This is a genomic window from Lysinibacillus sp. FW12 (genome assembly GCF_050817245.1).
Classification (GTDB): domain Bacteria; phylum Bacillota; class Bacilli; order Bacillales_A; family Planococcaceae; genus Lysinibacillus; species Lysinibacillus irui.
Genome location: NZ_CP139094.1, coordinates 4,323,306 through 4,380,976, shown reverse-complemented (window position 1 = coordinate 4,380,976; position 57,671 = coordinate 4,323,306). Strand labels below are relative to the sequence as shown.

The 57,671-nt window shown below is 36.4% G+C and carries 57 protein-coding genes, 1 other RNA gene and 1 riboswitch (2 of these 59 cut by a window edge); of the genes, 33 read left to right on the top strand and 25 right to left on the bottom strand.

The features are described from left to right. From SJW71_RS22370 to SJW71_RS22355, 4 genes are all read right to left on the bottom strand, one after another. On the bottom strand, positions 1-723 hold the 5' portion of the coding sequence (locus tag SJW71_RS22370; protein ID WP_341385464.1) for a Ger(x)C family spore germination protein. 441 nt of this gene lie to the left of the window's left edge; 723 of the gene's 1,164 nt are visible here — the first part of the coding sequence; its start codon is at positions 721-723; the stop codon falls past the left edge of the window. A gap of 150 nt (positions 724-873) precedes the next feature. Then, positions 874-1,479 carry a DUF3862 domain-containing protein gene (locus SJW71_RS22365; RefSeq protein WP_322611193.1) on the bottom strand — a complete coding sequence of 202 codons (606 nt, stop codon included), beginning with the start codon at positions 1,477-1,479 and terminating at the stop codon, positions 874-876. Between the two features lie 78 nt (positions 1,480-1,557). Continuing rightward, a complete protein-coding gene (locus SJW71_RS22360; protein WP_322611194.1) occupies positions 1,558-1,752 on the bottom strand; it encodes a hypothetical protein in 195 nt (64 codons plus the stop codon). Between the two features lie 17 nt (positions 1,753-1,769). Continuing rightward, positions 1,770-1,970 (bottom strand): helix-turn-helix domain-containing protein, encoded by a 201-nt coding sequence (locus SJW71_RS22355; protein WP_322611195.1) that lies wholly within the window; start codon positions 1,968-1,970, stop codon positions 1,770-1,772. Between the two features lie 154 nt (positions 1,971-2,124). On the opposite strand from SJW71_RS22355, the gene SJW71_RS22350 reads away from it, so the two are divergent. Both SJW71_RS22350 and SJW71_RS22345 read left to right on the top strand, forming a co-directional pair. Next, on the top strand, positions 2,125-3,009 hold the full coding sequence (locus SJW71_RS22350) for a helix-turn-helix domain-containing protein (protein WP_341385465.1): 885 nt from the start codon (positions 2,125-2,127) through the stop codon (positions 3,007-3,009). A 13-nt stretch (positions 3,010-3,022) separates the two neighbouring features. Next, positions 3,023-3,205 (top strand): hypothetical protein, encoded by a 183-nt coding sequence (locus SJW71_RS22345; protein ID WP_341385466.1) that lies wholly within the window; start codon positions 3,023-3,025, stop codon positions 3,203-3,205. Positions 3,206-3,363: 158 nt separating this feature from the next. Here SJW71_RS22345 and ssrS read toward each other — a convergent pair. Next, positions 3,364-3,556: non-coding RNA, 6S RNA (ssrS, locus tag SJW71_RS22340), on the bottom strand. A gap of 247 nt (positions 3,557-3,803) precedes the next feature. On the opposite strand from ssrS, the gene SJW71_RS22335 reads away from it, so the two are divergent. Beyond that, positions 3,804-4,139 (top strand): zinc ribbon domain-containing protein YjdM, encoded by a 336-nt coding sequence (locus tag SJW71_RS22335; RefSeq protein WP_274795372.1) that lies wholly within the window; start codon positions 3,804-3,806, stop codon positions 4,137-4,139. 56 nt (positions 4,140-4,195) lie between these two features. Here SJW71_RS22335 and SJW71_RS22330 read toward each other — a convergent pair whose 3' ends face one another. Beyond that, a complete protein-coding gene (locus SJW71_RS22330) occupies positions 4,196-4,708 on the bottom strand; it encodes a zf-HC2 domain-containing protein (RefSeq protein ID WP_431811561.1) in 513 nt (170 codons plus the stop codon). A gap of 103 nt (positions 4,709-4,811) precedes the next feature. Continuing rightward, positions 4,812-5,450 carry a YfbR-like 5'-deoxynucleotidase gene (locus SJW71_RS22325; protein WP_431811560.1) on the bottom strand — a complete coding sequence of 213 codons (639 nt, stop codon included), beginning with the start codon at positions 5,448-5,450 and terminating at the stop codon, positions 4,812-4,814. A 171-nt stretch (positions 5,451-5,621) separates the two neighbouring features. Here SJW71_RS22325 and SJW71_RS22320 point away from each other — a divergent pair, with 171 nt between their 5' ends. Next, the gene (locus SJW71_RS22320) at positions 5,622-6,062 is read left to right on the top strand and encodes a DUF2269 family protein (protein ID WP_274795375.1); all 441 of its coding nucleotides are present in this window, start codon (positions 5,622-5,624) and stop codon (positions 6,060-6,062) included. Positions 6,063-6,196: 134 nt separating this feature from the next. Here SJW71_RS22320 and SJW71_RS22315 read toward each other — a convergent pair whose 3' ends face one another. The 4 genes from SJW71_RS22315 to SJW71_RS22300 all read right to left on the bottom strand — a co-directional run bounded on the left by SJW71_RS22315 (position 6,197) and on the right by SJW71_RS22300 (position 10,559). Beyond that, positions 6,197-8,038: an FtsX-like permease family protein gene (locus SJW71_RS22315; protein WP_429979708.1), complete on the bottom strand. Its 1,842-nt coding sequence runs from the start codon at positions 8,036-8,038 to the stop codon at positions 6,197-6,199. Further along, a complete protein-coding gene (locus SJW71_RS22310) occupies positions 8,028-8,789 on the bottom strand; it encodes an ABC transporter ATP-binding protein (RefSeq protein ID WP_431811559.1) in 762 nt (253 codons plus the stop codon). Before SJW71_RS22310 ends, SJW71_RS22315 begins: the two co-directional genes overlap by 11 nt. Positions 8,790-8,886: 97 nt before the next feature. Continuing rightward, positions 8,887-9,873 (bottom strand): sensor histidine kinase, encoded by a 987-nt coding sequence (locus SJW71_RS22305; protein WP_429979706.1) that lies wholly within the window; start codon positions 9,871-9,873, stop codon positions 8,887-8,889. Further along, positions 9,870-10,559, bottom strand: a complete 690-nt coding sequence (locus SJW71_RS22300; RefSeq protein ID WP_431811558.1) for a response regulator transcription factor — start codon at positions 10,557-10,559, stop codon at positions 9,870-9,872. The genes SJW71_RS22305 and SJW71_RS22300 overlap by 4 nt, the downstream gene beginning before the upstream one ends. A 385-nt stretch (positions 10,560-10,944) precedes the next feature. On the opposite strand from SJW71_RS22300, the gene SJW71_RS22295 reads away from it, so the two are divergent. Beyond that, positions 10,945-11,955 (top strand): GGDEF domain-containing protein, encoded by a 1,011-nt coding sequence (locus SJW71_RS22295; RefSeq protein ID WP_431811557.1) that lies wholly within the window; start codon positions 10,945-10,947, stop codon positions 11,953-11,955. Between the two features lie 63 nt (positions 11,956-12,018). Here SJW71_RS22295 and SJW71_RS22290 read toward each other — a convergent pair whose 3' ends face one another. Continuing rightward, entirely contained in the window at positions 12,019-12,201 is a 183-nt protein-coding gene (locus tag SJW71_RS22290; protein WP_274795381.1) for a putative motility protein, read from the bottom strand. A gap of 299 nt (positions 12,202-12,500) precedes the next feature. On the opposite strand from SJW71_RS22290, the gene SJW71_RS22285 reads away from it, so the two are divergent. From SJW71_RS22285 to nhaC, 8 genes are all read left to right on the top strand, one after another. Beyond that, on the top strand, positions 12,501-13,262 hold the full coding sequence (locus tag SJW71_RS22285) for a LysM peptidoglycan-binding and 3D domain-containing protein (protein WP_274795382.1): 762 nt from the start codon (positions 12,501-12,503) through the stop codon (positions 13,260-13,262). Between the two features lie 171 nt (positions 13,263-13,433). After that, a complete protein-coding gene (locus SJW71_RS22280; RefSeq protein ID WP_431811556.1) occupies positions 13,434-13,988 on the top strand; it encodes a superoxide dismutase family protein in 555 nt (184 codons plus the stop codon). A 292-nt stretch (positions 13,989-14,280) separates the two neighbouring features. Beyond that, positions 14,281-15,285 carry a TAXI family TRAP transporter solute-binding subunit gene (locus tag SJW71_RS22275; protein ID WP_431811555.1) on the top strand — a complete coding sequence of 335 codons (1,005 nt, stop codon included), beginning with the start codon at positions 14,281-14,283 and terminating at the stop codon, positions 15,283-15,285. 125 nt (positions 15,286-15,410) lie between these two features. Continuing rightward, positions 15,411-15,929 carry a DUF1850 domain-containing protein gene (locus SJW71_RS22270; RefSeq protein ID WP_431811554.1) on the top strand — a complete coding sequence of 173 codons (519 nt, stop codon included), beginning with the start codon at positions 15,411-15,413 and terminating at the stop codon, positions 15,927-15,929. Beyond that, entirely contained in the window at positions 15,926-17,953 is a 2,028-nt protein-coding gene (locus SJW71_RS22265) for a TRAP transporter permease (protein WP_431811553.1), read from the top strand. The genes SJW71_RS22270 and SJW71_RS22265 overlap by 4 nt, the downstream gene beginning before the upstream one ends. Before the next feature lie 211 nt (positions 17,954-18,164). After that, positions 18,165-18,308 carry a hypothetical protein gene (locus SJW71_RS22260; protein ID WP_322604859.1) on the top strand — a complete coding sequence of 48 codons (144 nt, stop codon included), beginning with the start codon at positions 18,165-18,167 and terminating at the stop codon, positions 18,306-18,308. Positions 18,309-18,568: 260 nt separating this feature from the next. Continuing rightward, positions 18,569-19,678: an amidohydrolase gene (locus SJW71_RS22255; RefSeq protein WP_274795390.1), complete on the top strand. Its 1,110-nt coding sequence runs from the start codon at positions 18,569-18,571 to the stop codon at positions 19,676-19,678. A 277-nt stretch (positions 19,679-19,955) separates the two neighbouring features. Next, entirely contained in the window at positions 19,956-21,404 is a 1,449-nt protein-coding gene (gene nhaC / locus SJW71_RS22250; RefSeq protein WP_274795391.1) for a Na+/H+ antiporter NhaC, read from the top strand. A 72-nt stretch (positions 21,405-21,476) separates the two neighbouring features. Here the strand turns inward: nhaC and SJW71_RS22245 are convergent, their stop codons facing one another. Further along, positions 21,477-22,718 (bottom strand): hypothetical protein, encoded by a 1,242-nt coding sequence (locus tag SJW71_RS22245; protein WP_274795392.1) that lies wholly within the window; start codon positions 22,716-22,718, stop codon positions 21,477-21,479. 80 nt (positions 22,719-22,798) lie between these two features. Here SJW71_RS22245 and SJW71_RS22240 point away from each other — a divergent pair, with 80 nt between their 5' ends. Both SJW71_RS22240 and SJW71_RS22235 read left to right on the top strand, forming a co-directional pair. Then, complete coding sequence (locus SJW71_RS22240) at positions 22,799-23,911, top strand: mandelate racemase/muconate lactonizing enzyme family protein (RefSeq protein WP_274797253.1); 1,113 nt, start codon at positions 22,799-22,801, stop codon at positions 23,909-23,911. Between the two features lie 11 nt (positions 23,912-23,922). Further along, the gene (locus tag SJW71_RS22235) at positions 23,923-24,606 is read left to right on the top strand and encodes a GNAT family N-acetyltransferase (RefSeq protein ID WP_431811552.1); all 684 of its coding nucleotides are present in this window, start codon (positions 23,923-23,925) and stop codon (positions 24,604-24,606) included. A gap of 63 nt (positions 24,607-24,669) precedes the next feature. On the opposite strand, the gene SJW71_RS22230 is transcribed toward SJW71_RS22235, so the two are convergent. Further along, complete coding sequence (locus SJW71_RS22230; protein ID WP_322604857.1) at positions 24,670-25,380, bottom strand: Fe-S oxidoreductase; 711 nt, start codon at positions 25,378-25,380, stop codon at positions 24,670-24,672. A gap of 118 nt (positions 25,381-25,498) precedes the next feature. On the opposite strand from SJW71_RS22230, the gene SJW71_RS22225 reads away from it, so the two are divergent. Then, a complete protein-coding gene (locus SJW71_RS22225) occupies positions 25,499-25,930 on the top strand; it encodes a DUF4395 domain-containing protein (RefSeq protein WP_274795395.1) in 432 nt (143 codons plus the stop codon). Positions 25,931-26,321: 391 nt separating this feature from the next. Here the strand turns inward: SJW71_RS22225 and SJW71_RS22220 are convergent, their stop codons facing one another. The 3 genes from SJW71_RS22220 to SJW71_RS22210 all read right to left on the bottom strand — a co-directional run bounded on the left by SJW71_RS22220 (position 26,322) and on the right by SJW71_RS22210 (position 29,522). After that, the gene (locus SJW71_RS22220; RefSeq protein WP_274795396.1) at positions 26,322-27,284 is read right to left on the bottom strand and encodes a DMT family transporter; all 963 of its coding nucleotides are present in this window, start codon (positions 27,282-27,284) and stop codon (positions 26,322-26,324) included. A gap of 205 nt (positions 27,285-27,489) precedes the next feature. After that, the gene (pepT, locus tag SJW71_RS22215) at positions 27,490-28,719 is read right to left on the bottom strand and encodes a peptidase T (protein ID WP_274795397.1); all 1,230 of its coding nucleotides are present in this window, start codon (positions 28,717-28,719) and stop codon (positions 27,490-27,492) included. Between the two features lie 152 nt (positions 28,720-28,871). Beyond that, positions 28,872-29,522: a lysoplasmalogenase gene (locus SJW71_RS22210; protein WP_274795398.1), complete on the bottom strand. Its 651-nt coding sequence runs from the start codon at positions 29,520-29,522 to the stop codon at positions 28,872-28,874. A 131-nt stretch (positions 29,523-29,653) separates the two neighbouring features. Here SJW71_RS22210 and SJW71_RS22205 point away from each other — a divergent pair, with 131 nt between their 5' ends. Continuing rightward, positions 29,654-31,333, top strand: a complete 1,680-nt coding sequence (locus SJW71_RS22205) for a hypothetical protein (RefSeq protein ID WP_274795399.1) — start codon at positions 29,654-29,656, stop codon at positions 31,331-31,333. Between the two features lie 42 nt (positions 31,334-31,375). Here the strand turns inward: SJW71_RS22205 and SJW71_RS22200 are convergent, their stop codons facing one another. From SJW71_RS22200 to SJW71_RS22190, 3 genes are all read right to left on the bottom strand, one after another. Continuing rightward, positions 31,376-31,801: a hypothetical protein gene (locus tag SJW71_RS22200; protein ID WP_274795400.1), complete on the bottom strand. Its 426-nt coding sequence runs from the start codon at positions 31,799-31,801 to the stop codon at positions 31,376-31,378. Positions 31,802-32,189: 388 nt separating this feature from the next. Beyond that, a complete protein-coding gene (gene chrR, locus SJW71_RS22195; RefSeq protein ID WP_274795401.1) occupies positions 32,190-32,921 on the bottom strand; it encodes a class II chromate reductase ChrR in 732 nt (243 codons plus the stop codon). A gap of 115 nt (positions 32,922-33,036) precedes the next feature. Next, positions 33,037-33,669, bottom strand: a complete 633-nt coding sequence (locus tag SJW71_RS22190) for a glycerol-3-phosphate acyltransferase (protein WP_341385478.1) — start codon at positions 33,667-33,669, stop codon at positions 33,037-33,039. Between the two features lie 155 nt (positions 33,670-33,824). After that, positions 33,825-33,938: riboswitch (SAM riboswitch) on the top strand. A 116-nt stretch (positions 33,939-34,054) separates the two neighbouring features. Here SJW71_RS22190 and SJW71_RS22185 point away from each other — a divergent pair. From SJW71_RS22185 to SJW71_RS22175, 3 genes are all read left to right on the top strand, one after another. Then, on the top strand, positions 34,055-35,356 hold the full coding sequence (locus SJW71_RS22185) for an O-acetylhomoserine aminocarboxypropyltransferase/cysteine synthase family protein (RefSeq protein ID WP_274795403.1): 1,302 nt from the start codon (positions 34,055-34,057) through the stop codon (positions 35,354-35,356). 330 nt (positions 35,357-35,686) lie between these two features. Further along, positions 35,687-36,073 (top strand): hypothetical protein, encoded by a 387-nt coding sequence (locus SJW71_RS22180; protein ID WP_341385480.1) that lies wholly within the window; start codon positions 35,687-35,689, stop codon positions 36,071-36,073. A gap of 473 nt (positions 36,074-36,546) precedes the next feature. Further along, complete coding sequence (locus SJW71_RS22175) at positions 36,547-37,533, top strand: homoserine dehydrogenase (protein WP_274797254.1); 987 nt, start codon at positions 36,547-36,549, stop codon at positions 37,531-37,533. A 66-nt stretch (positions 37,534-37,599) separates the two neighbouring features. Here SJW71_RS22175 and SJW71_RS22170 read toward each other — a convergent pair whose 3' ends face one another. Beyond that, entirely contained in the window at positions 37,600-37,830 is a 231-nt protein-coding gene (locus SJW71_RS22170; RefSeq protein ID WP_274795405.1) for a DNA-binding protein, read from the bottom strand. A gap of 154 nt (positions 37,831-37,984) precedes the next feature. On the opposite strand from SJW71_RS22170, the gene SJW71_RS22165 reads away from it, so the two are divergent. The 4 genes from SJW71_RS22165 to SJW71_RS22150 all read left to right on the top strand — a co-directional run bounded on the left by SJW71_RS22165 (position 37,985) and on the right by SJW71_RS22150 (position 41,971). Next, complete coding sequence (locus SJW71_RS22165; protein ID WP_341385481.1) at positions 37,985-38,848, top strand: DMT family transporter; 864 nt, start codon at positions 37,985-37,987, stop codon at positions 38,846-38,848. Positions 38,849-38,924: 76 nt separating this feature from the next. Then, positions 38,925-39,617, top strand: a complete 693-nt coding sequence (locus tag SJW71_RS22160) for a response regulator transcription factor (protein WP_274795407.1) — start codon at positions 38,925-38,927, stop codon at positions 39,615-39,617. After that, the gene (locus SJW71_RS22155) at positions 39,595-39,750 is read left to right on the top strand and encodes a hypothetical protein (RefSeq protein WP_274795408.1); all 156 of its coding nucleotides are present in this window, start codon (positions 39,595-39,597) and stop codon (positions 39,748-39,750) included. The genes SJW71_RS22160 and SJW71_RS22155 overlap by 23 nt, the downstream gene beginning before the upstream one ends. A 16-nt stretch (positions 39,751-39,766) precedes the next feature. Continuing rightward, a complete protein-coding gene (locus SJW71_RS22150) occupies positions 39,767-41,971 on the top strand; it encodes a sensor histidine kinase (protein ID WP_341385482.1) in 2,205 nt (734 codons plus the stop codon). 41 nt (positions 41,972-42,012) lie between these two features. Here SJW71_RS22150 and SJW71_RS22145 read toward each other — a convergent pair whose 3' ends face one another. Then, positions 42,013-43,161 (bottom strand): acyl-CoA dehydrogenase family protein, encoded by a 1,149-nt coding sequence (locus SJW71_RS22145; protein WP_274795410.1) that lies wholly within the window; start codon positions 43,159-43,161, stop codon positions 42,013-42,015. A 308-nt stretch (positions 43,162-43,469) separates the two neighbouring features. Here SJW71_RS22145 and SJW71_RS22140 point away from each other — a divergent pair, with 308 nt between their 5' ends. The 3 genes from SJW71_RS22140 (at position 43,470) to SJW71_RS22130 (ending at position 46,848) form a co-directional block, all read left to right on the top strand. Beyond that, positions 43,470-44,549 (top strand): metallophosphoesterase, encoded by a 1,080-nt coding sequence (locus tag SJW71_RS22140; protein WP_274795411.1) that lies wholly within the window; start codon positions 43,470-43,472, stop codon positions 44,547-44,549. A gap of 104 nt (positions 44,550-44,653) precedes the next feature. After that, positions 44,654-45,490 carry an undecaprenyl-diphosphate phosphatase gene (locus SJW71_RS22135; protein ID WP_396631729.1) on the top strand — a complete coding sequence of 279 codons (837 nt, stop codon included), beginning with the start codon at positions 44,654-44,656 and terminating at the stop codon, positions 45,488-45,490. Between the two features lie 395 nt (positions 45,491-45,885). Beyond that, entirely contained in the window at positions 45,886-46,848 is a 963-nt protein-coding gene (locus SJW71_RS22130; RefSeq protein ID WP_274795412.1) for a 2-hydroxyacid dehydrogenase, read from the top strand. A gap of 37 nt (positions 46,849-46,885) precedes the next feature. Here the strand turns inward: SJW71_RS22130 and SJW71_RS22125 are convergent, their stop codons facing one another. Next, complete coding sequence (locus SJW71_RS22125) at positions 46,886-47,686, bottom strand: TIGR00266 family protein (RefSeq protein ID WP_274795413.1); 801 nt, start codon at positions 47,684-47,686, stop codon at positions 46,886-46,888. 598 nt (positions 47,687-48,284) lie between these two features. On the opposite strand from SJW71_RS22125, the gene SJW71_RS22120 reads away from it, so the two are divergent. From SJW71_RS22120 to SJW71_RS22105, 4 genes are all read left to right on the top strand, one after another. Further along, positions 48,285-49,763: an aldehyde dehydrogenase family protein gene (locus tag SJW71_RS22120; protein ID WP_322604848.1), complete on the top strand. Its 1,479-nt coding sequence runs from the start codon at positions 48,285-48,287 to the stop codon at positions 49,761-49,763. Positions 49,764-49,789: 26 nt separating this feature from the next. Further along, positions 49,790-50,962 (top strand): saccharopine dehydrogenase family protein, encoded by a 1,173-nt coding sequence (locus SJW71_RS22115; protein WP_274795415.1) that lies wholly within the window; start codon positions 49,790-49,792, stop codon positions 50,960-50,962. Between the two features lie 9 nt (positions 50,963-50,971). Then, positions 50,972-52,165 carry an acyl-CoA dehydrogenase family protein gene (locus SJW71_RS22110; RefSeq protein ID WP_341385484.1) on the top strand — a complete coding sequence of 398 codons (1,194 nt, stop codon included), beginning with the start codon at positions 50,972-50,974 and terminating at the stop codon, positions 52,163-52,165. Positions 52,166-52,295: 130 nt separating this feature from the next. Continuing rightward, complete coding sequence (locus tag SJW71_RS22105) at positions 52,296-54,404, top strand: beta-propeller domain-containing protein (RefSeq protein ID WP_431811551.1); 2,109 nt, start codon at positions 52,296-52,298, stop codon at positions 54,402-54,404. A 73-nt stretch (positions 54,405-54,477) separates the two neighbouring features. On the opposite strand, the gene SJW71_RS22100 is transcribed toward SJW71_RS22105, so the two are convergent. Beyond that, complete coding sequence (locus SJW71_RS22100; protein WP_274795419.1) at positions 54,478-55,887, bottom strand: polysaccharide deacetylase family protein; 1,410 nt, start codon at positions 55,885-55,887, stop codon at positions 54,478-54,480. Positions 55,888-56,226: 339 nt separating this feature from the next. Between SJW71_RS22100 and SJW71_RS22095 the strand changes: the two genes are divergently transcribed. Both SJW71_RS22095 and SJW71_RS22090 read left to right on the top strand, forming a co-directional pair. Further along, positions 56,227-56,979 (top strand): threonine/serine exporter family protein, encoded by a 753-nt coding sequence (locus tag SJW71_RS22095; protein ID WP_431811550.1) that lies wholly within the window; start codon positions 56,227-56,229, stop codon positions 56,977-56,979. 21 nt (positions 56,980-57,000) lie between these two features. Further along, the gene (locus SJW71_RS22090) at positions 57,001-57,468 is read left to right on the top strand and encodes a threonine/serine exporter family protein (RefSeq protein ID WP_274797256.1); all 468 of its coding nucleotides are present in this window, start codon (positions 57,001-57,003) and stop codon (positions 57,466-57,468) included. A 42-nt stretch (positions 57,469-57,510) separates the two neighbouring features. Here SJW71_RS22090 and SJW71_RS22085 read toward each other — a convergent pair whose 3' ends face one another. Then, positions 57,511-57,671 carry the 3' end of an EAL domain-containing protein gene (locus SJW71_RS22085; RefSeq protein ID WP_312505094.1) on the bottom strand. It continues 1,867 nt past the right edge of the window, so the window shows 161 of its 2,028 coding nt (coding positions 1,868-2,028); the start codon falls outside the window, past its right edge; it ends in the stop codon at positions 57,511-57,513.

Here is a 57,671-nt window from a genome sequence, read left to right as displayed (position 1 = left end):
CATCCATTGATTACCTCTTGCTAAGGAATCTGTAATAAAACCTTTAACCCCATTTTTTGTGAGAATACCTATGCCAGAAAAAGTAGTTTCCTCCATTAATTCTTCATCATTTTCCCAATTTTTCTTCATTGTCACATAAGGTATAGCAATCTCATGGTTTGGTTCATTTAAACCAATAATTAATTCCCTTAAATTTATAGGTTGAACAAATGATAATTGTTTAGTAGTACTAATTGGATTACTTAATTTTGAAGCTGTCAAAGAATTACGCAAAATTGGTGTTACAAGCATTAAGTCATTAATAGGGTCCTTTGTGCAATAAACCCAAATATGATATCTTGTTTCTCGAAAACGAATAAAAGTATCAATAACAGGAATGCTTCGTTCATTTTCCATGGCACGTTCTGATAAGATTAGGTATCTCATATGTCCCCAAAAGATCTCTTGATCAGATGAACGGTACAATTTATAAATCGCTTCTTCGATTGTTTTACCTTCAGCATACCCGACTTCAGCAGGTTCAACATCACCACCAGATTGCTCTGATCTAGCTACATCAGCAAAATTGATAATTTGTAAGTAGACTTTATATTTATCATCTTCAAAATCAACTCCTACAGCATTGATATAGTACATCCTTTGAGGTTCAGTTACATCCCAACAGCCTGAGAGGAATAAAGCGATTAAAATAAGTGGAAAAATGGATTTGTAATTTCTGTTCATTTTTTCGCCTTCTTTTTTTGTTGTTGTTTGTTAAGTATGCACCCGATAGATTTGTTCTAAACAAATAAAGGATCCCTTCTAAATCTAGAAGAGATCCAAGGGTACTTCAGTGGTAGAAAGAAAAAACCACTCAAATGAGTGGCTTTATTTTTATTCTAATCCTAATTGAGTTTTGTTCATCAATTTTCCGCCCTGGAACATTAAAGATGCATTACCACCTAATGATTTACCATTATAGCTATACATTACTACATCTCCAGATTCAGATACAACCGCACCTTCACCACCAAGAATCTCAAATACTTGTTCTTTAGTCATGCCATTTTCTAGCTTGTTAAATTGCTCAAGGGTAATTTCAATATCCGAAGTTTCCACACCAAATTGAGATTTGTTGATTAGTTTGCCACCTTGGAACATCATAGTAGAAGATGCCATGACACCATCAGTTTCAAATTCATACATAACTGTGTGGTGAGGTTCACCAGCTGATCCCGTTTCAGACATTATTTTACCTTCAGCACCCACAATTTTTACTACTTCTTCATAGGTCATGCCATCTTTAATTTGTTTGAACTTTTCCTCAGTTAATTTGCCATCTTCTTTAGTAGCTGGTGCTGATGTCTCTTGCTTAGAATCAGTAGAAGTTTCAGTAACTGGTTTTTCATCTTTTGTTGACTCATCCTTTGTAGTAGTTTCTCCACAACCTGCTAGTCCAAGACTTAATACTAACGCTGCACTAAATACTAATTTTTTCATTTGTAAATTCCTCCCTCTTTATTTCCATTTTAGGGAATCAAGAGACAAATGTACATATAAAAAAACAGACAACCTATGTTAGTTATCTGCTTTCTCTTTTATTTCATATGTCACGACTGCTTTAATGCCATCTTTATTTCTAGTCGTCTTTGTATCAAAGGATACATACAATTCATCAATTGTATAACCTTCATTTAACTTCGCTTTAAGAGCATCTCTCAATGCCTTCTTTTGTATATTCGAGATTTTTGTTACCAACTCGTTTAATTCCATCCCCATCACCCCACAGATTATTTCAGTTCAAGTATTTCGTTCATATCAGTTATTTCAAGGGCTTTACATATTATTGCAAGTTGTTCGCGGTTAATGGTGCTACGTTGATTGTTTACAATTTCGCTAATTGCATTTGGTCTAATAGAAGTCATTTCAGCTAATTGCTTTTGAGAAATCCCACGTTCATCAATGATTTTCTTTAATTTTACCTCAATCATTTTTCCACCACCTATCATTTAATATCATAATCCCATTATAACACCATATCGCTATTTGATAAATATTTTATTCCGTTATATTGACATATCGATATGTCAATATTAATATGTATATAACGATATATCGATATTTTATGATAGTGAGGTGAAAACGATGGCATTTGAATATTTAGCAATTTACAAAACATTTGAATCAGTAAAAGATATGGACACAGCTGTTGAAGAACACATTGCGGCTCATTACTACATTTTAACGGAATCAGAACGTGCCATCGTTTTTAAACTTGCTTCTCATAGCTTAGAACATCCAGGAGCTTGCCACCTGAAAGCTGCCACAATTGCTTCAGCATTGGAGATCAGCACTAAGACAGTATATCGGAGCGTTAAAAAGTTAGAGGAATTAGGCATCATCGAAAAAGTACCAGGAACGAAATTAAATGGCATCAAAGGGGCTAGTATTTATTGCATTTTACCTTATGTCCCATCGAGCGTGTCCCAACGAGAAACAGCTCAGGCCATTAGTAATGACGCGGTTTCCGAGACTTTTACAGAAAACCAATCATCTAAATCTTTTAATCATTTATCTTTTAAAACAAGCACTTTACAAGAAATATATAATAATGTTCACGCTGAAAAAGAAGCTCATAAGGAATGGATGAACGAGTACCAAGTGATGTTATTTGATTTCATGAATAGCTTGCCATTAGCTGACAATTTGAAAGATGAATTGCACAAGGTTGTAATGGCTTCACAAGTAAATTCTGTGGATGAATTTATAAAAGCTAAGAACGTGCTATTTAAAATTGCTATGGATATTAAAGAAGGTATTTTAACTATCACTAGTACATTAAGAGCCGTATTCACAGGAGCATATAACAAGGCTGTAGAGCGTTCTAGTATGAAGCAATATAAATCATCATCTATAGAAGAAACAGCTAATAGAGAGCGTCCAGTACCTTTCTATAACTGGCTAGAGGATAGAGATAGTCGCGTAGAAATATGTAGTAGACCAAACTTAGAAAACTGGCTGGAATGGTGAAAGGGGACAGAATATGACTCATTTTGAATATATGGAGCAACAAGGGCAATTAACGATTTTTGATTTTCTTTCGGTCCAAGAATCGGACCATAAGCTAAATGTGGACCGATTGCCATCCACAGATGTTAATAAAACTGTTGATAAGAAGAACGCCATAATAGAGTCTCGTATAAGAGTTTGTATTGTGCGGAGATAAGAAAAAGACCACCCAGTTGAGTGGTCTGTGCTATTATTTATCATTAATTATCGTGAATTTTAACACCAATTTAACACCAAGTGATGTTTTGGTAATATTTTTAAATGGTTTTTAAACTTTCGTAAATAGCTCTAAACCCTTGGTACATCTAAGTTAGAGTAAAAGCCGCGTATGCCGTAGTTATTATAGAAAGTTTTAAACCACCACTCCTCAAAGTGGGTGTTCGCAGAAGCTTTCCTGCTTATCCTCATGCACCGTAGTGTGAGGCCCGTCATTCCAACTCCAATAATAAAACTCCCTTTTACAGCTTAAAGGTTAAAACTTAATATTATACGAACAATGCAGCCTTTATGGATATAATAAAGCATGAGCGACAAACATGCAAGTAAGATGATTACAGCAAATTAGTCAATGGGCAAGCGTTCCAAAAGATGAAATAGGTATCTAAAATGGCTTGCAAATAGGTGCTATTGCTTCATATTTCTTTCACAAATGAGAACGGAAAATGCGAACAACCTTTGCTTATTATGGTTGACTATGTAAAGATAGGAGCATAAAGAGGATTTTCCTAGTTAAAAAAGTAGAAGGGGGAAGCACATTGGCTTATCCAAATTGTCCAAATTGTCATTCTGAATACACATATGAGGATGGAACAAACTTTGTGTGTCCTGAGTGTGCTCATGAGTGGAGCAAGGACACAGCTGAACAGGAATTAGATGCACTGATTGTTAAAGATGCAAATGGTAATTTATTAGCAGATGGCGATTCAGTTACTATTATAAAGGATTTAAAGGTTAAGGGGAGTTCTTCCACTTTAAAAATAGGGACGAAGGTAAAAAGTATTCGTCTTGTAGAAGGCGATCATAATATTGATTGTAAAATCGATGGCTTTGGCGCTATGAAATTGAAGTCAGAATTCGTGAAAAAAGCATAATAAAAATCAAATGCACCTAAACGTGGTAACAAGTTTAAGGTGCATTATTTGTCTACTTATTTGAAAATCCTGCGTAAAAGAATGGCAAAGGCTGCGCCTAATAAGGCAAAAATTGTATGTAAAAGAGCAATGTAGCCTGCTCCAACTATCAATGCTCCTATTTCTGTTAAGGAATAGCTGGTAGTATAGAGCTCATTATTTAAATTGTTAATAATGGCCCAGACAAATACAGGAACGGAGCTAATAATAAAGATAATCCAGATATTTTTATAGAAGAGGTATGAAAGGCAACCAAAAAGTGCATAGGAGATGACAAAACCCTTTTGATTGCCGAGCAATGATGAATTAATAGCAAACATAAAGGATAATACAATAAAGACAATATGAAAAAAAGATAATGTTCTTTTCATAGGTAAATATTCAATTGGGAGTTGCTTTGAACTAGTGAGCTGCTGACATTTTTGACAACTTTCTAAATGCTGTTCTATAAATGCTATAGTCGGTTTCTGGAGTGCTTGTTTCTTATAAAGAGGTATTAAATCTTCTACAATTGAGCATTCTTGTGACAATACTTTCCCTCCAATCAATCTCCCCTCATTATACGACTTTTTTTAGAAAATAAAAAAAGCCTTCCGTGAATTTTTCAATCGGAAAACTTGTACATGCCACTTATTATTTTGCTGTTAAAACTTCATTTGTTAATGTTTGAATATCGATATGTGTTTTTTCCTTTACGGCATCCTTTAAAATTTCTGTGCGGAAATACTGAACGCTTGCTTCAAGTGGAATCGCTAAAAGCTTGGAAAGGGCTGATTGATACATATAGACAAATTCCTTGTCCGTGTTGCCACGCTTTAATTCGGCAAACGCTTCATAAAATTGATCGAGCTTATCCGCGAATTCGAGTAAACGGCCTTCTAAAGTATTGTCCTTACCTTCCTTCATACGTTCAAAGAATATTTCCTGAAACTCCTGTGGAATTTCATTAATAATAAACTTTTCCATCATCTTTTCTTCCACATGTGCTAGCATTTGCTTCAGCTCTGGACTAGCGTGTTTTACTGGTGTCTTAATATCACCAATAAAAACTTCAGCAAAGTCATGGTTGATGGTTTTTTCATATAAAGACTTCCAATTAACTGTAGCACCGTTCATTTCTTCTAACGTTGCAAAAAACATTGCATATTGTGATACTTTCCAAGAATGGGCAGCCACATTGTGCTCCTCGAACTTAAAGCGTCCGGGGCAACGAATAATACGCTCTAAATCATTAAGGCTTGTAAAAAATTGATGAATTCCTATAAAAATCACTCCTTTTTGTTCTATAAGTGCATGTTACTATAAACAATACCCTCTTTGCGTGGATTTCAAACAATTTTACAATGATTCAAGCTGTGTTTACAAAGGATTCACAATTGTCGACCAAGCTGACTTAAGTTGGATGCTATAATGTAGAGGACTGATGAAAAGGGGAGTACCATCATGTTTTCCATTTATACACTTCTTCTTTATATACATATTTTAAGTGCTGTTCTTTCGATTGGGCCTTTGTTTGTTGTACTAACTGTCGTTAAAAAAATGCGAATAGCTTCCAATGATGAAATGCCACCTTATATAGAAGCTTTTAAAGGGGCAATTACTATTGTCAAACATTCAGGACATGTTCTTGTAGTATCAGGTATATTGCTAATGTGGCATGCTGGCTATCATTGGCGTACTTCATGGATTGTATTAACTTTCCTTGTGATGTTTGCCTCGATTGTATTTTTAGCTAGAGCTTTTAAACCTACATTACGAACATATAATACACCTGCTTATAATCAACAACAATTTGTTTCACTTTTACAGCGTAAAACATGGATGTACATTTTACTACTATTAATCATGCTGTGGTTAATGGTAGCTAAGCCAATTCTTTGGTAAGAAGAGGCTGAGAAGAAGCATCTTAGCTAATAAACAACCCGACCTATTTTTTAGAAACGCTCATTTAGTGTTTCATGATATAGGTCGGGTTTTCTGTTTCGATAGTTATGTTTACTCTAAAAATTATCTGGCTTCTAGTTTACTAGGCGTTTAAAATAGCTTTTTCGAATAAAGAAATAACTGATGAGGAACAGCACAAAGAAACAACAAGAGCTGGCAATCGAAACTTGTAAAAAAGCTGTGGAGACCATAGCTCGCATGGCTACTAATGTAGTAAGCAATAGTGTAATGGCTAAGGTGAACGGTACGAAAATAAGAATCGCTAATTCTTTTGCAATAATGGTAGCTAATTCTTTTTTTGAAAGTCCGAGCTTCCGAATGCCTATATATTTATTCTTTTCCTGCATCAATGTTGTTTGTAAATAGAAATATAAAATACTCATCGCAGCACTTAAGAAAATTAAGCTTAGCATGGAACCAATGAAGAACATCACACTTTTAATAAACATTTCTGTATTATATAAGTCGATTTTCGAAGTAAAGTAACGTTGTCCTGGTAAAGAAGGTATGTCTTCTGTAATTGTATTCGCCAATGCCGTATGCGCTGACCAATTATCTAATTCATAAATATAGGTTTTATAAACAGGATAATCAATGGCTTGGTAAATGTCATCAGGTACAATGAAATAGCTATTCTGAAAACCCGTAGATAACAGGTTTTGCTCATTGATGTTCGCTAATTTGAAAGATTTTATATACTTGTCACTAGCATTTTGGGTGATGGGTAATACACCTCGGCTTCCTGCAACAGCAATAAATTCATCTTTACGTAGGTCATTGTCCTGTTGCAGTAACAAGTTATAATCAGATAATGCCATATAGCCAAGGCGTTGATCCTCATTTGATTTAAATTCAATAAAATATTTGTTTGCTTCCACTGTTGCAAGCTTTGTTTCAAGATAATCAAGATCTTTCTTGACCATATCAGCATTTACTTTTGGATCAGCGATGTATTGGAAGCTGTACGGGTAATTTTCTTCACTATCCTTTTTTACATTGTAATAAGAGCTAAATAAAATACTCGTACATAGAAAGACACCGCTTAATAGAATTGTGATTAGAAATAGCATATTTGCATGGGATTTCATTTTTGCATTTAAATTAGACGCCAACAGCATATTTGTTTTACGTAAATATGCTGGTGACTTTTCAAACATTATTAAAAACAGTCGGAATCCTTGAGTAATGACGAAGTAAATCGTACAAAGAATGCTAGCAAAAAATAAAAAATAATAGATAACACCTAGAGACTCTACAACGGCGTGCTCGATTTTTAGTATATAAGCTAACATGACCGTCATCACACTACTCACTGCTAATAAAATATAGTGTGGTTGAATCGATTTTTCGATAACCGTATCACTTTTTAAGAGCTGAATGGAGGCTTCTTTATTAATAAATTTAGTGACGACTTTAGAAATCACAATAAATAAGATCAAAAACAAACCAATAGTTAAGCCGATCGCTTGTAGAGGTAAATACATACCGAACGTTTCTGCCTTTAAAACAACTTTTGCTCCCATTAAAAAAAGGGGAGTAATGACTAGTCCGAGAACGATTGCTGCCATAATGGCCAAAATGCCAATGAACAGATTTTCTCGGAATATAAGTTTCCGAATTTGCTTCATGGAAGCCCCTGTAATCATAAAGATTCCGAGCGTTTTTGTCTTTTTCCGTAAAAATGCCATAATCGAGTAGGTAATGTAAATAAATGAAAATAAATAAACGAGCATACTAGCTAACATCAATGTAATGCCAAGTGTCGAATCTGGATCTAAACTTTTCAGACTAGGATGAAAGACGATAACTGAAAAAAGAAAGAAGATAATAATGGAAAACATACTACTCAAGAAATAAGAAACATACGTCCATTTATCTCGTAATATATTCTGGAGGACAATATGATTAAAGCTCATGATGCCCACCACCTAAAAAAGCAAGCGTGTCCATAATTTCTTGGTAAAATTGCTTACGATTGTTGCCACGATGTATTTCGTTATATAATTTGCCATCTTTTATAAAAATAATACGATTAGCAAAGCTTGCTACATAAGGGTCATGAGTCGCCATAAGAATAGCTGTTTTTAGCTCTTTATTAATAGAGGTAAATAAGCTCATCACATCATTAACAGCCTTGGAATCTAAATTCCCTGTAGGTTCGTCTGCCAATAATAAATTAGGCTCATGGATAACAGCACGAGCTATTGCTACTCGCTGTTTTTGCCCGCCTGAAATTTCATAAATTCGCTTGGGTAACAGTTCCTCAATATCAAGAAATTGAGCTACATGCTTTAAACGTTGAGACATTTTTGAAGCAGGTAAGCTATCGAGAGTTAATGGCAATAAAATATTTTCTTTCACTGTTAATGTATGCACAAGATTAAAGTCTTGAAAAACGAATCCTAATTCAGAGCGTCTAAATTTGGCGAGCTCCTCATCATTTAATACATACGGATTTTTATTATTTATGACGATATCACCAGCAGTAGGACGATCAATAGTAGATACACTATTTAAAAATGTTGTTTTTCCACTACCTGAAGGTCCCATGACGGCAACAAATTCCTGTTGTTGTAACTGAAAATCGATGCCGTTTAATGCTTTATATGTGATTTCTCCACTATATTCTTTTTGTAAATTGGTCACGTGAAGTATTGTGTTTTCCAAACTGAAACAACTCCTTAATGTTGATTAGATAACTTAAGTAGAAAAAAGGAGCGGTGCTTAACCTATTTCACTTGATGACATGAAGATGACAAAGTTGTCATCTTTTTAGACTGTTAGAAAAATTGATGGAAAAAGTAGTGACTCGGTCAATGGATTGTATGGAGAAAGGGTGCTCTAGCGCTGTTAAAACCTTTTTCACTAAATAGAGTCCTATGCCGGTTGCTTCTCCACCGATTCTTCCCTTACTTCCCGTAAAAAATAAATCAAAGACTCGTGCTAATTCGCTAGTAGGAATAGTTTCTCCTCCATTTTTTATGTGTAGAGTTACCTTGTCGTAATCGATTTGAATAGTACTTGCTATCTCACTATATTTAATAGCGTTATTTAACACTTGGTAAAGTACAATTTTTAACCACTTTCGATCTGAATAAATAATTTGGTCTTCGGCAACTGTCATTTTAGGGAAAACTTCCTTCGTGATAAAGTAATCCTTCAAATCATTGACAACTTCTTGGACAAGTCCTTTTAAATTAATGGATTCGATTTTTAAATCAGCCACTAAATTAGACGTACGCTCATACGTTAATAGCTGATTGAGTGTAAACGTGAGTTTATCGCATTCTTTACTAATTGTTTGCCATTGTATTAATTCGTCTGAAGACTTGTTAGAGGATGATTGTATGATTAACTGAATGACAGATAGCGGTGTCTTCATTTGATGTGCAAAATGTGAAAGAACAAGATGTTTTTCTTGTGCTTGCTCCTCTAAGCTGTGTTGTTGAGTTAAAAATAAATACTGCATTTGTCTCAGTTTTTCGCTGTAGGCTTGCTCAATTGGTGCAAGAGGTTCAAATAAATTCAGGTCTTCATAGGCTTGCACATTTTTTTGTAAATGAGTATATAACTTTCTTCTACGATAATAACGACCTAGTAGCCAACTACTAAACAGAAAGCTGACAAGAAAGATAAAATAGACATAGTGTGAGGTGAAATCATCCAGTTTATGAATAATCCAAGGCAATAGTAAAAAACTTAAGCAATAGAGCATAATAATACTTATATGATCACGAAAGAATAACTTCATCGACCTGCCTCCACTAATTGATAACCAAGTCCACGAATGGTTTTAATCTCAAGCTTTGAGTGAATGGCCTCCATTTTTCTACGGAGTCGACCAATATTCACTGACAATGTATTTTCCTCCACGAAGGTTTCATCATCCCAAATGGCGCTTAATAAATTTTGACGTGGTACAACGTTAGGAAAAGCTTCGAATAATAACTTGCTAAGCTGCATTTCTTTTAATGTTAACAAGCTCTCATTGCCTTCAGCTTGAAGACGAACTGTATCTGGATTTAATGTCGTATTGGCTATTGTGATGGAAGAGGATTCTGTTAAAGCATACTCACCATATGTACGTCGAAGTAGACCATTAATCTTAGCGATAAAAACGTCTAATGAAAAAGGCTTTGTGATAAAATCATCTGCACCATTTTCTATTCCATATACTTGATCAATATCATTAACTCTGGCTGAGACAATGATGATAGGACAAGTTGAGAGCTGCCGGATTTTCCTTGACCAAAAATATCCATCGTAAGTAGGAAGATTAATATCCATAATGACTAAATGTGGCTGAATGGTATTAAATTCTTCTATGATGTGTGTAAATTGCTGGACAGTATGACATTCATACTGATATTTCGTTAAATGCTCAACAATCAGTGAAGCTATATTGGCATCGTCCTCTATTATGTAGATTTTGTACATATTGATCGACCTTTCCTTAGTTCTGTATTTAAAGTGTACCCTTATTTCCATTAATTTTTAAAATGGTAACTCAGTGAAAAAAGAGCTAGCGCAAACTGCATAAAAAGATAGTAGGTTAGAAATAGGTTTCTTTCAACCTAGTCAATATATAAATTTGAAATTTTTTACATAAATGATTACTTTACGCATAAATTAAACGGCGCTTTATAGTGATTATAGTTCTATTTACTTTCCTTTTTATATTTTAAAAGAGTAAAACTGGATTAGTTTTTAAGTTTTCTTTAAGAAGTATGGCGTATGATAAATATATGAAATCTTATAGTTGAAGTCGGAACATAGATAAAATTTAACGAAAAAATCACCTCAATGGGAGAAATGGTCTATTGTGAGTAAATTCAAGTTAAAGTTATCATTTCTTATTGTTAGTATAACGATAATCGTTGTACTTGTTACGTCTAGTGTTAGTATCTGGAGTAGCTATCGAAATTTCAATGAAATTTTGAAGGTAAATAAAACAGACATGCAAGAAACATATGTAATGGAAGTATTGTCCATTACTCAAGACTATTTACAGAGGTCTGAGAAAGATGAAATCGAGCTGTATATGGAGCAAATAGTCGATACTTTACTTGAGGAAAAAGAAGTTTCTTTTAGCTTGTTTTTTAAGAAAACCATTGTCCCTATAATATTAGTAATAGCTATTATGCTTGGGCTAGTTATATGGTTAACGATAAAAATTACGCAGCCTCTGAAAAATCTTACGAAAAAAATGGAACTAGGGGAAGAGATAAACGAGAACGATGACATTACTGCATGGTATTATGAAGCGAAGATGTTGAAAAATTATGTACAAAATATGATGATTTGCTCACAAAGTAAAATTGCTGATCTAACGGAGCAATTGAACTTAGACTCATTAACAGGCATTCCCAATCGTAGAAGAATGGATCAAACTTTACATGAATTAATTGTTAATAAAGTCCCGCATGCCATCATCTTAATAGATTTAGATGATTTTAAAAGTATTAACGATACATATGGTCATACAGTAGGAGATGAAGTGCTAAAAGCATTTGCTAATAATATGCAAAACATTGTGGATGAACAAGGTTTGTGCTTTAGATATGGTGGAGAAGAGTTTATGGTCATCTTGCCTTCGAGGAACATAGACGCTGCTATACAATTAGCTGAAAGACTCCGAATTAAACAGGCTATACAAGAAACAGCATGTGGTAGACCTGTAACCATGTCTGCTGGTATTACTGCTTTTACACTGAATATCCAAAGTCCTAATCAATTGATAGAAATAGCAGATCATGCTTTGTATAAGGCCAAACAATCAGGAAGAAACTGTTTATGTGTAGTAAGGAATATGAGACAAATGATTATTAAATAAAATGTGTAAAAGCATGCTAGTGTTCAATACTAGTATGCTTTTTAGTATTTTATTATCCAAAAATTAAATCGAAACGTCTATTATTGACCCTTTATATGGATGTGTAGGGACTTGCTGCTGAGGTATATCTTGCAGTAATTCAATTGCTGCAGATGTATTTAAATTAAGTGCACTCTGCATGACACTCGACTGGACGGTTTGTTGCAGCTCCATTAGCTGGGATGACATAAGTGAATTAATTTCCATTTCTACCTTCCCTCCTTTTCTTTTTTTATCGGCTTAAAATAGCAAGTATCTAATATGAAAACAGATAAACTGAGCAACTAAATTATAGATTCTCCCCGCTTAAATTATTGAAATTTCCAAAAAAATCATCGAAATTGTATATTTTTCCGTTTTTATAGTAATAATTCCTAATATCAGGCAGACAGTCCTGAGTTATTAAATTGCAAAGTTATGGTTGCTTTCATCAATAGAGTATTTAACTCTAGTGTGCTAGCAGCAGATTTGCAACAAATAATAAAATAATGGAGGTATTACTAAACATGAAGAAAAAAGCATTAGCTTTAGCAGTAGCAATGACCTTTGGTTTGAGTTTGTATGCTAGTCCTTCTTCTGCTGAGGACAAATCGCCAGGCAGTATATTATGGGCACTCCCTCAAATTTATAATTTAACAGTTGGAGAGTTCCAACAACTAAATGAGATGGAATCGTTCTTGTTTTATCCAGAACAAGATCTAGTGAAGGATACGACAAAAGTGGAAAAAACGTCAGAAGATGAATATATCATTAGAGGCGGTGACACATTATTTTCGATAGCCCGTACAAATGATGTAACTGTAGATGAACTAAAAGCGTGGAATAACCTTGCTTCAGACTTAATTTTAGCGGGTGAATCATTGGCAATTAAGGCTTCGGCAGCAAAGCCAAAGCCAAAGACTTCCGAGGGAACTGCACCTACTAAAACAGTTGCAACAACAAAAACGAAAGCAGTAAGTGCTCCGTCAAATAGTTCAGGTAAAACATTAACAATGCGAGCGACTGCTTATACAGCATATTGTGAAGGTTGTTCGGGAATTACAGCCAATGGAACAGATATTAGATCGAATCCGAATTTAAAAGTAATAGCTGTGGATCCGCGGGTTATTCCTCTAGGTACAAGAGTTTGGGTGGAAGGCTATGGGGAAGCAATAGCGGCTGATACAGGGGGAGCTATTAAGGGCAATAAAATTGATGTCTTTATTCCTACTGAGGGACAAGCACTTCAATGGGGTGTTAAAACAGTAACAGTTAAAATTTTAGATTAAGTGTAGAGGGGATTTCTCAAGTCTTGGGAAATCCTTTTTTATATGAGTGTATCAAATATTTTTGTATGGAAAGCAAGCGTCAGGTAAACGATTATGTAAAGACGAAATATAATAATTTGTGCATAAGAAATGGATAAGTTGGAAACCATCAAAAATAGAGGAGGTATTTTTATGAAAAAAATAAGCTTGATTGGCCTTTCTTTATTAGTTTTCGTTGGTGGTTGTAGTTTTTTTGATAAGAAAGAAGAGAAGGTACCAGTAAATGCAGAGTCGTCTCCATTAACAGCGACTGCAAAGGTAATAGGGGCAAATAACGAAAGTTATGGTAATGCCTATTTTCAGGAAGAGGATACTGGAGTAAGGATGACGTTGGCATTAACGGGCTTACCGCCAGGCACGCATGGCATTCATATTCATGAAGTTGGAAAGTGTGAGCCACCAAAATTTGAATCGGCTGGTGGACATTTTAATCCCACAAATAAGGAGCATGGCAAGCTAAACCCTAAAGGCTATCATTTAGGTGACTTACCAAACTTAGAGGTTGGTGAGGATGGGAATGTTGATTTAGATTTCCTGGCAGAAGGCTTGACCTTACAAAAAGATCAACCTAATTCGTTACTTGATAGTGATGGAAGCGCAATTGTCATCCACGAATCAGAGGACGATTATAAAACAGATCCTGCAGGTAACTCAGGTGCAAGAATTGCTTGTGGGGCCATTCAATAAAATACTGTATTCAACTGCATCTAAGCTTAGATGCAGTTTTTTTGAACTGTTTATAGATATTCATTATTTATACATATGGCATCTGTATTTATTTTATTAGAAAAGAAATTTTACGTTTAGGATAGAGAAAAAAGCATTAAATAATAGACTATTTATATTGTAAATTAGTGGATAATAAGTGGTATTTCATAATTATAAAATTCTGAATTTACTATAAATATATTGACATTATTATACAAGGTTTGATAATTTTAAATAGATTCTTAATTATAACCAGAGGGGGAAGGTTACTATGAAGAAAAGGCAATTTAAATTATTAATGCTATTGAGTATCTTCGCGCTATTAATTTTAGCTGCATGTGGATCAGATAGCGGCAGTGGTTCAAAGGACACGAGTGGAGATGACTCTGCATCATCCGATAAGCCAGCTTCGGATATTAAGTTTTTAAGCTTACTAACAGGTGGTACGCAAGGTACTTACTATGCACTTGGCGGAACTTTTGCCGATTTAATTTCGACAGATACAGGTATTAAAACAACTGCAGAAGTATCTCAAGCTTCGGCTGCCAACATGACAGCCTTACAAGAAGGAAAAGGTGAAATTGCATTTGTTCAAACAGATATTGCTTATTATGCTACTGAAGGGAAGCTCATGTTTGAGGGGAATAAAATTGATACCATTTCAGCTTTAGGTGCACTTTATCCTGAAACAGTGCAACTCGTAACAACTGAAGCTTCAGGTATTAAATCATATGCGGATTTAAAAGGGAAAAAGGTGTCTGTAGGTGCTCCAGGCTCAGGTACATATGCTAACGCTGAGCAGTTACTTGAAATTCACGGCTTAACAATGGATGATATCAAGGCTCAAAATCTTGATTTTGGTGAGTCAACAGATGGTCTTCAATCTGGCCAAATCGATGCAGCATTTATTACAGCAGGTACACCAACGGGTGCTGTAGAAGCATTAAATGCTACAACGAAAGTGAATATTATCGGAGTAGATCCAGGTAAAGCCGATGAAATTATTGAGAAGTACCCTTACTATGCAAAAGATACAGTAAAAGCTGGAACATATGGAATTGCAAACGATGTGGAGACTGTTTCAGTCCTTGCAATGCTAGCGGTGAAAAAGGACCTTCCAGAGGATGTTGTCTACTCAATGACTAAAGCTATTTATGATAATACAAATAAAATTTCTCACGATAAAGGGAAATTTATTAAAGCTGAAACAGGATTAGATGGCATTAGTATTGACATTCATCCAGGTGCTCAAAAATACTTTGATGAAAAGAAATAGTGTGAATTGTTGTTAAAACTAGCTTTTTAAAAGAAACGAAGAGGCTCGATTGCATAAAGCTTCGAGCCTCTTTCTTAAGTTGTAGATATAGGCGAGTAGCTTTTAAAGTGGGTGAATAGAAAAATATGCGTTGTAGGAAATTAATTATAGTATTAGCTTTATTAAGCTTTTGCCTATGCATTTTTGTATTTCTTCCTCTTCAAAAGGTGTTCACCTTTACAGAAACACGTGCGGAACATCCGAATGTTCACTACATACCCATTTCAGCTGAGCAGAAATTTCAAATAAGATATACCCACTCCATACATAAATCAGATGTATGGGAATCCTATCAAACTGTTCAGGGAAATCGTATTCAAATGCTAGAGATGGAATATGAAGATTTGGCGATTGGTATGCCTGGCTATGCGGAGGAAAACCAAACTTTAATTCAAAGAGATGGTAAATATGTACTTCAGTTTGATAAGAACAAGATAATTGATGATTTTACAATTTATATTGGTGATTTAGATTTAGATCTTGTATTGATTTACGAAGATGTGGAATATGATTTAAAAAAAGATTTGGGTAGGGGAAAGTCCTATTTATTTAAAATTAGGCGACTATCGCTTTATGAACAGTGGAAAGGAGTAAGGATGAAATGACAACACAGGAAAAATCGCGAAAAGAAGAGCGAGTAGACGAATTTGAGCAAATTTCTGCTGAAGAGCAACAAGCCATACTTGAGAAGTATGATATTGAATCAAATGTAAGAACAGTTACGGGTGTCATGAAGCATATTATTTTCTTTGGTCTTCTAGCATTTTCATTGTTCCAATTATATACTGCAATATTTGGGCAATTTCCTGCACAAATTCAACGTACGATTCATTTAGGCTTTGGTTTGACACTTATTTTTCTATTATTTCCAGCTCGAAAAAAAGCGCCAAAGCACAAAGTTGCATGGTTTGATTATCTATTAGCTCTATTATCTATTGCAGTAGGTTCTTATTGGTCTATGAACTATACGGAGCTTGTGAATCGTAATGGCTCTATTACACAGATAGATTTTATTGTTGGTCTGATCGCTGTTGTTTTAGTGCTTGAGGCTGCTCGACGTGCTGTAGGACTACCGATAACGATTATTGCAATTGCATTCTTAATTTATGCATACTATGGTCCATATTTCCCGGCATTTATGGCACATAGAGGTCAGGATTTAGAGAGCATTGTGAACCTCATGTACTTTACAACAGATGGAATATTTGGTACGCCAATTAGTGTATCAGCAACGTTTATTTTTGTCTTTTTACTCTTTGGAGCATTTCTTGTCAAAACAGGGGTCGGTCAATATTTTAATGACTTAGCAGTTGCATTAGCAGGTAAATTAATGGGTGGTCCTGCAAAGGTAGCTGTATTTTCAAGTGCTCTACAAGGTACCATTTCTGGTAGCTCTGTTGCTAATGTAGTAACATCAGGCTCCTACACGATTCCTATGATGAAAAAATTAGGATATCGTAAGGAATTCGCTGGTGCAGTGGAAGCGGCAGCATCCACTGGTGGTCAGCTCATGCCTCCAATCATGGGTGCAGCAGCATTCCTAATGGTGGAGTTTATTGGGCGTGGCATTACCTATTGGGATATTGCCAAGGCTGCAGCAATTCCAGCTCTTTTATATTTTACGGGTATATGGATTATGACGCATTTTGAAGCGAAAAGAGTTGGCTTAAGAGGTCTACGAGACGATCAAATGCCTAATCGACAAGAGGTATTTAAGAAAATATATCTTCTATTACCAATTGTAGCTATTGTTGTCTTGATGTTAACGGGAACACCAGTTATGCATGCAGCTTTGTATGGGATTATTATTTCAATTGGTGTTGCTATGTTTAATAAGGAAACACGTCTCAAACCAAAAGATGTAATTGAAGCATTGGTTGAAGGTGCTCGAACTGCCTTAGGTGTGGTAGCAGCAACAGCTTGTGCGGGGATTATTGTCGGAGTTGTCGTAAAAACAGGATTAGGTTTAAGTCTAGCAAATAGTTTAGTAGCATTAGCTGGTGGTAGTATTATTTTGACATTAATTTTCGTAATGATCGCTTCCCTTATTCTTGGTATGGGTGCACCTACTACAGCAAACTATGTTATTACATCGACAATTGCTGCACCAGCTATTGTGGCATTATTATCGCCAAATACACCACAGGAATTAGTACCGATAGTGGTTTTACTATCAGCTCATTTCTTCGTGTTCTATTTTGGTATTATTGCTGATATTACACCACCAGTAGCTCTAGCGGCTTTCGCGGCATCAGGTATTTCTGGTGGCGATCCAATCAAGACAGGGGTTAACTCAGCGAAGCTCGCAATTGCAGCATTTATTATTCCATATATGATTGTCTTTTCTCCAGCTTTATTAATGATTGATACGACAATTCCGCAGATTTTATGGGTAGTATTTACTGCCATCACCGGAATGGTGGCGATCGGTGCGGGAGTTATTGGTTACTGGTATCGCAAGCTATATTGGTTTGAAAGAATTATTGTTATTGCTGCAGGGCTATTACTTATTTATCCAGAGAAATTTTCGGATTGGGCTGGTTTAGCAATCTTTATTGTGATGTTTGTCATTCAACTTTTATCACATAAAAAAGGGAATCAGAATGATAACACTGGCCTAACAGTTTAATAAATTTTTGCCTTAAGATTTTAAATCTGCTCAATCAATAGCTGGCTACTAATAGCCAGGTGTTGGTGGGCAGATTTTCTTATGTTTTTAATCTAATATTGAGATTGGTTTTATATTTATAATGCATAATGTGTATTATTTATTGCTTTTTGCTAAAATCCTATTGTATAATTCTTTTATCAGAAAATTCAATTAAATTAGGAGTGATACAATGGGTAAACTATTAAATTCTAAATTTGAGACCTATTTAATGGATCAAGAGTTTGAGTCACATCAAGAGGAAGAGAACAATGAGGAGCAAATGGCGGACATTCAGTATGAAGAATATCCCGAAGGATTTTTTACAAGTTTATAATGTTTTTTTGATGGGCTATGTTGAAAGTGATATTAACTTTTAACATAGCCTATTGCATTGTAAGCCTCGATTTTTATCTTAATTGCTCCGCTAAATGTTCAAAAAAACTCGACGCATTTACGTAAAGGCGTAAACACCTTTCTCTAAGCATATTATAGATAAGATCATTATTATATTTTGTTTAGGTCCAAAGACATATGTACTTTTCTGAAATAGATTCATGTATAATGGGAAACAAAAATGCGTATAGAGGTGTAGTTATGTCAAAAGCTATAACAGTAGAAGAAACGATTTATCAATGGTTTGATCATTTTCATAAATATCCAGAAGTAAGCTGGAAAGAGTTCGAGACAACTAAAAAAATTGCTTCGATACTAGATGAGTTACAGGTTACTTACCGTTTATTAGGAGATGTCCCTGGTTTAATAGCTGAGATTGGGACAGGTGATGAAATCGTTGCTGTACGTGCTGATATCGATGCTTTATGGCAAGAAGTTGATGGGAAATGGCAGGCCAATCACTCTTGTGGCCATGATGCTAATATGACAATGGTTCTTGGTTCCTTATTACTACTGAAAGATCGTCCGTTAAAGCATCGTGTTCGTTTCATTTTCCAGCCTGCTGAGGAATTAGGAAATGGTGCTTGTGCAGCCTTTGATCGAGGAGCAGTTGATGGGGTAACACATTTATTTGGTGTGCACTTAAGACCAATTGAAGAATTGCCGCTTGGAAAAATTTCGCCAGCTATCCATCACGGTGCTGCTTATTTTTTAGAGGGTACTATTCAAGGGATTGATGCGCATGGTGCAAGACCACATCAAGGTAAAAATGCCATTGACGTCATTATGGCTGTACAACAAATGCTACACAGTATTCATTTATCACCATTTGAACCGCACTCCGCCAAACTAACAAAAATTATTGCTGATGGTGGTAGTACAAATATTATTCCCGGTAATGCAAGCTTTTCCATGGATATTCGCGCACAGCATAATCAACAGCTCGAATTGCTCCGTAGTAAAATTGAAACTGGTTTAAAATCAATACAGCAACAATTTGATATTGATATGGGGTGGAATTGGTTAGATTTCACACCAGGTGCTGAAGTTTCACCAATTGCTGCAAAAATGGCAAAGGATGCGATAATCGAGACATTAGGTGAGGAACATTTAGCGGATGAAATAACTACACCGGGAAGTGATGATTTCCATTTTTATACTGTGAAAAAACCAGAACTAAAAGCGGCGATGATTGGAATTGGGGCAAACTTAACGCCAGGTTTACATCATCCTAAGATGACATTTGATCGAAGTGCTTTGATAGATGCTGCAAAAGTACTTGCGTGTGTATTAGAGAAAAAACCTGAATAAAAAAATTTAAGCTATATGAAAAAATGTAATTATTTTTTCATATAGCTTTTTTTTGCATGAACATTTTTTGAAATGCATGGATATTCAAGGGTTTGCATGGTTTTTTAATGCTACTTGAAAGCGTTTTATTACGCTTAAATAAAGAGATTTGCTTGAGAAGCATAATTTTTTTGCGTTGACTTTTAATTTTTTGAATATTAAGCTAAAAAACGTAAAAAATTATTTGCGTCTTTATAAAACCTAAAAGGGATTTGGTGCAAAAAAAGGGGATGGGACGATGAAAAAAGAAATTAGTGCATTTTGGGCGCTTCTCACATTTGCAATTATGATTATTACAATGTTGATTACAGTAGTTGTATTAGAGCAAAGTCCTCACGTACCATTAATTGTTGGCACAACTGTAGCAGCAATTGTTGCCAAAATACATGGATATAAGTGGTCTGAAATTGAAGAAATGATGTATAAGGGTATACGTCTTGCATTACCAGCAGTTGTCATTATTATTTTAGTTGGTTTGACAATTGGCGCATGGATTGGCGGAGGAGTCGTAGCAACAATGATTTTCTACGGCTTAAAATTAATTTCTCCAGCTTGGTTCTTAGTGACAATCATGCTATTATGTTCAATCGTGTCATTAGCTATTGGTAGTTCATGGTCGACGATGGCTACAATTGGTGTCGCAGGTATGGGTATTGGTTTAAGTATGGGTATCCCAGCTGCCATGATTGCTGGTGCAGTTATTTCAGGATCATACTTCGGTGATAAAATGTCACCGCTATCAGATACAACGAATCTAGCGGCAGGCTTAACAGGAACTAACTTGTTTGACCACATTAAGCATATGTTATATACGACAATACCTGCATTAGTTATTGCTTTAGTTGCTTTCGGTATTATGGGAAGAAAATTTGCTGATATATCAATGCAATCAGAAGAAATTTTAACAACACTAAAAGTAATGGAAGAAAGCTTTGTCATCTCACCTTGGTTATTACTTGTACCAGTTGGTGTTATTGTATTAGTGGCAAGAAAGGTTCCGGCTATACCAGCTTTAATTATTGGGATTGTTTCAGGTTTCTTGCTTCAAATTTTTGTGCAAGGTGGTACTGCAACTAGTGCTGTTCATGCACTTCAAGCAGGATTTGAAATTTCTACAGGCAATCATATGGTTGACGACCTATTTAATCGTGGTGGTTTAGACTCTATGATGAATACGGTTTCAATGACAATTGTAGCGATGACATTTGGTGGAGTGTTAGAATATTCAGGTATGTTAAAGGCTCTCATGAATCTTGTGTTAAAATTCGCTAAATCTACAGGTAGCCTTGTCGCTTCAACGATTGCTGCATGTATTACAACAAATGCAACATGTTCTGAGCAATACATTTCCATTGTTGTCCCTTCACGTATGTTTGCAGGTGTTTATCAACAACGTGGTTTACATTCTAAAAACTTATCCCGTGCATTAGAGGATGGGGGAACATTAACATCTGTATTTTTCCCTTGGAACACATGTGGTGTGTTTATTTTAGGTACTTTAGGTGTAGGAGCTATGGAATATGCACCATATGCTATTATTAATTTTGTTGTACCAATCATTTCAATTATTTATGCATATATTGGCTTTGCGATTGTTAAGCTGACTCCAGAGGAAATAGAAGCTGCGGAGCAACGTAAAAAAGAACAAGAATTTAATGATGCTGATAACATGGTAATGGTAGACTAATTTTTAAAATTATCTTTATCTTACAAGTTCAAAGAAAATTCTCGCAGATTATGAGGTCTGCGAGAATTCTATTTAATAGGTTGCAAAATTCAATTCATAAATAGTGCGGGGGCGACCTTGTTGATGAGTCATCTCTTCACCTACAACTTTTGCATAGCCATTATCAACTAATTTTTTGATAATACGTTCTGTTGTACGTCGAGTTACCTGCAAATATTCAGCAAGATTTTGTGAAGTAAATTGTGCCGATTGACGTTCATGACTAAAATTAATTAGTTTAGAAATATTTAACGGACTAAGGCTGGTAAGCTTTGCCATTTGTAAAACGTAAGGATCATCTGTTTTTAAAGAAACTTTACCTTTAGAATTAGGAAAAGGCCCTAATAGACTTTTATGTTCATCGAGAATATAGATTTCGGAAGGTTTAGCAAATGTTAAAGCATATTGAGCATTTTGTGTGGCTTCCAGAATGGAGTGCCCATAGCCAAATGCTAGTTTAAATGGTTGTTCGATTTGCTGTATGAGCTCTTCCAGGTTTTCCTTTTCTAGAGCATTTTGTAGATGTCCAGCTGTTGTATATAACTCAAAGGTATGCGCTGATATTTGCTTATAAGTTGAAAAGGTTGCCTTTGCAATTTGACTTAAAATAGTTGATTCTATAGATGAATCTTTTGGAATTTCTAATAGACCCACAACAGCCTTAAACGATTCTGATTTTGTTAATAATGATTTAGATTTAGTTTCTTCAAGACATTGAATGATAGAATTTTTTGTATCTAACATGCGCATTGCTGGTATTTGAAGTGCTTGTAATTCATCAAAAACACTATGAATACTTGTGATGACAAAATCAATGCTTTTGGTATTCCATAAGGCCATGTGACGCTGTAAAATATTCTCGGTCGGTTCCGTAATCGATATGTGCTGAACGTGTGGCTTTTCGCCCGTATACTCTATTTCTGCTAAAACATTATCAACAAAGGCTGGATTCATAACATCAATGGAAATTCTGTCGATGGGAACAGTATGTTTAGCTACTAGCGATAAAAAAGTTGTTGAGATGGCTGTTTCATCTTGTTTAATATAATTCCAAGGTATGGGTATTTCTGAAAGTAAAGATTGAGCATGCAAATAGGGTAATGTACCTCCAAATAGCAGTGCATCACATGGTTTAATTTGCTTTACCAAAGTAGGTGCTTCAGATGGATGCCTGTAAAGATAAAATTCTAATTGAATATCGGTTACGTTTTGTGCGATACTAATAATACGCTTCATAAATGCTTTAGAACAAATAATCGCTATTTTGGTAGACATGGGCATCGTTCCTTTTCTATTTTTTTAAATATTTAGCGACGTATTAGCGACAACTTTAACGACAGAGGAGACTGATTATGATGAAAATCCAACAAGTAGAAATTTTTGCTATACATTTACCGCTAATTGATCCATTTATCATTAGTTATGCTACATATGATACAATGCCTTCTATTATTTTAAAAGTAACAACTGATACAGGTATTGTCGGGTATGGAGAAGCTGTACCTGATGAGCATGTAACAGGTGAGTCATGGGAAAGTACTTATGCCGTACTGAAACATCAACTTGCCCCTGCGATTATCGGGGAAAATCCAATGGCCTTTGAAAAACTACACGATAAAATGAACAAAGTGGTGAAAGATGTACCTGCTGCCAAAGCAGCTATAGATATCGCTTGCTTCGATATCGCTGGGAAAGCATTAAACGTACCTGTATATCAGCTTTTAGGCGGTCGTTATCATGAAAAATTCCCAATCACTCATGTACTAAGTATTGGTGCTCCTGAAGCAATGGCTGAAGAGGCTGCTAATCGAGTTGAAATGGGCTATCGTTCCTTTAAGATGAAGGTAGGTACAGAGGTAATGAAAGATGTTGCTCGTATTAAAGCGGTACGTGAACGAGTAGGTGAAGACATTGCTATCCGTGTGGATGTAAATCAAGGGTGGGGGAATGCAGCAACTACTTTACAAGGATTACGTGCAATGAAGGATTTAAATATCGATTGGTTAGAGCAGCCAGTAGATAGCGAAGATATTGATGGAATGGTAGAAATTAAATCAAAATCTGATGTGACATTAATGATTGATGAAGGTCTTCGTGGCGTACGTGAAATGCGTGAAATTATTGCTAAGCGTGCAGCGGATAAAGTGAATATTAAATTAATGAAGTGTGGAGGCATCTACCCTGCTATGAAGCTTGCTGTTATGGCAGAGATGGCAGGTATAGAGTGTCAAATTGGTTCTATGGTTGAATCATCTGTTGGTTCTGCTGCAGGTTTCCATGTAGCTTTCTCGAAGAAAATTATGACAAGTGTTGAACTAACAGGCCCATTAAAATTCTCTAAAGATGTGGGCAACCTGCATTATGATGTTCCATTTATTTGCTTAAACGAAGAAGCAGGCTTAGGTATAGATGTAGATGAAGATGTAATCAAGGAATTATGTAAATTTTCAACAGTTGTAACTGCTTAAGGAGGCGTAAGATGGAAAAGATTTATGAAGGTATGCTTGGTAAGACACCTTTTTTTGTTACAAAATTAACGCCTCAGCATATACAACAAATTGAGGAGCTGCAGCATGAGGTCTATGAGGCATTAACAGATCAAAGTATTTTACAGCCATTAAGTACAGAGGAATTTGAGTATATTTTAAATGGCAATGGAATGATGATTGGTGCTTATGTTGAGGATCAATTGATTGCCTTTCGAGCACTGTTAAATCCACCTATTGATGAAGAGCATCTTGGCTATGATTGTGGAATTGAGGAGAAGGATTTTCAACGTGTTTTATATCAAGAAATTTCCAACGTTTCACCAAAGTATCGCGGTTATGGCTTACAGAAAACATTAGCTACTGTAGTGATGAATAGCATCGATTTAAAAAAATATGATTATGTTTGCTCAACCGTAAAGCCATATAATATTCCGAGTTTAAAGGATAAATTCTCGCAAGACCTCTTAGTTAAAGGCTTGAAAATTAAGTACGTAGATAAGCTGCGTTATATTTTCTATAAAGATTTAAGACAAGATTTGTCCCCAGTATTTACTGAAAAACAAGTACTATCAATGGGAGATATAGCTGGACAACAGCAACTCTTAAAACAAGGTTTCCTTGGTACGACTATGTATGAAGAAAACAATGATTGGTTTGTTGTATACGAAAAATAAAGTAAAAGCCTTACCTGACACAAAAGTTTTGTGAAGGGTAAGGCTTTTTTACGAGGCTCTAAGTTATTTCTTCATTGGGCAAAAACCACAGGCCATTAAGCCAGGGATATCTTTAGAAAAACAACATGATTTTCTTACAGGCAAATTGATTAAATTTGTGGGGCTTTGACCACCTGTATATTGTGCCCACCAAGATTTGTTGGAGAAGCGTGCCCATGTTTTAGGGTCCTCTAAAATTTCAATATCCTCCATAGCTTGATCAGCTAAACCAGGATTAGATAACAATACATGATAGTGCCATAGCAAATATCCGAAGAAATTTTCCCAAATGGTAAGAGGGGAAATCGATGTTACTTTCCTTAGTTGTTGGACAATTACATGCCCATCGTAAAGGATTTTCTCTATGACTGTTTGACGCTCATCTTCATCGACATAACGCCAATCATTTGGATTAGCGAACATGGCAACGGTAAAACTATTGAATTCCTTGGCCGCATCGAAACGCAATTCAAGTGGCTTACCATCCCATACTTCGTCATAAGCGGCAAGCATATAAAATTGCATAGCAAAAAACATACCATAGCGGCGTGCAAAGTGAGAAATAGCGGCAGTTTCTGTTGCGGCATCAGTTATACCCATCATGAGATTTAAAAAATCAGGGTGGTAAAAGTCTTTATGTATATCAGCTAATGTAAATAAAGTCCGCTTAGGCTCAGTTGTATAAATACTATAGGAGTTTAATTGTTGAACTTGATCCATCGTTAAAGCTGGCATGGTAATCCTCTTTTCTTAGAACTTCTGTTAATTTCATTATAAAGTAATCAATTTTGCTTCACAAATAGTATGCCATATAGTAAAATACATTAAACATATAAGAAAGGTAGGGTTTATAATGTCACAGGTTCTTGCCATTCCAAGACCGCTAGTTCGATTAAATCAATGGACTATTCTTTTAAGTGTGATTTTTACATGGATAACCGGAGTTACATGGCTATTAGTTATTCCTCTTGCTGCAAATTTACTAGGCCTTTTATTCAACTATAACCCAATTATTCGCGTTGGGAGGCTGTTTTTAAAAAAAGCTCCTTCTGCCTATATACCAGAGGATGCACAACAACAGAAATTTAATTCCAGCATTGCTAGCTTTTGTTTAGCAGCCGGTTTAATAGGATATCTATTAGATTGGCAGGTCCTAGGCTATATCTTTACTGGTATGGTTGCAATAGCCTCATCCATCGCAATTGCCGGTTTTTGTATAGGTTGTTTTCTTCATTTTCAACTGAAGCAATGGCAATATCGACGTTCGTTAAAAAAATCTTTTTAAAAAAAGAAAAAAATTATTAGATAATTGTTGACAATTTAATTGATAATGATTATCATTATCGTATAAAGATTATTCCTCCTCTACAATACAGTGTAGAGAGGATGAACTTTAGCTACTTTTCTCCAGAAGTTTGCTAGTTCATGATTACGCTCCTAAAACCCCCCTCATTTTTTGGGAACGTGAAAATCTCAGACGACTCATTCTAATTTTAGAATGGAGTCGTCTTTTTTTGAAAATCATTGCGCATTGTTGTAATTAATATGGCAACCACTAGAGGAGTTATTCATCATTAGAAGATTAACACGGAAATGTGCATCTTGGTTCTTGATCTGAATTGGAAGAACGACGATGACATCTGTGACCAACGAAAACTTCCGCCCACAGTGAAATGTTACGAAGAAGTAGTTTGCTGAACAGCGTTTTTTCTCCCAAGTATCATTGTATAGTAACTATGTAGTAACATGCCCACAATGATGACACCAAGACCTGCTAATGCAAGCGGGTTAGGGAAGGCAATTCCTAATAATAATACTTCACCGATTATAACAAAAAGAATTTCAGTTGATTGTGTAGCCTCAACTGCAGCTAATTTGCCTTGATGGTCTCTTACGCGGTCTGTTGCGATAAAAAATAATATGGTTGCAATGACTCCAGAGCTAATGCCAACAAGTAACGATTGGAACATTTGGCTTGCTGAAGGCAGGCCGACAGTAAATATGGCATAAATAGCCATGATGATCCATGCTGGCAATGAAGCAATCGTCATGCCTAGTACACGCTGAAAGGTATCGATCCGTCCCCCACAAACTTCCATCATCTTGCGATTTCCAAGAGGGTAAGCAAATGCTGCGACGATGACAGGTAAAATACCAAGCATTAAACTTCTAAATGAAACGGATTGTGCCTGCGGTATTTGTATTAGCAGAATACCTACTAAAATGACACAAGAAATAAGAAGAGAAATGAAAGGGATTTTTTGGCGCACTGTTTTACCAGCAATAACTGAAACGAAGAGGGGAGCTAATAATACACCAGCAACAATAGTAAATTGCCACGTGCCAGATACGAGCCAACCTGGACCAAATGCTGCAGCAAATGTTAATGGTGCATAGAATAAGACAAATCCCACGAAGCTCCAAAGTAGCCATGCTATAGGCTGTGCTTTCATTTCTCCAGATAAATGAGTAAAGCCTTTCCGATAAAAAACGATGATGAGTAAGAAGGGTAGCATGAAAAAGTATCGAAGTGACGCACTCCATAGCCAGCTACCACCTTGCATTTCCATTGCATGATTTAAAATAAAGGTCACGGCAAAGAAAAGTGATGCTAAAATGCCTAATGCAATTTCTTTCATAAAATCACCTCAATTTTAGTTTTAGATTCTTTTATGTAATTAGAAAATTCAGTAATTAATGCTGAAAAAATTACGAAGAAAGGAAAAAACCTTTCTTCGTAACTATAACATTATCAATTATGTCCCATCGAGTCCAGATTTTTTTGAGTTTAATCAATCTGTGACATTTTAACAGGTGAGTGGGTGGATCACTAATACATACCTATTATTTTGCTTGTTGTTCAAATAGCTGAACAATTTCAATAATAACTTGTGTTGCCTTTTCCATTGTTTCAGCAGATACATATTCAAATTTCCCATGCATATTTTCGCCGCCAGCGAAAATATTTGGTGTTGGTAAGCCCATATAAGACAATTGTGAGCCATCTGTACCACCACGAATCGGCAAAGTATTAGGTGTAATATCTAATTTTTCCATTGCAGCACGTGCAATATCAACAATTTCTTTTACAGGCTCAATTTTTTCGCCCATATTATAGTATTGATCTTCAATTGTAATGCTTAAAGCATGTTCTCCAAATTGTGCTTGAATTTTAGCTGCAGCATCACGCATTAATTGTTTTTTCTCTTCGAATTTTTGGCGATCATGGTCACGCACGATATAGGAAAGCTCTGTATGTTCAAGAGCCCCTTTAAAGCCCATTAAATGAATGAAACCTTCATAACCTTCTGTCTTTTCAGGAACTGCTTCAGCAGGCATTTCATTTTGGAAGGCAATTGCCATTGTAATAGCATTGACCATTTTATTTTTTGCTGAACCAGGATGTACACTTGTTCCTTTTGTAACAACCTTTACACCTGCCGCATTGAAGCTCTCATATTGTAACTCACCAAGTGGTCCACCATCCATCGTATAGGCATAGTCTGCTCCAAAAGCAGCTACATCAAATTTATGTGGCCCACGACCAATTTCTTCATCTGGTGTGAAAGCTACACGAATTTTACCATGTTTAATAGTAGGATTTTTAATGAGGTACTCCATTGCTGTCATGATTTCAGCAATACCGGCTTTATCATCAGCCCCTAGCAATGTAGTACCATCTGTTGTAATAAGGGTCTGACCCACGTAATTTTTAAGCTCTGGGAAATCTGTAGGGGACATGACTAAATTTTCATTTAATTGAATGTCTCCGCCATCATAGTTATCTACACGCTGTGGATTTACATTGGTACCTGTATAGTCTGTAGCTGTATCAACATGTGCTAAAAATCCGATAGTAGGTACATTTTTATCTGTATTTGCCTCTAATGAAGCAAATAAATAGCCATTTTCATCTAATGTAATCTCTGTTAAACCAATCTCGGCTAGCTCATCTTTTAAAACATGTAGTAGGTCAAATTGCTTTTGTGTAGAAGGAGTAGTTTCGCTTGTGAAGTCTGATTGTGTATCAATTTTTGCATAGCGTATTAATCGTTCAATTACTTGTTCTTTCATAAGTATGGCCTCCTATTGTGTACGTTGATTTTTTTAGCGGGTGTCCAAAATTTGCTCAAAGAAGTTTGAGCCTTTGATGGATGTCACGGAATCGGGCTTTGTGCGATCACAAAGCCAGTTCCGGACGTAACTATGCCAAGTCATAATTGATATTATTGTACCACTTTACTTCGGATTTCGGAATATTGAAGGATACTTAATGCAATAAACACTTGGGCGCTATAATAAGTCAGCATAATTACTTCATGTGAAAAAGCTAGTGGTGTAACAAATTTATTAATAGCTAAATAGGAATCGGAAGCAATAAATAACAGAGCCCCAATTATTGCAAATTTAGAGCCTGTTCTTATAGCTGTCCAGCCCATCGTTAAAATCACCGAAATATAGGCAATCACGGCAATGCTAAGAATTGTTTCACCTGTTTTCAAGACGGAACCTGCAATCCATATGGCCATGCAGACACCGTAAAGTAGTAGCGTTATTTTAGCCCAGGTTGGTACTTTCTGTTCGTTTGTGGTAGAGAAAGCAAAAATATAAAAGACATGACCAATAAGAAAGCTAGTCAGCCCAATTAAAAACCACTGCAATGTATAGTCGCCAATCATACAAAAAATAAGCCCAATAATAATTAAAAGTTGGTATTTTTTAATATGTAATGGTTTTTGAACGGCAGCTAAAATAATGATTAACAACATTGGAATTACTTTAAATAGTAGTTTTAAACTTTCGGCAATATGGGAAAAAAGAAAAATATAATAAAGACCAAACAAGATTATGAAACCTATTAATATTTTTTTAAACAAATTTTTCAGCTCCTTTCCTTTTGAAATTCAATATTTATGGTAGAATTCCTTTCTGTACAACGTATGTATGAAACTTTTTTAGTATGTAACCGTAAATAAGTAGACAGAAAGTTGAAGAGAGGATGAACCAAATGACTAAGCTACTGATAGCTTCTGCAGTCATTGCATTAATCGCGAGTGTATTAGTAACACCGCTTATTACAAAGAAGCGAGAAGATGGTAAATCGAGAAAGGTGATCGGATATTTCTTTATTGGCATCTTTGTGCTAGGATTTTTAGCCACAGGTATCACACTATATGTAACAAAAATTGATGTAAATTGGCTTGTTTTTTGGCCAGCAATAATTTTATTATCGCTAGCAGGTGCTCTGCTTGCGAGTGGTATTGAACGGAAGATTAAAGGAATTTTATTTTTAGCAAGTTTAGGTGTAGCAGTTTATGTATTATCAGCACCTTTATGGAATGCTAATGATAAATTTAATTCTTCAGAAATGAAGGAAGAGGTTGAAATAAAACCTTTCGATGAGACACAAACACCTGCGAGTGTCCCACCAAAATTTGCTCGTAATAAAATGAAAAAGGCATTCGGTCAAGTGCCAAATACTAGTTACTATGAGTTAGGACGTTTACAAATTCAAAAGGTGAAGGGTGAATATGTTTATATCGCACCAGTCGAGTTTTCTGGGTTCTTTAAATGGATGAATGGTGATACAACACCAGGCTACTTTATAATGAGTGCTACAGATTCGGCGGATAACCCTAAGTTTGTAAAAGAAGAAATGAAGTATGTTCCTTCTGCTTATCTAAATGCTAATTTAGAACGTCATATTCGCCTACAACATCCATTCCTTATTTTTTATGGGGATGTTCAACTAGAAGTAGATGATGACGGAAAGCCTTATTACATTCGTTCCTATGGTGAATTTATTTCAGCACGAAATGGCTTTGATGTGAAAGGGATTGTCTTAGTAGATGCACTGACAGGGAAATCAGAGGTGCTTAAACTGGACCAAATACCTGAATTTATTGATGGTGCAGTATCTCCAGAGACAGTAAGCTTACAAAATAGTTATTTCGGTAATTATGTTCATGGTTTTTGGAACAGTATGTTTGGTAAAAAGGATGTAAAAATCCCTTCCGATGAAGGAACAGAATCGAATGTTAGCCCAATTTTCGATGAGAAGGGTGATATGTATTACTTCACAGATTTTACAAGTCCTAAAGAAGGCGTAGATTCCATGCTAGGGTATTCCTTAACAAATGCACGCACAGGAGAAGCCACATATTATACAGGGAATTTAGATTCAAGTTATATGGATTCACAAGGTAATTTACAAATTATTGAGAAGAAATTTATTGAGAAAAAATGGACTGGTGAAATGCCAGTGCTATATAACTTTTATGGGGAAGCAAGCTGGCTAACCGCGGTGCTGGATTCCAACGGCTTTTTACAAAACTATTTCATTGTGTCTGCTGCCAATCCTGAAATCTCCGTTTATGCTACTACTCCTAAGGAGGCACTAAAATTATATAAAACTGCATTAAGCCGTGGAGGAAATACAGTTGACGGTAGTTCAAATGCTGAGGAGAAGCAAGCTAGTGGGAAAGTATTACGTGTGTACAAGGAACGTTTAGGAGATTTTACGACAGTTTCTTTCTTATTAAACAATGGTGAAAATTATTTAGTCAGTGCTGAAACAGAACCCCTAGCCATTTATTTACAAGAAGGTGATGAGGTAATTATCACGTATGGTGATACAGGGGAACAGTTCTTACCAGTTCGATCCCTCATCATTAAAGGGTTACAATAAAAAAACAAAAGACGATCTTAGGATAACGAAGATCGTCTTTTGTTATGTCGATTGTTTTTGAATGGAGGTAAGCATTTTGCCTCTATGGTTCATAAAAAGTGTCCTTGCATGGTCATTTAAAGTAAAAATTTGTTGTACATAGTCTTGTAGCAATCTATCTTCATATTCAAAAGAATGATCATCTTCATTTTCTAAAATATAGGATAATAGAAGTGCATGTAAGACAGCCACCTCTAGATTTTGGGTATTTGTAATAAACTTCAAATTTAGAATAGAGGTGTGGGAAACAAATTGATTAACATAATCAATAGCATTTTTATACAGTGTCAAATTAACACGTGGCTCTAACCGCTTTCTTAGCTCGGTGCACGCATTATTTAATTCTTCTATTTTTAAAAATAAACCTCTTACACTTCTCTTATGCTGTTGTTCTAAGGTATGAGCAAGATGTTTATTGATATGAGACATTGTTAGTAAAACTCCTTTCTTCAATAGGGTTCATTTATTAATATGAATGGAATAGCTGGAAATGGGAAGAGTCTTTTCGTTTAATTTGAAGCAGTCTTTACTCTATATATCGAGACAAAATTACTAGATTTAATATAGAAAAGTGATGACATTATGAAAAAAATGGGGTTATTATCATACGATAGTAACCCCATTATGTTATTGAAAAAATCACTAGTATAAAAAGAACGTTGGCAGGAGGGATTTTATTTCCGTTCCCCCAGCTTCAAACAATCATGCTGCATTTACTAGCAGTAGTAAACAAAATCAATAAGTCGTTATGATACTGAATATAAATATTAGGTCTCTTGGTAGTTCATAGTAAATTACACTGAGCGTAATCAGTTAATTACTTCCAATTAAATCCTTTTGTAGCTAAAAACTCTTTGATATGAGGACGACGTTGTTCGACTAAAAAATCAGCCATTTGTTTTGTCCAATTATCAATTTTTCTATTTGAGGATCGGTTATTATAATACATCTCCATTGTCTCATTATAAGCTGGTAAAAGCTCATCATACTTGTCTACATTGTATCCGTTTTCATGTAATACGGCAGACACAGGTAAGCGTGGTTTGACTTCATTGCGTCGTGCTGGTACGCCAATTGTTAGGCCGAATAAAGGAAAAACGTGATCAGGTAGATTAAATAATTCACTTATTTCGGAAGGATTGTTACGTACCCCTCCAATATAGCAAATTCCATACCCCATTGATTCTGCTGCGATCACAAAGTTCTGTGCAAACAACGATACATCAGCTACACCCACTAGAACATTTTCAGCAGAATCTGCAACTATGTCTACACCTTCTAGTTTTCCAGCCATTTGAAGACGCTTGAAGTCAACGCAAAAGACAAAAGCACCACCAGAAGTTTCATATTGACGAGGGTTACCAGAGAGTAATCCTAATTTCTCCTTTTTGTCTGCATCTGTTACCCATATTACACTATAGGCTTGGACAAAATGTGATGTGGCAGCCATTTGTGCTGTTGCAATTAAATCCTCGATGATTTCTCTTGAAATCGGATTGCCATCATAAATACGAACCGAGGAATGGTTGCGTAATAATTCTTTAACCATTTAAATATTCTCTCCTTTGTGTCTTATCTATATCATGAGCATAGCACGCTTTGTTGTCAAAATCGAATAAAGAGGGATTTGTAGTTATATTTAAATAGTTTGTAAATGTAAAACTTTATTTCTTTTTCTTAAATGCAGATGTGACTTTTGGCTCTGTGCCATTTACTAATCGTTTAATATTTTCAATGTGCAAAATAATCGCTATGCCAAATAGAAGGACAGCAATAACAGTAGGACCGATTCCAGGAATCCATAAATAAGTTGCTGTACAAAAAACGAGATAAAACTCAAGTACTCCAACAATTAAATAGTTTGTTGCCAAAGATAAAATGACAAATAGAATAAGTGCAAATAAACCTATTTTCCAATCAACAGCAAGTAAAATGCCAATAATGGAAGCAGTACCTTTTCCACCATTAAAGCCCATATAAAATGGGAAATTATGACCTAAAATAACCCCTGCAGCCATCATGTAAGTTAAAAGCCATATTTGTCCTTCGGTTAAATGTATAGCATCTGCTAAATAAATGTGTGCGCCGATAATGGCTACAACACCTTTACCAATATCGATGAGAGCTACTAAAACGCCATATTTCCAACCTAGGGAAAGTGTAGCATTGGATGCACCAGCATTACCATGGCCAGCTTTTTTTAAATCAACCCCAGATAAAAATTGTGCCACTTTAGAGCCGTGAATACAGCCAATTAAATATCCAACTAAGAGAAAAATAATCACGGCTTTTACCATAAAAATACTCCCTTCAAAATTTTTTCTAAAATAGTGTATGCGTTCATAGTACGTAAAAGAGCAGACAGAAGTTTCGGAAAAAATAAAATTTACATGTTGACAGAAAAAAACTCTATGTTTATACTGTGTAACAACGATGGAAATTGAATCTCATACTCTTATCAAGAGCGGCGGAGGGATAGGCCCTATGATGCCCGGCAACCAGTAAGTGATGAACTTACTAAGGTGCTAATTCCTACAGATTCTTACTTGGATCTGGCAGATAAGGGGAGGAAAACTTGCAACCGCAACCCTCTTCTTAGCTGAAGAGGGTTTTTGTTTTCTACAGAAAAATCCTCCTCATCTCCGGTGCCATCGTAAAAAAATAACCATTTGGAGGTACACAATGACAAATTTTAAACCAGAAACATTGTTGTTACATGGTGGTCAAGAACCAGACCCAGTGACAGGATCTCGAACTGTTCCCATCTATCGCTCAACGGCATTCGTTTTTAAAGACACTGCTCATGCGCAACGTCTTTTTGCCTTAGAAGAAGCAGGGAACATTTACACACGCATTACAAATCCAACTGTTGATGTTTTTGAAAAACGTGTGGCTTTATTGGAAGGTGGAACAGCAGCAGTAGCACTTTCATCTGGTGCAGCGGCTATCGCATTTTCCATTTTAAACCTAGCTGGAGCTGGTGATGAAATTGTAGCAGCTAGTTCTTTATATGGCGGTACTTATAATTTATTTGCTAACACACTACCAAACTACGGTATTAATACAATTTTTGTAGATGAAACAAACCCAGACAATTTTAAGGCTGCAATTACCGATAAAACAAAAGCTATTTTTGCTGAAGTTTATGGTAATCCAAGCTTAAAGGTTTTAGATATTGAAGCGGTAGCTAAAATTGCACATGAGAATGGCTTACCATTAATTATTGATAGTACGTTTGCTTCTCCGTATGGCTCAACACCTATTGAATATGGTGCAGATGTTGTTGTTCATTCAGCCACTAAATGGATAGGTGGTCATGGTACAACTTTAGGTGGAGTAGTGGTAGATGCTGGTAAGTTTGATTGGACTAGCGGACGTTTTCCTGGTTTTACTGAGCCAGATGCTTCTTACCATGGCTTACGCTACGGCATTGATACGGCTTCAGCAGCTTTTGCTACGAAGCTACGCGTACAGCTATTACGTGATTTTGGTCCAACATTGAGCGCAGACGCAGCCTTTAATTTGTTACAAGGTTTAGAAACGCTTCATTTGCGTATCCCTAAACACAATGAAAATGCATTGGCAGTGGCTGAATATTTACAGAACCACCCATCTGTGGAGTATGTAAATTATAATGGCTTAGAAGATTTCCCAACACATGATTTAGCGAAAAAATATTTAAGAAATGGCTTCGGTTCAGTGCTCACATTTGGCATTAAAGGTGGACGTGAAGCCGGACGAAAGCTTATTGATAGCGTGAAGTTATTTTCACATGTAGCAAATGTAGGAGATGCCAAGTCATTAATTATTCATCCTGCCTCAACTACACATCAACAGCTCTCAGCAGATGAATTAGTTCAAGCTGGAGTAACCGAATCGCTTATTCGCTTATCCATCGGTTTAGAGGCAGTAGAGGACATTATTGCAGATCTAGAACAAGCGATTACGCAGGCAACAGCAACTGAACAAACAGTAAAAGCTTAAGTAAAAACATAAGGGAGAATGTTGTAGCGTTTACGTATTTTCTCATTCGATTTGCCTCATTTGGTAATACTTCTAACGTTACTACATCAGTCGAGTAAAGTCTCTGTTGATTATCAGAACCTTTTGAAAAATAATACCAAGTATTTTTATATGTATTATTGACTTAGTTAAATCCTTGTTATATACTAGGGAATAAGTTAAGGGTACGAAATTCTTGTTATAAAGGTAATGTTTTCATAAGTGCTCCCCCACTTTTGAATAGATGTGGGAGAGTAGTTACTTAGCCAGTAACTGCTCTTCCCAAAAACTGATGATAAAGGAGTGTTTGAAATGGGTAATATCTATAGTGCACAAAACATTGCATCCTATCTAATTTATGAGCTAAATGAAGGGCATGTTTTTGTCAATAATTCATCCATCCAACACCTCCTTGCATCGGTTGAAAGAAAATGGCAGCAAGTCTTTGGTCATACAGCATTTCAAGAGCATGTTGTTGCTGAAGAGGAGAGCTATACGATAAAGGAAGTTTTCGAAGCATATAAACATTACGGTGTAAGCCATATTCCACTTCCTGCGACAGAGTTTTACTTAAAGTATGGTACTTTTCAATTAGTGGAACGAACATATGCAGTCCCAAATTTTAAAGAAGAAGAAATTAGTCTTGTTCAACAAGCTTTAACACAATATCGATATCAGTTGCTTTCAAAAGCAAGTTGAACCCCCCTCATATATAAGCTCATTCTCTACTGCTACAGGGAATGAGTTTTTTCTTTAGAGGTCCTTAAAATAATAACAAGATTATAGGTGTCCAAGCATACATATATAATAGAAGAAAGACATTCATCTATTTAAATGTAAAGAGTCAATTTTTGTTCAAATCTTATGGATTAATCGAAAAAACGTATAATAAGGGGAATGAAACCGATTTCTTTTGCACGTCTAGAGAAAACAAATGTCCTTCCTAGAAAGATTTTTCTTGTGAAAAGTATGTATTTGCGATACAATTTTCTTTAAGTTAAATTTTGAATTGTTTGAATTTGTGTGTGTTGCTACACGTACTGAAATAGCAAAACTCATACGAAGAAGAGTTGACTAAAGCCTGCGGTGGGTGTCAAATGATCATGACACAACCCCATGGAGAAATTAGCTTTGATGAAACTGCGGAATGTAAGTTGGAGGGAATAACAAGAATGGCAACTATAAAGGCAGCGATTTTAGGATTTGGAACGGTAGGTCAGGGCATCTATCATATATTAAATGAAAAGCGAGAAGAGCTAAAAAATAAATTAGGTATTGAATTAGAAGTTGCGAAGATTTTAGTGACAGATGCTAGTCGTGAACGTGTGCCAGGAACAGCACATTTGATGACAACGAGCATAGATGATGTCTTAGCAGAACCAGGTATGCAGGTTGTGTTTGAAGCAATTGTAAATGAAGAGCCTGCATTCAGTTATTTAAAGCGAGCAGTTGAGCATAAATGCCATGTTATTACAGCCAACAAAGTGATGTTTGCTAAACGAGGTTTAGAGTTACAGGATCTTGCAAAGGCAAATGGTGTTTTTGTAGGCTATGAGGCAACTACTGCTGGTGGCGTACCTGTTATTAAAACAATGAAAAATATTTTACTTGTTAATGACGTAAGTCGTATACAAGGAGTCTTAAATGGCACATGTAATTATATTTTAACAAAAATGCGTGCACAGGGCTGGTCTTTCGAAACAGCTTTAAAAGAGGCACAGAGCTTAGGGTATGCTGAGGCAGATCCATATAATGATGTTTCTGGTCAGGATGCCTTTAAAAAATTAATGATTTTAAGTGCTTTGGCTTTTGGAGAACAGCCAGATTGGGCTGATGTAGAGGTCATTGGAATAGATAGTATCTCGGCTGAACAAGTACGTGAAGCGTGTGAAAATGGTTTGCGTTACCGCCATGTAGCTGAAGTGGAGAAACTGGCTGACGGTAAAATTATCGCTAAAGTTGGTCCACAACTTGTTGATAAAGAACATCCACTCTATCCAGTCGATGATGTGTTCAACGCAGTGGCATTAGAGACTAACTACATTGGCACATTAACATTAGTAGGTCCTGGAGCAGGAATGTATCCTACCGCTAGTGTCATGGTAGAAGATTATGCCGAGATTATTGGGAAAAGAGCAGGATTTGTTGTAACGATTTAAATTAACTTATTTCATTTAGAAGCCCACCATTCAACAATGTTTAAATTGTATGAATGGTGGGGTTTTTTAATCCTCGTCTTTCACATCAATATCCTCTGGAATAGGGGTAGATCGCCAAATTTCGATTTCCTCTTTAATTCGTTCCAGTTGTTTAAAATAAGTACTAAATTGACCGCTATTTATTAGTATTTGTTGTCCATCGTAAACTGAACGGATGCGCCCCTCATATACTAGACGCATTACTTGATCCTCAGGCATGCCAAGGTCAATAGCTGTCTCTGCAATTGTTTTATACATATGATTCGCTCCTTTTACAGTATTTATTATAACGTCCATTCAATAGAAAGCATACTGTGCTATATGAAAGATAAAATAAAATGGTAATTGTTTGATTTTGGATAAATATGTATTATAAATATCATGAAGTAATGAAGCGAGGATGATTGATAAAATGTTAAATCCATTGTTTGTATTACTTGCAGCCATTTTGTGGGGCATGACAGGTACGGCTCAATCGTTTTTAGATCAAGGAGTATCTCCGATTGCGGTGGCCACAATCCGTTCTGCCATTGGTGGCGGTCTATTATTAGCCATCGCTATTTTGTTACGAAAAATTGACCTCCGAAATTGGTCATGGAAATGGACGATTTTAGCTGCGGCTAGTATTGCCCTTTTCCAAGGACTTTTCTTCTCATCAATACGTCTAACAGGTGTTGCTATTGGAACAGTTGCAACAATTGGGAGTGCGCCAGTGTTTTCTGGTATTTTAGAATGGATCGTTTGGAAAACGCGGCCCACATTGATATGGGGTCTTGCTACACTTATGGCCATCATCGGATGTCTTTTATTATTTATGAGCAATGGGGATGAAATAGTTCATGCTGGTGGATTCGCCCTTGCGCTTTGTGCAGGCTTATCCTTTGCATTTTATACAAATATAAGTAAAAAATTAATGGCACAAGCAGATGCATTACCAGCAGTCGCTATGACATTTTCGGTTTGTACGTTGTTTTTACTCCCGTTTTCTTTAGAAAGTGGATTTGCTTGGCTAGTAAACATACACAATTTATGGACAATGCTGTTCATGGGAATCATGTGTACAAGCGTAGCGTATTTACTGTTTTTAAATGGTCTGCAGAAAATTAGTTCATCCACAGCCGTAACCCTTTCATTGGCAGAACCATTGACTGCGGCTATACTAGGTGTATTTTTGATTGGAGAACACTTAACTATAGTGTCCTGGCTTGGTGTAGCAATGCTATTAGGAGGTATTGTTGTTTTAACACTAGGTGGAAGAAAAAAACTAAAACCTTAAGAAAATCTTCATTTTTATAATAGCTGGTTTTTAAGATTTGAAAGGTAGACTTATATTTGAGAGCGAGGTGTATATCATGACGAAATTAACAGTTCTTGTTACAGATGACGATCAAGATATTCGTGATGGTATTGAAATCTATTTAAAAAATGAAGGCTATCATGTCATTAAAGCAGCAGATGGCTTAGATGCATTAAAAAAGCTAGAGAACAATGAAGTACATTTAATTATTTTAGATATTATGATGCCAAACATGGACGGAATAACGGCTACCTTTAAAATTAGAGAGGAGCGTAATATTCCAATTATTATGCTAAGTGCGAAGGCGGAGGATGGCGATAAAATCCATGGATTATCAGTTGGAGCTGATGATTATGTGACAAAGCCATTTCACCCATTAGAATTATTGGCACGGGTGAAATCGCAACTACGACGCTATGTTCAACTAGGGACGTATAGTGAAGGTGCTACAAAGGTAGAAATTGACGGACTTGTTCTTGATGAAGAGGCTAAAGAAGTCATATTAGAAGGAGAACCAGTTCGCCTTACCCCGATAGAATATAAAATTACAGAACTATTAATGAAAAATGCAGGGCGTGTTTTTTCGATTCGAGAAATTTATGAACGGGTTTGGAATGAGGAAGCGTACAATGCTGAAAATATTGTAGCTGTTCATATCCGGAAGATCCGAGAAAAAATCGAAGCAGATCCGAAAAATCCGCGCTATTTAAAGGTGGTATGGGGCGTTGGCTATAAAATGGAAAAATAAAATAGAGAAGTATATGACTATTGCAGGATTTATTGCAGGAGTTATTGGGCTTATTTATTTTGGGATTTATGCCTATCAAATCGTCGATTCTCGCTCCTCAGAGGTTTTACAATTGTTAGAAAGAATTTTTTAGAGGAGTGTAAAGAGGGATGATAAAAAAATGGAGATCTCTTTTCGTTTTAATGTGTTTAATCTGGACGATTTTCGGTATTTTTACATTTTGGCATGTAGGTTATCAGTATATTGGTAAATCATATTTCGATTCAGAAAATTTCCAGCATGAAATAGATAATTTCACTGCAGAATTAGGACCTTTAGTAATAAATGTACCGAAGGCAGAGGATTTAAAAAATAAAATAGAAATTACCCAAACTGAAATAGAGGATCATCGTAATTACTACGGCACATTGGGACAGCAAATCGATAATATTAAAGCACAATACGAACAGCGTATTCAGGAAGCTATAGATGCCAATGCAACTGAATTAAAGACTAAGCTAGAGACTGAACGCGATAATAAAATTAAAGATATTACAGCAAATTTTGAAGATGATGAGCATGTACGAAAGAAGATTCTTGCTGAAAAAGAAGTGCTCATTGATAAATATATTAAAGACGTACAAAGTGAAGCCAAAAACTTTGAAAAAAACTTTGACTATTGGTCTTATGAGTTGAAGAATACGGAAACAGGTAAAACATATCGTGCTGGTGATGTTACTGAAAGTAGTGCCTATAAAATAAAATATACGGAGCGAAATCCATTATATGCAGGTAACATAAGTAATAATTTCAGGGATACTTTTTACCGTACAGAAACATATGTAAATGTAGATGACCTTTATGAAACAACTGAATATACGGGTGTCTTAACGATTTCAAAAAAAGCAGTGCAAACATTAGGCGTTATGCAGGATTATAGTCGTTTTCATCGAAATCAATATACCTTCTTCTTAGTATGGCTCACTAGTATAGTAACAGCATTCTTTGTTTGGAGAGGACGTAAGGGTTTACTACAAACTGTCAAGGATATGAAGGAAAAAGAGATTTTAACTAAAGTTAAATTCGACTTTCAAGTTGTTTTAGTATTGATCACAGGATTTATATATCTTATTGCGTCTCAAGTTGTTTTTGAATCTATTGAATACACTTACGAATACAATTATCAACATAATTATGTGCGCTATATACTAGATCTTGCCTTTAAATTAGGTGTGTTATTTGTAATTGGCAGTGCCTTCTTTGTGCAGTTAATATGGTTGTATACAAGAGTAGATACTTTGAAAAAGCTAGAGGAAAATGTAAAATCGAGCTATTTATGGTCACTTGGGGATTCGATGACTGATTTATTTATCAACCGTTCGATTGCATTGCATTCAATTGTGATGCTCGCTGCAGCCTTCTTTGGTGGAGGTAGTCTTGTCGCTTCAATGTTAAGAGGAGGAGCTTTTCAAGTTCTTGTCCTTGGATTGTGTACGTTCGTAGGAGTTCCAGCATTAATCGTTTTTCTATCAAGAATGGGTTACCTAAATCGCATTATGAAGGATACGAAGGATATGGCTGAAGGACGGTTAAACCGTGATGTAAAGGTAAAAGGCAAATCACCGCTTGCTGGTCATGCGGAGAATCTTAACCATTTACGGGAAGGTGTTCGTACGTCAATGCACCAGCAGGCTAAAAGTGAACGGTTAAAAACAGAGCTAATTACCAATGTGAGTCATGATTTACGGACTCCTCTAACCTCTATTATTACGTATACGGATTTACTGAAAAACCCTACGATTACAGATGAAGAACGTCAGCAATATATTCATATTCTTGATAAAAAATCTGAACGTTTAAAAGTGTTGATTGAAGATCTCTTTGAAGTATCAAAAATGGCAAGCGGGAATATCGAGCTTCAACGAAGTCGTGTAGATTTGACACAGCTTATTCAGCAAGCGGTGGGAGAACATAAGGAAGATTTATCACAGTCACGTTTAGATTTACGAATGACGATGCCTCATGACCCTATTTATGCCTATGTGGATGGTCAAAAATGGTGGAGGCTTATTGATAATTTAATTGTTAATGTCTTGAAGTATGCGTTAGAAGGGACACGTGTATATGTAACGTTAAAACGTACGGCAGATGGTGACGCCGAATTCACAGTGAAAAATGTAGCGAAGTATGAAATTAGCGAAGATGCTGATGAATTATTTGAACGCTTTAAACGGGCAGATGCTTCACGACATACAGAAGGCTCTGGACTTGGATTAGCTATAGCACAGTCCATTGTTGATTTACACGGAGCTAGAATGACTATTGATGTCGATGGTGATTTATTTAAAGTAACAGTTCGTATTTCGGCAGTATAATGGGAAGATGGTGGCAGAGGTTTGCCACCATCTTCTTTATATTATAAGCCTAAATTTTTAGCGATAATAACTTTCATGACTTCATTTGTTCCAGCATAGATGGACATAACAGGAATATCTCTATACCTACGGGCAATTTTGTATTCCTCCATATATCCATAGCCGCCATGCAATTGCATACATTGTGTGGCAAGATTACGTGCATTTTCTGTTATCCAGTATTTTGCCATTGATACTTTAGTAACGACATCTTTACCTGCTATATGGTCTTCAATCAAAGATTCTAAAAACGCTTTGCCAAGCTCAATTTTAGTTGCCATTTCAGCTAGTTTAAATTGAGTATTTTGGAAGTCTCCAATTGTCTTACCAAAGGCTTGGCGCGATTTTACATAGTCAAGCGTTATGGCAAGCATATCCTCTGCGGCTGTTTGAGCAGCAATCGCTACCGCTAAACGCTCTTGTTGCAGTTTTTCCATCATATAGTGAAAACCTTTGCCTTCTTCTCCTAGTAGGTTTTTTACAGGCACTCGGCAATCTTCAAAATAGAGCTCTGCTGTATCTTGGGCATGCATGCCAACTTTTTCGAGTTGTCTTCCTTTTGTAAAGCCAGGAGTACCTTCTTCAATGACAAGTAGACTAATTCCACGATGCTTTTTCTCTGCCTGTGGATTTGTCTTCACTGCAACAACGACTAAGTTTGTATGAATTCCATTGGTAATGAAGGTTTTTTGACCATTCACTATGTAATGGTCACCATCGCGAATAGCTGTAGTTTGGATATTGGCTAGATCTGAACCTGTACCAGGCTCGGTCATCGCAATAGCTGTTATAGAGTCGCCTGTCACACATTTAGGTAACCAGCGAGACTTTTGGTCATGTGTACCATAGGCCTCGATATATGGTACAACAATATCATTATGCAGGCCCACTCCGATCAGGCTGGAGCCTATCCGTTCAAGCTCTTCTTGAATGATAACACCAAAGCTGAAATCCAGCCCCAGCCCTCCATATTGCTCTTCAACCTGTGGACAAAGATAGCCCATATCACCGAGCTTACGCCAAAATGAAAGAGGAATAAGATGATCCTTTTCCCATTGAGCATAATGTGGCTCTGCTTCTTCAGCTAAAAACTTACGAAAGGTTTTACGAAATAACTCATGCTCTGTTGTTTCAAATTTATAACGTGTCATTTGATATAGCACCCCTTTTTGATTCGTAAATGTGTAAATATTCTGTCTTATTGATCATGTTACTGGAAGATTTGTGAAAATAAAAGTAGCTTTTAGTGAGGAAGTGACGAAAATGTCATCTATATACAGTGAAATGTCATGTAATACGATAGAATTCAAATAAACGAAAAGATAAACTTATATTTGTAAGCAATTTAAAGTGGCTAGTTTCTATTTTCACTAGAAGATTATTCAAATGCTTCATGTAATAGGATTGTTAAGTAAAATGATATAATCGACTAAATATAGAGAAAGTAGAGGACGAAGTTATGCCAAAAGTAATCGGCGGTTTACTTTTAATTAGTGTTTATAGTGCGTTGACTTTCTATTTAGGGTGGGGAGTGAAGCAGTGGCTTGTAGCTATGGGGTGGTTCCGTTATCCAGTCCTATTTTGGTTACTATTATATATTGTGGCATTTAGTATTATAATCGGAAGGCTACATGAGTCTTTACGCTTCTTTTCGGTGATCAGCAATTATTGGATGTTTATCTTTGAGTATGGATTATTACTATGTTTAGTTGCACAATTGATTATTTGGTTAACACCCTTTAAAAATGTACAAATAATTGGTAGTATAGCAGTTGCTGTGCTATTAGTATTAGGTATCATTGGCTCTTATTTAGCCTATTCTCCAGTTGTTCGTCATTTAGAGATCGCGGTTGCAAAAAAAGACAGTGAGCTTCATTCAATGAGAGCTGTTGTGGCATCCGATTTTCATTTAGGGGTTTTATCGCATAAAAGGCATTTGCAACGCTTTGTTAGCTTAGCTAATGAAGCACAGCCAGATATTGTGTTGTTAGCTGGTGATATTGTGGATGATGATCCAAAATGGTTTGTACAAGAGGGAATGGCGGATGTCATGAAACAATTAAGGGCTACATATGGAACGTATGGTATACTAGGTAACCATGAGTATTATGGCAAAAAAATCCCTGAATTTATAAGAGAAATGGAAAATGCCAATGTAAAAATACTGCTAGATGAAACAATTCGTATAGAAAATGCGTTTATATTAACAGGGCAAGAAGACAGGACGAACAAAGAAAGAAAACCACTTGAAGATTTAAAGTCTACTGATAATTTACCTTGGCTTGTAATGAACCATACACCTGACGACTTGTTGACACCTTCGAAAATGGGTGTTGATTTACATATGTCAGGTCATACGCATAAGGGTCAGCTATGGCCGAATCAGTTTATAACAGCAAGAGTATTTGAACTGGATTATGGTTATAAGCTGAAGGAGCACATGCATACACTTGTTTCATCAGGATATGGCTTCTGGGGACCACCTATGCGAATTGGTAGTAGATCAGAACTGTGGGTAGTAGATATAAAATTTCAATAATAAGTTGAAATTTTGAATTGGACTACTTAGGCGAATTGGCAGTAGTATAGAAAAACGGAGTATTTTATAATAAGTGGGTATTTTATTAAAAAAGGTAAGGTGACATGGTGGAAATTATAGAGTTATTAAAAGCATTGATATTAGGCTTTGTTGAAGGTATGACAGAATTTGCACCAGTATCTTCTACAGGTCATATGATTATCGTAGATGATATGTGGTTAAAGACAGAAGAGTTTTTAGGAAAATATCCTGCGAATACATTTAAAATTGTAGTTCAACTTGGTTCTATATTAGCAGTTATCGTTGTTATGTGGAAACGTATGTTGAGCCTCATTGGCTTATACAATATAGATGGACAATCTAAATCTATGAATGGCCGTTTTAACTTATTGCATGTCATTGTTGGGATGCTACCTGCGGTTGTCTTAGGTTTTGCATTCAAGGATTTTATTGATGACCATCTTTTTAAAGTAGAGCATGTTATTTATGCATTGGTAGCTGGGGCAATTCTAATGATTGCGGCAGATAAATTGGCACCGAGAAAGCCAAAAGTAGATTCTCTAGATAAGATTTCATATGGATTGGCATTTAAAGTAGGGCTAGTACAATGTCTATCTTTATGGCCAGGTTTTTCCCGTTCAGGCGCAACAATTTCAGGTGGGGTACTATTCGGTATGAGTCACCGTGTTGCAGCTGATTTTACATTTATTATGGCAGTACCGATTATGGCAGGTGCTAGTCTAGTATCTGTTTTGAAAAACTGGGATACTTTATCAATGGACTATTTTGGATTCTATGCTGTCGGATTTATTAGTTCATTTGTCTTTGCATTATTATCGATCAAGTTCTTCTTAGCACTTATTTCAAAAGTGAAATTAATGCCTTTTGCGATTTATCGTTTAGTTTTAGCTGCTGTTCTTTGCGTAATCATTTTCATGTAAAGTTAAAAGTCACTCTTCTGTACAAGAAGGAGTGGCTTTTTTGCATGCCTTTTCTGAATACATCTTTTTGAAATGAATATCATTGGGTTCAAAGTACTTTTTGTGGTGTAATATGATAACTGTATCTTCTGAAGAATTAGAAAGGGTAACCAATCGCTTAAATTCAACAATCAGAGAGTTATAAAAATTAGCTATGCATACAATATATGCATAGCTTTTTAATACAAAGGTTTAGGATAGAATGATTTATTTCAAGGATAAACTAAATAAATAGGCTGATGCGGTAGCACGCCATTAGTATAGATAAACTGTAACTTATAAACCTCTAGAAAATGATTGTTTTAAGTGTTACGCTAAAGGCGAATTAGGGAAATGAGTAGAGGGGTGTTTGGAACATGAAAAAGAAATTATTTATAACACGGAAGTTTCCTACACATATTGTTGAGCCGTTACAGGAGTATTATGAAATCTCACAGTGGGAAGAAGAGGAGATTGTGATTCCACGTGACAAACTGCTAGCAGCTGTAACTGATTGTGAAGTGCTGTGGGTAACGATAGCAGATCAAGTAGATGAAGAGTTACTTTCTTACGCTCCAAATTTAAAACTAGTGACGAATTTGGCAGTTGGTTATAATAATATCGATGTTAAAGCTTTACGGAAAAAAGGAATTATGGCAACCAATACACCTGGTGTCTTAACCAATACGACTGCGGATTTAGTATTTGGTTTACTACTAGCTACTGCGAGAAGAATTCCGGAAAGTGAGAGGTATTTACGGGAAGGTAAATGGAAAAGCTGGTACCCCATGCAATTGGTTGGTAAGGATGTATCTGGAGCGACAATAGGAATTATCGGTATGGGCCGCATTGGACAAGCTGTTGCAAGACGTGCAAAAGGTTTTGAAATGAAGGTTCTATATAATAATCGTAGACGTCGTCACGAAGCGGAAGAAATGTACGGTTTTCAATATGTTTCATTGGAAGATCTTTTAAAGCAATCTGATTTTGTAGTGATCATGACACCTTATAATAGTGATACGGAAGGCCTTATTGGAGCACAAGAATTAGCTTTGATGAAGGATGATGCTGTATTAATAAACGCTTCCCGTGGTGGAATTATCGATGAGGCTGCACTATATGATGTTTTGAAAAATGGAAAGCTCTGGGCAGCAGGGCTTGATGTGTTTGAACAAGAGCCAATTGCGATGGATCATCCATTATTAACACTTCCGAATGTCGTTGCGCTACCACATATCGGTAGCGCGTCTTTAGAAACGAGAACAGCTATGTTAATGTTAAATGTGAAAGCCTTAATGGCATATGGGCAGGGCAAGGCAATTTCGAATCGAATCGATTAAAAATTGGAGCATATCACTGTGATATGCTCCATCTTTATTATCTATTAAATAAATCGAATATACCGCCGATACCGCCTTCGCCCTTAGACTGGCCGCCTCCGCCTTGTGAAATTGGCGCTGCTGCAAAGACACGACTTGCTAGACGGCTAAATGGTAATGATTGTACCCACACTGTTCCCGGGCCGCGTAATGTAGCAAAGAAGATTCCTTCGCCACCAAATAATGCTGTTTTTACGCCTCCAACCATTTCAATATCATAATCTACATTAGATGTCATTGCCACTAAACATCCTGTATCCACACGTAAAACTTCTCCTGGTTGTAACGTTTTTTCGTGAATTGCTCCACCTGCATGAACGAATGCCATGCCGTCACCCTCAAGCTTTTGCATAATGAAGCCTTCCCCACCGAAGAAGCCTACACCGATTTTTTTCTGAAATTCAACGCCAACAGATACACCTTTAGCTGCAGCTAGAAATGCATCCTTTTGACAAATGATCTTACCATTTAGTTGGCTTAAATCCATTGGTATAATTTTACCAGGGTATGGGGAAGCAAAATAAACATGTTTCTTACCTGAGCCAACATTTGTGAATGTCGTCATGAATAAGCTTTCACCTGTAATAAGTCGCTTTCCAGCACCTAGTAATTTCCCCATTAGACCACTTTGCTGGCCACCACTTGAACCATCGCCAAAAATAGTTTCCATATGGATAGAGTCATCCATCATCATTAATGCCCCTGCTTCTGCAACAACTGTTTCTTGTGGATCAAGCTCAACTTGCACATATTGCATGTCGTCACCAAATAACTTGTAGTCAATTTCATGATTATTCATAACGGAATTCCTCCAAAAGTAAATTTATTGATATTGTATACGATTATAAGACACAATGGTTTCAATTAGAAATTAAATATTTTAGAAAAAAAGGGAATTAACTAGAAAATGTCGAATATAAAAAACTAGAATGTGTATTATTTATTTTCATTTAACTAAGGGTGTTGTGAATATACATAACCTTAAAGACTTCTATTATTAGAAGTCATCCTCTCAATGGAGGGATTAAAGTTAAGTGGAAATAAGGCCTCTGGCAGTTGTCACTGATCATTATGTAAATAATAGTATTACAAGGTGCAATGTATATTGAAAATTCGGAATTTTGACATATTTTATCTTCGCACAGTGGAAAACACCTCCTCTGTGGATGGTGGATCACCGATGTAATAAGTCGATTTTTTCACTATGGATTTAGTCTGAAGATAAAGCTCTGGCAGAAGAATCGGATTTTCAAAGGAATTGTATAATAAGACAATTCAAAATCCGGACGTAATCGCCCAGGAAAACTAATTCTGTTTATATTTATAGACTCTGTACCTATGGAATACGACTGTTACAATAGCCGAGGCATCATAGAGTATTTCAGGGGGTGTATGTAGTGGAGATTAAAAACTATATCGGTGGTAAATGGGTCACACATTCACATTTACAAAGTATAGCAGTGACGAACCCTGCAAATGGTGAGCAGCTTGCAACTATACCACGCTCGACTTCAAATGAGGTAGATGAGGCAGTTGCTGCTGCTAAGCAAGCACAAAAAAGCTGGGCACTTATACCAGCACCAAAACGTGCAGACTATTTATATGCCATCGGTCAAAAAATGAAAGAAAAAAAGGAATATTTGGCGACCGTTTTAACAAAAGAGATGGGCAAGGTAATCGAAGAGGCTAGAGGAGAAGTGCAAGAAGGAATTGATATGGCTTACTATATGGCGGGTGAAGGTCGAAGATTGTTTGGTGAAACAACACCTTCTGAGCTTGCCAATAAATTTGCCATGAGTGTAAGAGCACCAATTGGTGTTGTTGCACTTATTACACCGTGGAATTTCCCAGTAGCAATTGCTACGTGGAAGTCATTTCCTGCCATCGTTGCGGGAAATACATTCATTTGGAAACCATCGAACGAAACACCAATGATGGCCTACGAAATGGGCAAAATTTTTGAAGAGGTAGGCTTGCCAGATGGTGTAGCTAATATTGTGTTTGGTACAGGTCCTACAGTAGGGACGGCTTTAATTGAACATCCTGACGTCAAGGTTATTTCCTTTACAGGTTCTACTACAACGGGTAGTAAAGTAGCTGAGCTTGGTGGCAAGCATTTAAAAAAGATTTCTTTAGAGATGGGTGGAAAAAATGCAGTCATTGTTATGAATGATGCTGATCTACAGCTAGCTACAGAAGGGATATTATGGAGTGCATTTGGTACTGCTGGACAAAGATGTACAGCATGTAGCCGAGTGATTGTGCATAAAGATGTAAAAGAACAATTAGAAAAGCGTCTCTTAGATGAAATGCAAAAGCTAACCATTGGGGACGGTTTAGATAAGGGCGTTAAAATAGGGCCAGTAATTAATAAAGCTGCACTGGAAAAAATAAATCACTATGTGCAAATAGGCAAACAAGAGGGTGCCACATTATTAGCAGGGGGCAGAATATTAAATGAACCACCTTACGATAAAGGATTCTATTATGAGCCAACACTGTTTACGAATGTGAAACCTGATATGATTATTGCCCAAGAAGAAATCTTTGGTCCAGTCGTTTCTTTGATTGAAGTGGCAAATTTAGAAGAAGCAATTGAAGTAAATAATGGCGTGAAATTTGGCTTATCAAGCTCAATTTTCTCGCAAGATGTGAATACAATTTTCCGCGCACAGCGTGACTTAGACACAGGTATTGTTTATGTAAATGCCGGCACAACAGGTGCTGAAATCCATTTACCTTTTGGAGGCACAAAAGGGACTGGAAATGGTCACCGTGATTCAGGTGTAGCAGCTCTGGATGTATACACAGAATGGAAGAGTATTTATGTAGACTACAGCGGTAAATTACAAAGAGCACAAATCGATACAGAGTAACAGATCAACGAAAGGGGATGTTCTTGATGAAAGTTGTTGTATTAGGTGCAGGTTTAATGGGTAAAGAGGTAGCTCGTGATTTAATAAAAAACGATAAAGTTGAGCGTGTGTATTTAGGGGATATCGATGTAAAAGTTGCACAGGATTTTGTAGACACACTAGATACAAATAAGGTTGAGGTTGTAGAGCTACACGCAGAACGTGACGATTCGTTAATGGACGTTATTTCGAAGGGTGATGTTGCCGTCAATGCATTGTTTTATTCGTTCAATGAGCGAGTAGCAAGAGCAGCCATTGAGGCAGGTGTACATTCCGTCGACTTAGGTGGTCATATCGGTGGCGTTACAGAGAAGATATTGGATCTACATGAGGAAGCCAAGGCAAAAGGTGTTACAATCATTCCTGACCTAGGTGTTGCTCCAGGCATGGTCAATATTCTAGCGGGGTACGGTGCCTCGAAATTAGATGAGGTCGAATCTATTAAACTATTTGTAGGTGGTATTCCAACTGAGCCAAAACCTCCACTCCATTATACACGTGTATTTTCTTTAGACGGCGTATTCGATCATTATACTGAGCCTTCCAAAACAATTCAGAAGGGCAAGCTTGAAGAAGTTCCATCCCTATCAGGCGTTGAACCTATTTATTTTGATGGTTTCGGTGTGCTTGAGGCATTTTATACATCTGGAGGCATCTCCACTTTGTATAAGACATTCCCAAATGTCCGCACACTAGAATATAAAACAATCCGCTATAAAGGCCATGCAGAGAAGTTTAAACTTTTAGCTGACTTAGGATTCCTTGATTCAGCAAATAAGGTAGAAGTGGATAATCAAGAAGTACCTGTCCGCGCAGTAGTACGAGAAGCACTTAAAAAGAAACTTGAACTGGGAACAAAACCAGATGCTGTACTATTACGTGTTATTGTAGCTGGTGAAAAAGCACAGCAACAAGTGACATATGAATATGAAATGGTTGTACGTAAGGATATGACCATCAATGAAACGGCAATGGCACGTGCAACCGCTAATACCATTTCGGTTGTAGCTCAAATGATTGGTGCAGGTGCTATTACAGAACATGGTGTATTCGCACCTGAAGCTATAGTGCCCGGTGCTACGTATATTGAAGAGATGGCTAAACGTGGCGTAGTGATTAAAGAGACATCTCATAAGTCTGCAATGATTGTGAAATGGTAGGTGCTAACCATGAACTTTGAAATGTCCAGTGAGCAAGAAATGCTACGAAAAACAGTAAGACAGTTTGTTGATGAGGAAATCATCCCCTATATTGCAAAATGGGACGCGGCAGGCGGCTTTGATGCTAAGATTTGGTCGAGACTTGCAGAACTTGGCTTAATGGGTGTTTGTGTACCTGAACAATATGGTGGAAGTGGTATGGATTATAACGCTCTTGCCATCGTTTGTGAAGAGCTTGAACGTGGAGATACGGCGTTTCGCACAGCCGTATCCGTCCATACAGGATTAAATAGCATGACCCTTATGCAGTGGGGGACTGAAGATCAAAAGCAGCGATACCTTGTTCCACAGGCAAAAGGTGTTCGTATTGGAGCATTTGGTCTTACAGAGCCAGGCGCTGGATCTGATGTAGCTGCTATGTCTACAACGGCTGTCCGTCATGGTGATCATTATGTCCTCAATGGACAAAAAACATGGATTTCCTTATGTGATATTGCAGATCACTTTATCGTTTTTGCTTATACAGACAAAGCGAAAAAACATCATGGTATTAGTGCCTTCATTGTAGAGCGTTCTATGGCTGGCTTTACATCAAAAGCGATTAAAGGTAAGTATGGTATTCGCGCTGGTAATACAGGCGAGCTCTTTTTTGAAGATTTACGTGTACCAATAGAAAACCGTCTTGGCGAAGAGGGTGAAGGTTTCAAAATTGCCATGTCTGCGTTAGATAATGGTCGTTTTACGGTAGCGGCTGGTGCAGTTGGTTTAATCCAAGCCTGTATAGAAGCTAGTGTGAAATACTGTCATGAACGAGAAACATTTGGCAAGCCGATAGGAGAGCACCAGCTCGTTGGGCGAATGCTTGCTAATATGGAAGCTGGCTATCAAATGAGCCGACTTCTTGTCTACCGCGTTGGAGAATTAAAAAACAAAGGTGTTCGAAATACAAGAGAGACATCTTTAGCAAAATGGCAGGCTTGTGATTTTGCTAATAAGGCTGCAGATGATGCGGTACAAATTCATGGTGCGTATGGTTATTCAGACGAATATCCTGTGGCTCGTTATTTACGAAACTCAAAAGCACCTGTTATTTATGAAGGAACGCGTGAGATTCATACCATTATGCAGGCTGATTATGTTTTAGGCAAACGTCTAGATAAGCCGTTAACTAAAATGTTGCCTAAATGGCCATTTGAAGAATAGAACGAGAGGGGAATTATTCCCTCTCGTCTTTTTTTTTGTGTGAAGCCCCTGTTAAAAAATTTCAGAAAAATGTAACTTTCCAACCTTTTGCTAGTCTAATTGATAAACAAGTATATGAAGGGAAGGATAAATGATGAAAAGTAAGTGGTTGGCAATTATGCTGATTGTCGTTCTAGCTATCGTGCCTGGCATTTTCACATGGACGATTACTACAGATGTTACTGCAAAGGCAGCAAGCACAAGTATGGCCGAGCAAAGCTGGCAAGCATCTTTTTCAGTTGCTTTAAAGAAAAACAAGATAACTAAAGACTATGTCTTTATTACAACAGAAAAAGGTCAAAAAGTACCCGCAACAATTGAATTGCTAGAAGATCAGAAAACATTAGTTGTAAAGAAATTAAAACCAGGTAATTATCAATTACATGTGAAGAAAGAAGCATTCTCACAGGGGGGATTAAATGTCTCATCACAAGTTATTCCATTCACCATTATAGAGACGTTAACTGCTGTAAAATCTGAAAAAGAACTACAACAATATTTCAAAAAACTGTTGTCGACTCAAAGAGTAGGAATTAGAGAGGAAGAAAAAGCAGATAGTGCGACTAGTTCAGCGGTTGAAGATAATGCAACAGCTAAAAACGAGTCTACGACCAATAATCAAGTAGAAGGGGTAGAAGAGGGTGATATTGTTGTCGTAAAAGAGGGCTTTATTTACAGTGCGAAAGATCAAAGCATCACAGTTGTGAATGCTAAAGACCCTAAAAATTTAAAATTGACTACGAGCATTAAACTGAAAGAATCACGATATATTTCTAAACTTGCATTATATGACAATTTATTAATTGTCATTGGGGATGAGTATATTGAAAAAGCAGGTACAGCCATGGTAACAGCCTCCTTTTATGATATTTCGAATCCAGGCAATCCAAAGCATGTACGAGATGTTGGGCAAGAGGGCTTTTTACAGGATATTCGCATTACGAAGGATACATTATATTTAATTGGTAATATGTATCCGAATTATTGGATGCTCCAAGAAGATGTAAAAGCAGATTTAAAACCTAAAACATTTGATAGTATGGTAGGCACAGCATACAAAAGTCTACCTTTAGAGAAAATCTCGATATTACCTAATACAATGGATGGTACTTATAGTTTAATTACAGCTGTTGATTTAAAAAATGGGGCTAAGACAACAGCCAATACAAAGGGGTATCTGGGTGGTAGTAGTGGTCTTTATATGTCGGAAAATGCTCTGTATTTAACGACTCCAATATATGAAAGCAATCATGCGGCTTCATCAGATAAACGTGCTATGGACATGATTTGGTTACCACGAGCAGCAGACACTCAAATTTTTAAGTGGAATGTAGATGGAACGACTTTGAACTTTGCTGGAAGTACGGAAGTAAAAGGAACCGTGTTAAATCAGTATTCAATGGATGAATACAAAGGCAATTTCCGAATCTTCACAACAGAGGGGAATACATGGGATGAGAAAAGTACTTCCTATAATCACCTCTTTATTTTAGATGAACATTTAAAAGCACTTGGTTCAGTGAAAGATATGGCACCTGGAGAAAAAATATATTCTGCACGTTTTATGGGGGAAAAAGCATATGTGGTGACATTTAAACAAGTAGATCCTCTGTTTGTCATCGATGTAGCCAACCCGAAAAAGCCTGCCGTACTTGGAGAATTGAAGATTCCTGGCTTTAGTAATTACCTGCATCCATTAGATGAGACACATTTAATTGGCATTGGTTATGATACAGAGCAACGCTATGATGCTTATACGAAACGTAATTTTACTGTGACAACGAATATGAAGATGTCACTTTTTGATGTATCAGACTACCGTAACCCGAAAGAGCAGTCGACCGTTAAAATTGGTGGGAAAGGGTCATACTCTGATGTCCAGTACAATCCAAAAGCACTTTTCCGTCATGAGCAATACAACTACTTTGGCTTCCCGGTAGTGCTGTATGAGGCAGGTAAAGGGGATGACATTGTTTACCAAGGTCATGGAGCTCAAATTTACGAAATTACTGCAGACAAAGGTATCGTATTAAAAGGGAATATTATCAATCGTTCTACGAATGAGCCATATGAAAATTGGGAGCAGGTTGTACAACGAGTTGTCTATATAGATGACGCATTGTATACAGTAGCGCGTAATGAGGTAAAGAGCTATCAATTAAATAACTTTAAGCCATTAGATACATTAACATTCAAATAGTAAGAAAAGTCCAATGAATCCCGTTAAAAATTCATTGGACTTTTTTAAATTTAATTGTTGGGAATAATACATCCTATTGGCGATAGGGCATAATCTCAGAAACTGTCACGAATTCATAGCCTTGCCCTTGTAAATAAGCTAACACCGCATCTAGTCCATCAGCAGTCGATTGATGAATATCATGCATTAGGACAATGGCATTATTGTGTAAATTATTTTTAATATTTGGCAGTAATTGCTGCGCATTGCGATGTTTCCAATCTAATGTATCAATTGTCCATAACACGACAGGAATAGGAATTTCAGCGTTAATCGTATCATTCGTTGCCCCATAAGGTGGCCTAAAAACTGTGGCACCGTGATTAATAGCTTTCTCGATTTCAGTAGCTGTAGAATTATACTCTTTCATTACTTGTTCTTGCGTAAGCTTTGTTAATACAGGGTGATTCCATGAATGGTTGCCTATTTCATGACCACGTGCAAGAACATCTCTGGCAATATCGGGATAATATTGTACACGACTACCGAGCATAAAGAAGGTAGCTTTTGCTTGGTACTTATCAAGGATATTTAATATTTGTTCTGTTACTTTTGGGTGGGGACCATCATCAAAAGTTAATGCTATACGCTTTTTATTGGGATCACCTGTAGGCGGTGGATTTGTTGGTTTTACATTTTCCATAGCGATTTGAAACTCTGAGGCTAACAATGGATTAATAAGCGAAAGGGGTAGTTTCACTATTGGGGCTCCGGCTGCTCCACTAGCAATCTCATATTCATCGAAATAGAATTTCAAGGAATCGTCGACAATAGCAAAACGGTTGAAGTTCGACCATTTCGGCTCCGTTGCTTTCAATAATTCATCAGGAAAAAGCGCATCCTTTATTTGGAGGTTTTTTTGCAAATCTTTCCGTACATTTGCTGCTAATGTTGTTAAGTTGTTCTCATCATTTTGCAAGAGTGTTTGGATCGAAATTTGCTCGCCAGTTTCGTTATCAATAAAGAATGTTTTCGTTGAAATTTCATGATTAGCTCCACCTAGGTACAGCATTTTTGTTAGCACAAAGGAATAATAATGCTCTCGGTATGGAAAAGTTTCCAGACTAATATTTAATTCACCCATCGCTGCCTTTTCTTTATTTTTTTTCATAGATCCTAGATAGTTTTCTTTTGAATCCGATATGTATTGTAATACGGCATCATTAAAAACTTCGTTATCTGTTTGAGGGTAGTGAATAGCAAAAGGTGTTCGTTTATCATTAGAAACGTCTGTAACAATTCGTATACCTGGAAACGCAGAACTTTCTGTTGTTAAATTACTATTTACCGATTCTGTATCGGTTTCTTTTGAAGCACTAATCTTTTGAAACTTAAATTCATCCTTTGAAAGGATAATAACAAGTATAATGGTTGTTAAAGTTACAATAAGGCCCAGTAATAAAAAATCAATTATTGGACCACGTCTTTTTCTGCGTTCCTGCATGGTATTGGGTACGCTCCCCTCTTTTTTATTTTCTATACAATCAGACGTGTCAGCCATTAAAAAAGTTATACAAATCTATAAACTTTTAGTGTAAATTTATAGAAATTAATTTACGCCAATTTTCCTTCTTCTAGGTAGTGAATAATATGTAGTTGTACTTCTTTTTAAGTGATTGTAAAATACCTACTGAAATAGAAGAACCCATGCTCAATAATTGTTAATCGATAATAAAATAAATTGAAAGAAAGCCAAAATTTAATACTGAAATTTTCAGTTGAGTTTTTATTGGCAGTTCGATAATATTGGCAAGGAACCTTTAGAAGGAGGCAGATAGCTGTAATGGTCATACAAGAAGCGGATATTGAACTTACAATTGACTGTTTGTTACTTGCAGGGCGTATTATGATTGAAAGTGGTGCAGAAACATACCGTGTGGAGGATACGATGCTGCGAATGGCACATTCTCAAAATATGCCGAATGCTCAATGTTATGCCACACCAACTGGAATCATTTTTTCGTTAGGCAAAACTCAGCCAACGAGAATTACATCAATTTCCAGCAGGATGACAGATTTGCAAAAAATAGCCTTGGTAAATTCAGTATCTCGGAGACTCACATCTCACATCATAACATTAGAAGAAGCTTATGACGAGCTAAAGTCGATACAAAAAACAAATTATTTTTTACCAACGTATTTACAAGTTATAGCAGCTGCACTTGCAAGCGGTTGTTTCCTTATTATGTTTAAGGGAGGATGGTCGGATTTCCCTGTAGCTTGTTTAGCGGGTGGGTTAGGTTTCCTAGTGCTTGTGATAATCAACCACTTAACAAGGGTTAAATTTTTCTCTGAATTTACGGCATCACTTGTTCTCGGCTTTGTTGCCTTCTTAGCAGTAAAGTATGGATATGGTAATGAATTGGATAAAATAATTATTAGTTCTGTCATGCCACTCGTACCAGGTATTTTGATAACCAATGCAGTTCGTGATTTAATGGCGGGGCATTTTATGTCAGGGATGGCAAAGGGAGCAGAGGCCTTTTTAACAGCCTTTGCCATCGGTGCAGCCATTGCCGTCACTCTAGGGTTTTAGGAGGCGGACAATATGGATATGATGGACATTATTATACAAATAATTGTAAGTTTTTTTGCGACTGCTGGAATTGCCATTATTTTTAACGTTCCTCGAAAAACACTCCTTCATTGTGGTCTTGTTGGAGTAATTGGCTGGATAATTTATTTTGTGTTAACAGAGCAAGGCATGGATGTTGTCAAAGCTTCTTTCTTTGGCTCGTTTGTCATTGCTATAGTGGCACATTTATATGCTCGCCGATTTAAAATACCGATGATTATCTTTATTGTAGGTGGAATTATACCGTTAGTGCCCGGGGGTATGGCTTATAATGCCATGAGAAATGTGGTAGAGGATGATTATTTACAAGGCTTACAATATGGCTTAAAGGCATTTTTAATTACAGGTGCGATAGTGATTGGACTTGTCTTTGCTGAAGTAATTATTCAACTTATTTTCCGTTCAGTTCGTTCAAGTAAGGTAAAATTACAAAAGGTCTATAAAAAGTAAAAGGAGGCTGCGTTTATTTTTCAACGCAGCCTCCTTATTCACTTATTTTTGCTTACTAAGTAAATCCTCAATTTCATCTGGTGTAACAGGCTTACTAATATAATACCCTTGAATTGCGTCACAGCCATAAGTAATTAATAAATCAGCTTGCTCAGCGGTTTCAACACCTTCCGCTACAACTTTCAGTTCCATAGATTTCCCTA

What these genes read in the sequence shown, in the direction of transcription:
- SJW71_RS22190 (WP_341385478.1), bottom strand. Translation starts at nt 33,669, where the DNA reads ATGGTAAAAGCCGTGATTATTTTTCTCTTAGTTGGATATTTAATTGGC.
- SJW71_RS22150 (WP_341385482.1), top strand. Translation starts at nt 39,767, where the DNA reads ATGATAAAAAAATGGAGATCTCTTTTCGTTTTAATGTGTTTAATCTGG.
- SJW71_RS22355 (WP_322611195.1), bottom strand. Translation starts at nt 1,970, where the DNA reads ATGATTGAGGTAAAATTAAAGAAAATCATTGATGAACGTGGGATTTCT.
- SJW71_RS22130 (WP_274795412.1), top strand. Translation starts at nt 45,886, where the DNA reads ATGAAAAAGAAATTATTTATAACACGGAAGTTTCCTACACATATTGTT.
- SJW71_RS22205 (WP_274795399.1), top strand. Translation starts at nt 29,654, where the DNA reads ATGACTAAGCTACTGATAGCTTCTGCAGTCATTGCATTAATCGCGAGT.
- pepT (WP_274795397.1), bottom strand. Translation starts at nt 28,719, where the DNA reads ATGAAAGAACAAGTAATTGAACGATTAATACGCTATGCAAAAATTGAT.
- SJW71_RS22165 (WP_341385481.1), top strand. Translation starts at nt 37,985, where the DNA reads ATGTTAAATCCATTGTTTGTATTACTTGCAGCCATTTTGTGGGGCATG.
- SJW71_RS22160 (WP_274795407.1), top strand. Translation starts at nt 38,925, where the DNA reads ATGACGAAATTAACAGTTCTTGTTACAGATGACGATCAAGATATTCGT.
- chrR (WP_274795401.1), bottom strand. Translation starts at nt 32,921, where the DNA reads ATGGTTAAAGAATTATTACGCAACCATTCCTCGGTTCGTATTTATGAT.
- SJW71_RS22260 (WP_322604859.1), top strand. Translation starts at nt 18,165, where the DNA reads ATGGGTAAACTATTAAATTCTAAATTTGAGACCTATTTAATGGATCAA.
- SJW71_RS22200 (WP_274795400.1), bottom strand. Translation starts at nt 31,801, where the DNA reads ATGTCTCATATCAATAAACATCTTGCTCATACCTTAGAACAACAGCAT.
- SJW71_RS22245 (WP_274795392.1), bottom strand. Translation starts at nt 22,718, where the DNA reads ATGTCTACCAAAATAGCGATTATTTGTTCTAAAGCATTTATGAAGCGT.
- nhaC (WP_274795391.1), top strand. Translation starts at nt 19,956, where the DNA reads ATGAAAAAAGAAATTAGTGCATTTTGGGCGCTTCTCACATTTGCAATT.
- SJW71_RS22365 (WP_322611193.1), bottom strand. Translation starts at nt 1,479, where the DNA reads ATGAAAAAATTAGTATTTAGTGCAGCGTTAGTATTAAGTCTTGGACTA.
- SJW71_RS22255 (WP_274795390.1), top strand. Translation starts at nt 18,569, where the DNA reads ATGTCAAAAGCTATAACAGTAGAAGAAACGATTTATCAATGGTTTGAT.
- SJW71_RS22320 (WP_274795375.1), top strand. Translation starts at nt 5,622, where the DNA reads ATGTTTTCCATTTATACACTTCTTCTTTATATACATATTTTAAGTGCT.
- SJW71_RS22100 (WP_274795419.1), bottom strand. Translation starts at nt 55,887, where the DNA reads ATGCAGGAACGCAGAAAAAGACGTGGTCCAATAATTGATTTTTTATTA.
- SJW71_RS22240 (WP_274797253.1), top strand. Translation starts at nt 22,799, where the DNA reads ATGAAAATCCAACAAGTAGAAATTTTTGCTATACATTTACCGCTAATT.
- SJW71_RS22090 (WP_274797256.1), top strand. Translation starts at nt 57,001, where the DNA reads ATGGACATTATTATACAAATAATTGTAAGTTTTTTTGCGACTGCTGGA.
- SJW71_RS22350 (WP_341385465.1), top strand. Translation starts at nt 2,125, where the DNA reads ATGGCATTTGAATATTTAGCAATTTACAAAACATTTGAATCAGTAAAA.
- SJW71_RS22235 (WP_431811552.1), top strand. Translation starts at nt 23,923, where the DNA reads ATGGAAAAGATTTATGAAGGTATGCTTGGTAAGACACCTTTTTTTGTT.
- SJW71_RS22275 (WP_431811555.1), top strand. Translation starts at nt 14,281, where the DNA reads ATGAAGAAAAGGCAATTTAAATTATTAATGCTATTGAGTATCTTCGCG.
- SJW71_RS22315 (WP_429979708.1), bottom strand. Translation starts at nt 8,038, where the DNA reads ATGAGCTTTAATCATATTGTCCTCCAGAATATATTACGAGATAAATGG.
- SJW71_RS22140 (WP_274795411.1), top strand. Translation starts at nt 43,470, where the DNA reads ATGCCAAAAGTAATCGGCGGTTTACTTTTAATTAGTGTTTATAGTGCG.
- SJW71_RS22110 (WP_341385484.1), top strand. Translation starts at nt 50,972, where the DNA reads ATGAACTTTGAAATGTCCAGTGAGCAAGAAATGCTACGAAAAACAGTA.
- SJW71_RS22230 (WP_322604857.1), bottom strand. Translation starts at nt 25,380, where the DNA reads ATGCCAGCTTTAACGATGGATCAAGTTCAACAATTAAACTCCTATAGT.
- SJW71_RS22115 (WP_274795415.1), top strand. Translation starts at nt 49,790, where the DNA reads ATGAAAGTTGTTGTATTAGGTGCAGGTTTAATGGGTAAAGAGGTAGCT.
- SJW71_RS22265 (WP_431811553.1), top strand. Translation starts at nt 15,926, where the DNA reads ATGACAACACAGGAAAAATCGCGAAAAGAAGAGCGAGTAGACGAATTT.
- SJW71_RS22185 (WP_274795403.1), top strand. Translation starts at nt 34,055, where the DNA reads ATGACAAATTTTAAACCAGAAACATTGTTGTTACATGGTGGTCAAGAA.
- SJW71_RS22285 (WP_274795382.1), top strand. Translation starts at nt 12,501, where the DNA reads ATGAAGAAAAAAGCATTAGCTTTAGCAGTAGCAATGACCTTTGGTTTG.
- SJW71_RS22145 (WP_274795410.1), bottom strand. Translation starts at nt 43,161, where the DNA reads ATGACACGTTATAAATTTGAAACAACAGAGCATGAGTTATTTCGTAAA.
- SJW71_RS22305 (WP_429979706.1), bottom strand. Translation starts at nt 9,873, where the DNA reads ATGAAGTTATTCTTTCGTGATCATATAAGTATTATTATGCTCTATTGC.
- SJW71_RS22345 (WP_341385466.1), top strand. Translation starts at nt 3,023, where the DNA reads ATGACTCATTTTGAATATATGGAGCAACAAGGGCAATTAACGATTTTT.
- SJW71_RS22175 (WP_274797254.1), top strand. Translation starts at nt 36,547, where the DNA reads ATGGCAACTATAAAGGCAGCGATTTTAGGATTTGGAACGGTAGGTCAG.
- SJW71_RS22135 (WP_396631729.1), top strand. Translation starts at nt 44,654, where the DNA reads ATGGTGGAAATTATAGAGTTATTAAAAGCATTGATATTAGGCTTTGTT.
- SJW71_RS22280 (WP_431811556.1), top strand. Translation starts at nt 13,434, where the DNA reads ATGAAAAAAATAAGCTTGATTGGCCTTTCTTTATTAGTTTTCGTTGGT.
- SJW71_RS22105 (WP_431811551.1), top strand. Translation starts at nt 52,296, where the DNA reads ATGATGAAAAGTAAGTGGTTGGCAATTATGCTGATTGTCGTTCTAGCT.
- SJW71_RS22125 (WP_274795413.1), bottom strand. Translation starts at nt 47,686, where the DNA reads ATGAATAATCATGAAATTGACTACAAGTTATTTGGTGACGACATGCAA.
- SJW71_RS22270 (WP_431811554.1), top strand. Translation starts at nt 15,411, where the DNA reads ATGCGTTGTAGGAAATTAATTATAGTATTAGCTTTATTAAGCTTTTGC.
- SJW71_RS22360 (WP_322611194.1), bottom strand. Translation starts at nt 1,752, where the DNA reads ATGGAATTAAACGAGTTGGTAACAAAAATCTCGAATATACAAAAGAAG.
- SJW71_RS22220 (WP_274795396.1), bottom strand. Translation starts at nt 27,284, where the DNA reads ATGAAAGAAATTGCATTAGGCATTTTAGCATCACTTTTCTTTGCCGTG.
- SJW71_RS22180 (WP_341385480.1), top strand. Translation starts at nt 35,687, where the DNA reads ATGGGTAATATCTATAGTGCACAAAACATTGCATCCTATCTAATTTAT.
- SJW71_RS22300 (WP_431811558.1), bottom strand. Translation starts at nt 10,559, where the DNA reads ATGTACAAAATCTACATAATAGAGGACGATGCCAATATAGCTTCACTG.
- SJW71_RS22225 (WP_274795395.1), top strand. Translation starts at nt 25,499, where the DNA reads ATGTCACAGGTTCTTGCCATTCCAAGACCGCTAGTTCGATTAAATCAA.
- SJW71_RS22170 (WP_274795405.1), bottom strand. Translation starts at nt 37,830, where the DNA reads ATGTATAAAACAATTGCAGAGACAGCTATTGACCTTGGCATGCCTGAG.
- SJW71_RS22290 (WP_274795381.1), bottom strand. Translation starts at nt 12,201, where the DNA reads ATGGAAATTAATTCACTTATGTCATCCCAGCTAATGGAGCTGCAACAA.
- SJW71_RS22095 (WP_431811550.1), top strand. Translation starts at nt 56,227, where the DNA reads ATGGTCATACAAGAAGCGGATATTGAACTTACAATTGACTGTTTGTTA.